The 54,263-nt window shown below is 73.6% G+C and carries 59 protein-coding genes (1 of these 59 cut by a window edge); 27 read left to right on the forward strand and 32 right to left on the reverse strand.

Features of this window, described 5'->3' with window-relative positions; all coding sequences use genetic code 11:
• Nucleotides 1-121: 121 nt before the first annotated feature.
• Together ACZ55U_RS09395 and ACZ55U_RS09400 are read right to left on the reverse strand one after the other, a co-directional pair.
• The gene (locus ACZ55U_RS09395) at nt 122-757 is read right to left on the reverse strand and encodes a sigma 54 modulation/S30EA ribosomal C-terminal domain-containing protein (protein WP_465524148.1); all 636 of its coding nucleotides are present in this window, start codon (nt 755-757) and stop codon (nt 122-124) included.
• Nucleotides 758-1,044: 287 nt separating this feature from the next.
• On the reverse strand, nt 1,045-1,380 hold the full coding sequence (locus ACZ55U_RS09400) for a GNAT family N-acetyltransferase (protein WP_465524149.1): 336 nt from the start codon (nt 1,378-1,380) through the stop codon (nt 1,045-1,047).
• A gap of 187 nt (nt 1,381-1,567) precedes the next feature.
• Between ACZ55U_RS09400 and ACZ55U_RS09405 the strand changes: the two genes are divergently transcribed.
• Nucleotides 1,568-1,891 (forward strand): DUF3040 domain-containing protein, encoded by a 324-nt coding sequence (locus ACZ55U_RS09405; RefSeq protein ID WP_465524151.1) that lies wholly within the window; start codon nt 1,568-1,570, stop codon nt 1,889-1,891.
• Here ACZ55U_RS09405 and ACZ55U_RS09410 read toward each other — a convergent pair.
• The gene (locus ACZ55U_RS09410) at nt 1,817-3,043 is read right to left on the reverse strand and encodes an AI-2E family transporter (RefSeq protein ID WP_465524153.1); all 1,227 of its coding nucleotides are present in this window, start codon (nt 3,041-3,043) and stop codon (nt 1,817-1,819) included. The genes ACZ55U_RS09405 and ACZ55U_RS09410 overlap by 75 nt on opposite strands.
• 375 nt (nt 3,044-3,418) lie before the next feature.
• On the opposite strand from ACZ55U_RS09410, the gene ACZ55U_RS09415 reads away from it, so the two are divergent.
• Nucleotides 3,419-3,655 carry a DUF6296 family protein gene (locus tag ACZ55U_RS09415; protein WP_465524155.1) on the forward strand — a complete coding sequence of 79 codons (237 nt, stop codon included), beginning with the start codon at nt 3,419-3,421 and terminating at the stop codon, nt 3,653-3,655.
• Nucleotides 3,656-3,796: 141 nt separating this feature from the next.
• On the opposite strand, the gene ACZ55U_RS09420 is transcribed toward ACZ55U_RS09415, so the two are convergent.
• The 3 genes from ACZ55U_RS09420 to ACZ55U_RS09430 all read right to left on the reverse strand — a co-directional run bounded on the left by ACZ55U_RS09420 (nt 3,797) and on the right by ACZ55U_RS09430 (nt 5,132).
• Nucleotides 3,797-4,021: a hypothetical protein gene (locus ACZ55U_RS09420; RefSeq protein ID WP_380732698.1), complete on the reverse strand. Its 225-nt coding sequence runs from the start codon at nt 4,019-4,021 to the stop codon at nt 3,797-3,799.
• A 169-nt stretch (nt 4,022-4,190) separates the two neighbouring features.
• Nucleotides 4,191-4,598 (reverse strand): DUF6343 family protein, encoded by a 408-nt coding sequence (locus tag ACZ55U_RS09425; protein ID WP_465524157.1) that lies wholly within the window; start codon nt 4,596-4,598, stop codon nt 4,191-4,193.
• Nucleotides 4,599-4,679: 81 nt separating this feature from the next.
• On the reverse strand, nt 4,680-5,132 hold the full coding sequence (locus ACZ55U_RS09430; RefSeq protein WP_465524159.1) for a hypothetical protein: 453 nt from the start codon (nt 5,130-5,132) through the stop codon (nt 4,680-4,682).
• Nucleotides 5,133-5,710: 578 nt separating this feature from the next.
• Between ACZ55U_RS09430 and ACZ55U_RS09435 the strand changes: the two genes are divergently transcribed.
• Nucleotides 5,711-7,705 carry a LamG-like jellyroll fold domain-containing protein gene (locus ACZ55U_RS09435; protein WP_465524161.1) on the forward strand — a complete coding sequence of 665 codons (1,995 nt, stop codon included), beginning with the start codon at nt 5,711-5,713 and terminating at the stop codon, nt 7,703-7,705.
• Nucleotides 7,706-7,764: 59 nt separating this feature from the next.
• Here ACZ55U_RS09435 and ACZ55U_RS09440 read toward each other — a convergent pair whose 3' ends face one another.
• The gene (locus ACZ55U_RS09440) at nt 7,765-8,475 is read right to left on the reverse strand and encodes a TetR/AcrR family transcriptional regulator C-terminal domain-containing protein (RefSeq protein WP_465524163.1); all 711 of its coding nucleotides are present in this window, start codon (nt 8,473-8,475) and stop codon (nt 7,765-7,767) included.
• Between the two features lie 39 nt (nt 8,476-8,514).
• On the opposite strand from ACZ55U_RS09440, the gene ACZ55U_RS09445 reads away from it, so the two are divergent.
• The gene (locus tag ACZ55U_RS09445; RefSeq protein ID WP_465524165.1) at nt 8,515-9,966 is read left to right on the forward strand and encodes an FAD-dependent monooxygenase; all 1,452 of its coding nucleotides are present in this window, start codon (nt 8,515-8,517) and stop codon (nt 9,964-9,966) included.
• A 27-nt stretch (nt 9,967-9,993) separates the two neighbouring features.
• On the opposite strand, the gene ACZ55U_RS09450 is transcribed toward ACZ55U_RS09445, so the two are convergent.
• Together ACZ55U_RS09450 and ACZ55U_RS09455 are read right to left on the reverse strand one after the other, a co-directional pair.
• Nucleotides 9,994-10,179: a hypothetical protein gene (locus tag ACZ55U_RS09450; RefSeq protein WP_465524167.1), complete on the reverse strand. Its 186-nt coding sequence runs from the start codon at nt 10,177-10,179 to the stop codon at nt 9,994-9,996.
• 74 nt (nt 10,180-10,253) lie between these two features.
• Entirely contained in the window at nt 10,254-10,427 is a 174-nt protein-coding gene (locus tag ACZ55U_RS09455) for a CsbD family protein (RefSeq protein ID WP_465524169.1), read from the reverse strand.
• 656 nt (nt 10,428-11,083) lie between these two features.
• Here ACZ55U_RS09455 and ACZ55U_RS09460 point away from each other — a divergent pair.
• Both ACZ55U_RS09460 and ACZ55U_RS09465 read left to right on the forward strand, forming a co-directional pair.
• Nucleotides 11,084-12,628 carry a threonine/serine exporter family protein gene (locus ACZ55U_RS09460; RefSeq protein WP_465524171.1) on the forward strand — a complete coding sequence of 515 codons (1,545 nt, stop codon included), beginning with the start codon at nt 11,084-11,086 and terminating at the stop codon, nt 12,626-12,628.
• Between the two features lie 163 nt (nt 12,629-12,791).
• Nucleotides 12,792-12,947, forward strand: a complete 156-nt coding sequence (locus ACZ55U_RS09465) for a DUF6131 family protein (protein ID WP_465524173.1) — start codon at nt 12,792-12,794, stop codon at nt 12,945-12,947.
• 78 nt (nt 12,948-13,025) lie between these two features.
• Here ACZ55U_RS09465 and ACZ55U_RS09470 read toward each other — a convergent pair whose 3' ends face one another.
• Nucleotides 13,026-13,367, reverse strand: a complete 342-nt coding sequence (locus tag ACZ55U_RS09470) for a hypothetical protein (RefSeq protein ID WP_465524175.1) — start codon at nt 13,365-13,367, stop codon at nt 13,026-13,028.
• Nucleotides 13,368-13,596: 229 nt separating this feature from the next.
• On the opposite strand from ACZ55U_RS09470, the gene ACZ55U_RS09475 reads away from it, so the two are divergent.
• The 3 genes from ACZ55U_RS09475 to ctaF all read left to right on the forward strand — a co-directional run bounded on the left by ACZ55U_RS09475 (nt 13,597) and on the right by ctaF (nt 16,538).
• Nucleotides 13,597-14,238, forward strand: a complete 642-nt coding sequence (locus tag ACZ55U_RS09475; RefSeq protein WP_465524177.1) for an L-threonylcarbamoyladenylate synthase — start codon at nt 13,597-13,599, stop codon at nt 14,236-14,238.
• A 189-nt stretch (nt 14,239-14,427) separates the two neighbouring features.
• The gene (gene ctaD / locus ACZ55U_RS09480) at nt 14,428-16,146 is read left to right on the forward strand and encodes an aa3-type cytochrome oxidase subunit I (RefSeq protein ID WP_465524179.1); all 1,719 of its coding nucleotides are present in this window, start codon (nt 14,428-14,430) and stop codon (nt 16,144-16,146) included.
• Complete coding sequence (gene ctaF, locus ACZ55U_RS09485) at nt 16,143-16,538, forward strand: aa3-type cytochrome oxidase subunit IV (RefSeq protein ID WP_465524181.1); 396 nt, start codon at nt 16,143-16,145, stop codon at nt 16,536-16,538. The genes ctaD and ctaF overlap by 4 nt, the downstream gene beginning before the upstream one ends.
• On the opposite strand, the gene qcrB is transcribed toward ctaF, so the two are convergent.
• Nucleotides 16,504-18,213 carry a cytochrome bc1 complex cytochrome b subunit gene (qcrB, locus tag ACZ55U_RS09490; protein ID WP_465524183.1) on the reverse strand — a complete coding sequence of 570 codons (1,710 nt, stop codon included), beginning with the start codon at nt 18,211-18,213 and terminating at the stop codon, nt 16,504-16,506. The two genes, ctaF and qcrB, sit on opposite strands and share 35 nt — an antisense overlap.
• 133 nt (nt 18,214-18,346) lie before the next feature.
• Nucleotides 18,347-18,769 carry an SsgA family sporulation/cell division regulator gene (locus ACZ55U_RS09495; protein ID WP_465524185.1) on the reverse strand — a complete coding sequence of 141 codons (423 nt, stop codon included), beginning with the start codon at nt 18,767-18,769 and terminating at the stop codon, nt 18,347-18,349.
• A gap of 322 nt (nt 18,770-19,091) precedes the next feature.
• Between ACZ55U_RS09495 and ACZ55U_RS09500 the strand changes: the two genes are divergently transcribed.
• Nucleotides 19,092-20,285, forward strand: a complete 1,194-nt coding sequence (locus ACZ55U_RS09500; RefSeq protein ID WP_465524187.1) for an enoyl-[acyl-carrier-protein] reductase FabV — start codon at nt 19,092-19,094, stop codon at nt 20,283-20,285.
• Here the strand turns inward: ACZ55U_RS09500 and ACZ55U_RS09505 are convergent.
• From ACZ55U_RS09505 to ACZ55U_RS09535, 7 genes are all read right to left on the reverse strand, one after another.
• On the reverse strand, nt 20,243-20,890 hold the full coding sequence (locus ACZ55U_RS09505; RefSeq protein ID WP_465524189.1) for a hypothetical protein: 648 nt from the start codon (nt 20,888-20,890) through the stop codon (nt 20,243-20,245). The two genes, ACZ55U_RS09500 and ACZ55U_RS09505, sit on opposite strands and share 43 nt — an antisense overlap.
• An 83-nt stretch (nt 20,891-20,973) precedes the next feature.
• A complete protein-coding gene (locus ACZ55U_RS09510) occupies nt 20,974-21,417 on the reverse strand; it encodes a MarR family winged helix-turn-helix transcriptional regulator (protein ID WP_465524191.1) in 444 nt (147 codons plus the stop codon).
• Complete coding sequence (locus ACZ55U_RS09515) at nt 21,414-23,198, reverse strand: MFS transporter (RefSeq protein ID WP_465524193.1); 1,785 nt, start codon at nt 23,196-23,198, stop codon at nt 21,414-21,416. The genes ACZ55U_RS09510 and ACZ55U_RS09515 overlap by 4 nt, the downstream gene beginning before the upstream one ends.
• 237 nt (nt 23,199-23,435) lie before the next feature.
• Nucleotides 23,436-24,602, reverse strand: coding sequence for an MFS transporter (locus ACZ55U_RS09520; protein WP_465524195.1), 1,167 nt, complete (start codon nt 24,600-24,602; stop codon nt 23,436-23,438).
• A gap of 65 nt (nt 24,603-24,667) precedes the next feature.
• On the reverse strand, nt 24,668-25,639 hold the full coding sequence (locus ACZ55U_RS09525) for an LLM class flavin-dependent oxidoreductase (RefSeq protein ID WP_465524197.1): 972 nt from the start codon (nt 25,637-25,639) through the stop codon (nt 24,668-24,670).
• The gene (locus ACZ55U_RS09530) at nt 25,636-26,634 is read right to left on the reverse strand and encodes an FkbO/Hyg5 family chorismatase (protein ID WP_465524199.1); all 999 of its coding nucleotides are present in this window, start codon (nt 26,632-26,634) and stop codon (nt 25,636-25,638) included. Before ACZ55U_RS09530 ends, ACZ55U_RS09525 begins: the two co-directional genes overlap by 4 nt.
• Before the next feature lies 1 nt (nt 26,635).
• Nucleotides 26,636-27,268, reverse strand: coding sequence for a DsbA family oxidoreductase (locus tag ACZ55U_RS09535; RefSeq protein ID WP_465524201.1), 633 nt, complete (start codon nt 27,266-27,268; stop codon nt 26,636-26,638).
• 299 nt (nt 27,269-27,567) lie between these two features.
• Between ACZ55U_RS09535 and ACZ55U_RS09540 the strand changes: the two genes are divergently transcribed.
• The 13 genes from ACZ55U_RS09540 (at nt 27,568) to ACZ55U_RS09600 (ending at nt 38,120) form a co-directional block, all read left to right on the forward strand.
• A complete protein-coding gene (locus tag ACZ55U_RS09540; RefSeq protein WP_465524203.1) occupies nt 27,568-28,017 on the forward strand; it encodes a MarR family winged helix-turn-helix transcriptional regulator in 450 nt (149 codons plus the stop codon).
• Nucleotides 28,018-28,295: 278 nt separating this feature from the next.
• Entirely contained in the window at nt 28,296-29,765 is a 1,470-nt protein-coding gene (locus ACZ55U_RS09545) for an AMP-binding protein (RefSeq protein WP_465524205.1), read from the forward strand.
• Complete coding sequence (locus tag ACZ55U_RS09550) at nt 29,762-30,031, forward strand: phosphopantetheine-binding protein (protein WP_465524207.1); 270 nt, start codon at nt 29,762-29,764, stop codon at nt 30,029-30,031. Before ACZ55U_RS09545 ends, ACZ55U_RS09550 begins: the two co-directional genes overlap by 4 nt.
• A gap of 213 nt (nt 30,032-30,244) precedes the next feature.
• Nucleotides 30,245-30,619: an ectoine synthase gene (locus ACZ55U_RS09555; protein WP_465524209.1), complete on the forward strand. Its 375-nt coding sequence runs from the start codon at nt 30,245-30,247 to the stop codon at nt 30,617-30,619.
• Nucleotides 30,620-30,823: 204 nt separating this feature from the next.
• Complete coding sequence (locus ACZ55U_RS09560; RefSeq protein WP_465524211.1) at nt 30,824-31,942, forward strand: acyl-CoA dehydrogenase family protein; 1,119 nt, start codon at nt 30,824-30,826, stop codon at nt 31,940-31,942.
• A 19-nt stretch (nt 31,943-31,961) separates the two neighbouring features.
• Nucleotides 31,962-32,636: a transglutaminase-like domain-containing protein gene (locus ACZ55U_RS09565; RefSeq protein ID WP_465524213.1), complete on the forward strand. Its 675-nt coding sequence runs from the start codon at nt 31,962-31,964 to the stop codon at nt 32,634-32,636.
• 9 nt (nt 32,637-32,645) lie between these two features.
• The gene (locus ACZ55U_RS09570) at nt 32,646-33,452 is read left to right on the forward strand and encodes a maleate cis-trans isomerase family protein (RefSeq protein WP_465524215.1); all 807 of its coding nucleotides are present in this window, start codon (nt 32,646-32,648) and stop codon (nt 33,450-33,452) included.
• Nucleotides 33,452-33,772, forward strand: a complete 321-nt coding sequence (locus ACZ55U_RS09575; protein ID WP_465524217.1) for a DUF6253 family protein — start codon at nt 33,452-33,454, stop codon at nt 33,770-33,772. Before ACZ55U_RS09570 ends, ACZ55U_RS09575 begins: the two co-directional genes overlap by 1 nt.
• A gap of 691 nt (nt 33,773-34,463) precedes the next feature.
• Nucleotides 34,464-35,684 carry an IS701 family transposase gene (locus tag ACZ55U_RS09580; RefSeq protein WP_465524219.1) on the forward strand — a complete coding sequence of 407 codons (1,221 nt, stop codon included), beginning with the start codon at nt 34,464-34,466 and terminating at the stop codon, nt 35,682-35,684.
• 323 nt (nt 35,685-36,007) lie between these two features.
• Nucleotides 36,008-36,496, forward strand: a complete 489-nt coding sequence (locus ACZ55U_RS09585) for a nucleoside deaminase (protein ID WP_465524221.1) — start codon at nt 36,008-36,010, stop codon at nt 36,494-36,496.
• Entirely contained in the window at nt 36,493-37,146 is a 654-nt protein-coding gene (locus ACZ55U_RS09590; protein WP_465524223.1) for a DsbA family oxidoreductase, read from the forward strand. Before ACZ55U_RS09585 ends, ACZ55U_RS09590 begins: the two co-directional genes overlap by 4 nt.
• Nucleotides 37,147-37,335: 189 nt before the next feature.
• Nucleotides 37,336-37,656 carry a DMT family transporter gene (locus ACZ55U_RS09595; protein WP_380702463.1) on the forward strand — a complete coding sequence of 107 codons (321 nt, stop codon included), beginning with the start codon at nt 37,336-37,338 and terminating at the stop codon, nt 37,654-37,656.
• Nucleotides 37,657-37,715: 59 nt separating this feature from the next.
• Nucleotides 37,716-38,120, forward strand: coding sequence for a DMT family transporter (locus ACZ55U_RS09600; RefSeq protein WP_465524225.1), 405 nt, complete (start codon nt 37,716-37,718; stop codon nt 38,118-38,120).
• A gap of 402 nt (nt 38,121-38,522) precedes the next feature.
• Here ACZ55U_RS09600 and ACZ55U_RS09605 read toward each other — a convergent pair whose 3' ends face one another.
• From ACZ55U_RS09605 to ACZ55U_RS09615, 3 genes are all read right to left on the reverse strand, one after another.
• The gene (locus tag ACZ55U_RS09605) at nt 38,523-39,722 is read right to left on the reverse strand and encodes an NAD(P)/FAD-dependent oxidoreductase (RefSeq protein ID WP_465524227.1); all 1,200 of its coding nucleotides are present in this window, start codon (nt 39,720-39,722) and stop codon (nt 38,523-38,525) included.
• Nucleotides 39,719-39,916, reverse strand: coding sequence for a ferredoxin (locus tag ACZ55U_RS09610; protein ID WP_465524229.1), 198 nt, complete (start codon nt 39,914-39,916; stop codon nt 39,719-39,721). Before ACZ55U_RS09610 ends, ACZ55U_RS09605 begins: the two co-directional genes overlap by 4 nt.
• Before the next feature lie 85 nt (nt 39,917-40,001).
• Complete coding sequence (locus ACZ55U_RS09615) at nt 40,002-41,201, reverse strand: cytochrome P450 (RefSeq protein ID WP_465524231.1); 1,200 nt, start codon at nt 41,199-41,201, stop codon at nt 40,002-40,004.
• Between the two features lie 184 nt (nt 41,202-41,385).
• On the opposite strand from ACZ55U_RS09615, the gene ACZ55U_RS09620 reads away from it, so the two are divergent.
• Nucleotides 41,386-41,985: a MarR family winged helix-turn-helix transcriptional regulator gene (locus ACZ55U_RS09620; protein ID WP_465524233.1), complete on the forward strand. Its 600-nt coding sequence runs from the start codon at nt 41,386-41,388 to the stop codon at nt 41,983-41,985.
• A gap of 31 nt (nt 41,986-42,016) precedes the next feature.
• Nucleotides 42,017-43,510, forward strand: a complete 1,494-nt coding sequence (locus ACZ55U_RS09625; protein ID WP_465524235.1) for a PTS transporter subunit EIIC — start codon at nt 42,017-42,019, stop codon at nt 43,508-43,510.
• A gap of 825 nt (nt 43,511-44,335) precedes the next feature.
• Here the strand turns inward: ACZ55U_RS09625 and ACZ55U_RS09630 are convergent.
• The 10 genes from ACZ55U_RS09630 to ACZ55U_RS09675 form a co-directional block, all read right to left on the reverse strand.
• Nucleotides 44,336-46,189: a complex I subunit 5 family protein gene (locus ACZ55U_RS09630; RefSeq protein WP_465524237.1), complete on the reverse strand. Its 1,854-nt coding sequence runs from the start codon at nt 46,187-46,189 to the stop codon at nt 44,336-44,338.
• Nucleotides 46,190-46,195: 6 nt separating this feature from the next.
• Nucleotides 46,196-46,540 (reverse strand): sodium:proton antiporter, encoded by a 345-nt coding sequence (locus ACZ55U_RS09635; protein WP_465524239.1) that lies wholly within the window; start codon nt 46,538-46,540, stop codon nt 46,196-46,198.
• Nucleotides 46,537-47,277 carry an MnhB domain-containing protein gene (locus ACZ55U_RS09640; protein ID WP_465524241.1) on the reverse strand — a complete coding sequence of 247 codons (741 nt, stop codon included), beginning with the start codon at nt 47,275-47,277 and terminating at the stop codon, nt 46,537-46,539. Before ACZ55U_RS09640 ends, ACZ55U_RS09635 begins: the two co-directional genes overlap by 4 nt.
• On the reverse strand, nt 47,274-47,543 hold the full coding sequence (locus ACZ55U_RS09645; RefSeq protein ID WP_465524243.1) for a Na(+)/H(+) antiporter subunit B: 270 nt from the start codon (nt 47,541-47,543) through the stop codon (nt 47,274-47,276). The genes ACZ55U_RS09640 and ACZ55U_RS09645 overlap by 4 nt, the downstream gene beginning before the upstream one ends.
• Entirely contained in the window at nt 47,540-47,833 is a 294-nt protein-coding gene (locus ACZ55U_RS09650) for a monovalent cation/H(+) antiporter subunit G (RefSeq protein WP_465524245.1), read from the reverse strand. The genes ACZ55U_RS09645 and ACZ55U_RS09650 overlap by 4 nt, the downstream gene beginning before the upstream one ends.
• Nucleotides 47,833-48,090: a monovalent cation/H+ antiporter complex subunit F gene (locus tag ACZ55U_RS09655; protein WP_465524247.1), complete on the reverse strand. Its 258-nt coding sequence runs from the start codon at nt 48,088-48,090 to the stop codon at nt 47,833-47,835. Before ACZ55U_RS09655 ends, ACZ55U_RS09650 begins: the two co-directional genes overlap by 1 nt.
• On the reverse strand, nt 48,087-48,524 hold the full coding sequence (locus tag ACZ55U_RS09660; RefSeq protein ID WP_465524249.1) for a Na+/H+ antiporter subunit E: 438 nt from the start codon (nt 48,522-48,524) through the stop codon (nt 48,087-48,089). The genes ACZ55U_RS09655 and ACZ55U_RS09660 overlap by 4 nt, the downstream gene beginning before the upstream one ends.
• A 203-nt stretch (nt 48,525-48,727) precedes the next feature.
• The gene (locus ACZ55U_RS09665; RefSeq protein WP_465524251.1) at nt 48,728-49,729 is read right to left on the reverse strand and encodes a PHP domain-containing protein; all 1,002 of its coding nucleotides are present in this window, start codon (nt 49,727-49,729) and stop codon (nt 48,728-48,730) included.
• 16 nt (nt 49,730-49,745) lie between these two features.
• Nucleotides 49,746-50,759, reverse strand: coding sequence for an SDR family oxidoreductase (locus ACZ55U_RS09670; protein WP_465524253.1), 1,014 nt, complete (start codon nt 50,757-50,759; stop codon nt 49,746-49,748).
• On the reverse strand, nt 50,756-51,355 hold the full coding sequence (locus ACZ55U_RS09675; protein WP_465524255.1) for a DUF6328 family protein: 600 nt from the start codon (nt 51,353-51,355) through the stop codon (nt 50,756-50,758). Before ACZ55U_RS09675 ends, ACZ55U_RS09670 begins: the two co-directional genes overlap by 4 nt.
• Before the next feature lie 289 nt (nt 51,356-51,644).
• On the opposite strand from ACZ55U_RS09675, the gene ACZ55U_RS09680 reads away from it, so the two are divergent.
• Both ACZ55U_RS09680 and ACZ55U_RS09685 read left to right on the forward strand, forming a co-directional pair.
• A complete protein-coding gene (locus ACZ55U_RS09680) occupies nt 51,645-52,541 on the forward strand; it encodes a SigB/SigF/SigG family RNA polymerase sigma factor (RefSeq protein WP_465524257.1) in 897 nt (298 codons plus the stop codon).
• Nucleotides 52,542-52,636: 95 nt separating this feature from the next.
• A protein-coding gene (locus tag ACZ55U_RS09685) for a thiamine pyrophosphate-requiring protein (RefSeq protein ID WP_465524259.1) crosses the window boundary here: on the forward strand, nt 52,637-54,263 show its 5' portion. 179 nt of this gene lie beyond the right edge of the window; 1,627 of the gene's 1,806 nt are visible here — the first part of the coding sequence; its start codon is at nt 52,637-52,639; its stop codon lies beyond the right edge, outside the window.

Consider the following 54,263-nt stretch of genomic DNA (forward strand, 5'->3'; position numbering starts at 1 on the left):
ACCCCACCCCCCCCCCCCCCCCCCACCCCCCCCTCCCCCCCCCCCCCCCCCCCCCCCCCCCCCCCCCTTCCCCCCCCCCCCCCCCCCCCCACGGCGGTGTTCCGGCCGGTGGCCGGTGCCGTCAGAGGCGGCCCGTGATCAGGCCGAGACCGCCGTCGAACCGGCGGTAGAGCACCCGGCCGCGTCCGCTGTCCGGGTCCGCGAAGAACAGGAACGGCAGTTCCGCCCCCGTCAGCCGGTCGACGGCCTGAGCCCGCGTCAGCCGAGGCGCGCCGTGCGGACTGAGGGTGATCGGCGAGGTCCGGCGGCCGGCCGGACCGGCGGGGACGGTACGGGCGAGGCGGTAGCCGGTCGGCCCGACCCGGTAGACCACGGCGTCGGTCTCGGTCGCCGGATCGGTGAACAGGTGGATGTCGTAGTCCATCGCGTCCATGGTCCGGGCGGCGGCCTCCGGCGAACACCACACCAGCGAGGGCTCCTTGTGCCGGACGACCCGCGGCTCACGGACGGCCTCGCCGGTCGGGCCGGCGGGCCCGGCCGGGCGGTGGATCGGCCAGGGACGCGGCGTCCAGGCGCCGGTGACGGCCCTGATCCTCCCGCGCAGCGCTTCGCTCACCCGGTCGAGGGAGTCGCCCAGCCCGGCCGCGGCCTCCTGGACGCGGATCCGCCGGCCGTCCACCTCGGCGTTCACCTGCGCCAGCACGCCCCCGGCCACGGCCGCGAGCCGGACCCGCAGGGACTCCACCAGCGTCCCCACCCCCCGGAGCCTCCGCCGCGGCGGCCACCCGGGCCCGTGCCTCGGCCAGGACCTCGCCGGTCAGCCCCTCGAACGCCCTCACCGTGACCAACTCGCCCATCACCAGGCCCTTCCACTGCCAGTCGGCGCATACCGGCGACCAGGATCCCCGCCGACCGGCCGCGCGGACAGGGCCCAAGGACCCCACGTCGAAGGGCCGGGCGGGCCGGGGGCGGCGGGGACCGGTGCGACCGCCCGCCCGCCGGACCGGCACCGGGCGAAGGGAGGGCCCGGCGGGGACGGGCGGGTCAGTACAGCTGGGTGCGCAGCCACCCCTTGACCTCGGGGGTGACCGGGTCGGTGATGTCGCCGAACTCCTCGTGCTTCAGCAGGAACTTGGCGACGTACGGGCAGATCGGCACGATCCGCCTGCCGTTCGCGCGGACGTCCGTCAGGGCCTCCCGCACCAGGCGCGAGGCGAGGCCCTGGCCGGCGAAGGCCTCGTCGACCTCGGTGTGGAAGAAGACCCGCTGCGCGTCGTGGTCCCGGTACTCGGTGAAGCCGGCGAGCGCGCCGTCGACGAGGATCTCGTAGCGGTTGCGGTCGTCAGCCCGCTCGACGACGACGTTGCTGGCAGTGGTCACGGGGTGGCCCTTTCTGGCGCGGGGCGTGCCGTCGGCAGGGGCTCCCGACGGCACCGGTCAGCGGGAATCCTGCCAGGTCAACGGGCCCCCGACTATCCCGAGCCGGTACTGTTCGCGGCGCCCGGGCCGGGTTACGGAGCCATCGGGCCGGGCAGCCGCCGGAGCGGGGGGACGGGAGGTGGCGACCATGGACGGGCCCGGGCTGTCCCGCCGGGAGCTGCGGATCCTGGTGGAGATCGAGGAGGAACTGCGCGCGGACGACCGGCTCGACCGCGCGATGCGCACCATGCGGCCGGGCCCGGGCCGGCTGCCGTACCGGGCCCTGGGCCTCGCCGCGCGGGTGCCGCTCGCCGTGCTGTCGGTGCTGCTGGCCCTCTCGGTGGGCCTGCTGCTGGTCAGCGCCGATGACCACCCGCCCGTCGTCCTGGCCGTCTTCTCACTGGTCTGGGCGCCGACCCTGCTCCTTTCCACGACGCGGCTGATCGCGCGCCGCCGGGGGCCCACCCGCTGAGCCGCGCGGCCCTCCCCGGCCGCGCAGTTCGCCGAGCACCGCCCAGGCGACCGACACCACCGGCACCGCCACCACCGCGCCCAGGACCCCCGCCAGCACGGCGCCGCCGGCCACCGACACGGCGATGGCCACCGGATGGATGCGCACCGACCAGCTGAGCACCAGCGGGTGCAGCAGATGGCCCTCGATCTGGCCGATGACCACGATCAGCGCGAGCACCAGCAGGGCGATCACCGGGCCTCGGGCGGCGAGCGCCACCACCGCGGCGATGGCCAGGGCGATCGGGGAACCGATCAGCGGGACGAGGGTCGCCGCGAACTCCAGCACCATCAGCGGCATCACCAGAGGCACCCGCAGGACGGCCAGCGCGATGCCCACCAGCACCGCGTTGGAGGCCGCCACGATCAGCACGCCCCGGGTGTAGCCCGCGAAGGTGTGCCAGGCGGCGCGACCGGCGCGGTCGCAGACCGAGCGGCTGCGGGCCGGCAGCTGCTGCTGCGCCCAGGCCCACATCCGCTCGCCGGAGTGCAGGAAGAAGACCGAGCAGAACACCGCGAGCGCCAGCCCGGTGACCAGTTCGACGACCCGGCTTGCGCCGCTGAGCGCGGTGTTGACCAGGGTGGCGCGGTGGGCGGCCACGAACTCGCCGATCTTGGTCCGCAGGCCGGTGACCGTCCCGGGCCGCAGGTGGAAGGGGGCCCGGGTGAGCCAGTGGTCGATCCGGGTGAGACCGCCGCGCAGTTCGTTGTCCAGCCGGCTCCACTCGGCGGCGACGGTGGTGCCCACCAGCGTGAGGACCCCGCCGATGACGGCGATGGTGCACAGGAAGGTGATCAGGACGGCGAGCGAGCGGGGCATCGTCCGGGCCAGCAGGTCGACCGGCGGGCGCAGGACGGAGGTGATGACCAGCGCCACGAAGACGGCTACGGCGGGCAGTTCGAGCCGGGTCAGGACCTGGACGACCAGGAAGGCGGCGAGCCCCAGGAGTGCCAGCCTCCAGGTGTACCCGGCGGCCGTCCGCAGCCCGGGGGAGACGCGCTCACCGGACGGCTGTCCCCGGCCCGGTGCCGCGGCACGGGCCCGCTGGGAACGCACCCGGGGGTGGCGGCTGCCCAACGGTACGGGCCGCCGGCCGGCGCCGTTCACTCCCACGGGCGGTCTCCTCGGGCTCGGCCGGTGCGGTGTCGTCTCACGCCACGATGACCCATGCCGCGGCGGTTCGCCCGGCGGTGCTCCGCCGGGCGGCGGCCGGGGGCGCCGCCCGGGGCGCTCGGGCGGCCCGCCCGTCGTGGGACCCCGGTGGCGCCCCCCAGGGGCCGGACGTCGCGCACCACGGGGCTCCGGTACGCCGGGCGGGGCCGTCCCGGCGGCCGGACGCGGGGTGTGACCGCCACGGAATCGGGCATACGCGAGACCGGACACTCCCCGGGCCCGGGCGCCGGCGTCGGCTCGTCCGTATACAAGCGGTCGGGCCGGGTGGAGAATCGATGGCACAGGGGGCACAGGGTGGGAGAGATGGAGGCGGTGATGGGAAGCCTCGCCCGCCGTTGTGCGGTGACACTCCCGGGCGCGATCGGCGGACACGCTCCGCTGTGCGTGGTCGTCGTGCACGAGACGCGGACCAAGGGACCGGGCGGGGGCTTCGTCTGGGAGAGCCAGGACGGTGGCCTCCGGGTGGAGATCACCGGAGAGGTGGCCACCGTCCTGGCAGGTCCCGGGACCGGCAGCCGGCACCCGTGCCTGCAGGCGGTGCCGCTGCCCTGAGACGTCGGAACGACGCCTCGGGCCGGCAGGACGACGCCTCGGGACGACGTGCCGAAACGGACCCGAACGGATCGGAACGAAGAGAAAAACGGACGAAGGAAGGGACGGAGGAGGCCAGGGGGCGGACACCGCACCGGACGGTCACCGGGCGCTGGCGGCCAAGGCCTCGCGCACGGTGACCAGGCAGGGGTCGCAGTACCGGTCCGGCCCGGCCGCACCGGTACCGTCCGCTGCCGGGACGACGCGCTGGGAGGGTTCGAGGAAGCGCCCGCACAACGAGGACGACGCGTCGTCCTTCGCCACCACGTGCCACACCACGGCGGGCGGGGACACCGCCGGGTCGTGCTCGGCCCACATCTCGTACACGGCGTTACCTCCGGATCGCTGGGGGCTCGGGTGAGTCCATGCAACCCCGGGGTCTGCCGAACGGCCACCGGGCCGGACCCGGTGGGATGGTTGTGGCCCGGAGAGGGTTGCTCCCGGCGGGTCGCGCGGTCCGGTGCCGTGAGCCGGCGCGGGGACCCCACGGGCCCGCTCACGAACTCCGGTCGGTCCGGTCCCGGCCCTGCCCGGCGGCCAGACGGCGCCGGATCACCAGGAGGTCGAGGCCGGTGATCCCGGCGAACCCGGCGCACAGGACGGCGAAGAAGGCGTAGGTCCCCTGGTTCGGCGCGGGGCCCGGCCCGGCCAGCGCGGCCAGGACGGAGAAGAGCACCACCGCGGCGACGAACAGCACCAGGAAGATCCGCGACAGCAGCCGCCGCAGCTCCAGGTCCGAACGGGCGGTCACCGGCTCGTCGCCGCGGCGCACCATCCTCTGGGGCCGGAGCTGCGGCATGGTCCGGCCGGGGCCCTGCGGGGCGTGCGGGAAGTCGTGGCGCTCGCCGGTCGGGCGGTGCGCCCTGCCTCCGCGCTGCGTGCCTGGTCTGCGTTGTACGGCCATGACGGCCCCCGAACGAGTCGGTCGGTTGTCTTCGCCCGCGCGCCTACCCCGGTCCGGTGCCGGCACACGCGCGGCGGGCGCTCACCGGGGCGGCCCGAGCCACAGCCGTACGGCCGACTGGGGGCCCTGCTCCTCGCGGCCGGCCTCGTGCGCCGGGCAGCGGGCGGCGAGGGCGCGCACCACCCGCTCGACGTCCTCGGGGGCGCCGAGCAGGTCCGCCGCGAGACCTTCCGGCAGGGCGAGCGGCGGCCCCGGCGAGCCCGCCCGATGGGCGTCGAAGGTCTGGGAGAGGCTCATCGACGGGCTCGGCGCGGGGCCGGCGGGGTCACGGCTGATCCGGGGTTCGGCCACCACCCGGGCGCCCTCCGAGGTCAGGGCGGGCGGGTCCTCCCAGACGTTGCCGATCAGCGTCCGGCCGCGTCCGGTGTGGGTCGGGAAGGCGCCCTCCAGCGCGTCGAGCACGGCGTCCGCCGCCTCGCGCGGGCCCTCGCCGAGCCGTACCAGGACGTGCCCGGCCGCCAGGGGGAGTCCCATCGCAGCCACCTCCTCGGGCCCGGCGAAGGATCCGGCCGGTGAGCCGTCCCCTTCCGTTCTACGGCCGCTCCGTGCCGGCCCGCACCTCCGGGCGGGAGGATGCCTCAACCCCGCCGCAGCCGGGAGAGCAACTCCGGCAGGCTCGCCACCGAGCCCCTGCACGGTGGGGCCCGGTTCCCCGGCGCCGCGCCGGGGCCGCGTTGCCGGTGCGGTCCGGGACGCCGGTGACCCCGCGCCGCCGCGCCGCCGGGCCCCGAGCACCTCGGGCCCGAGCGCCGGGTGCGCGAGGTGGTGCCGGTCGGCAGCGCGCACCGGACGCCCTCGGCGTCGCGCGGCCGGGGCCTCCACCGCGTCGGGGGGCCGACCGGCCATGCGCACGCCGTCCGGGTCGTGCGGCGCCGCCCGGTGACGTCCCGTGCGGACCGTAGCCGTCCCGGCCCCGGTCGGCCCCCGCTCCCGGCCGGCCCCGCTCCGGCCCGTCGGATTCCGCCGCTGTTCAGCGGAGCGTGGCCCGCCCGATGATCTCCGACCGACCCCGGTACGTACCGTCAGGGCCCAAACCACTTCCGGGAGCGAACATGCACGACATCCAGGCGACCGAGCACGAGTGCGGCTGCCCGCGGACCGCCGACCTCGACGGGGAGGGCCCGGCCGCGGCCGGCCGGCGCCGGTTCCTGCGCGGGGCCGGGCTGCTGGGCGCCGCCGGGGTCGGCACCGCCGGGCTCGGTCTGCTCGGCGCGGTGCCCGCGCGGGCGGCCGGCACCGAGGCGGCCGACGGGCCCGGCGGGGCGGCGAAGAAGCCCAAGAAGGGCAAGGGCCACGGGCGTTGGCAGCCCGACCCGGACGCCCGGCAGTTCACCTTCGTCGTCATGCCGGACACCCAGTACCTGTTCGACCAGGACCGGATCCACCCGGCGCCGGTGGAGGCCTCGATCCGCTACGTGCTGGACGGCGGGGTCAACCGGGAGGACGGGACGGACGACAACATCGTCTTCCTGGCCCACCTCGGCGACGTCACCGAGAACGGGCTGGCCGTCGAGTACGCCGCCGTCACCAAGGTGTTCGGCCTGCTGGACGACGCCGGGGCGGCCTACGGCGTGCTCGCCGGCAACCACGACGTCCGCTCCTCGACCGACGACCAGCGCGGCAGCACCCCGTACCTGGAGACCTTCGGCAAGGCCCGGGCCGCCCGCACCTCCGGATACCGCGGGTCCAGCCCCGACGGCTACAACACCTGCCACGTGTTCCGCGCGGGCGGCCGCGACTGGATGGTGCTCTCGCTGGATTGGCGGCTCTCCGACGCGGGCTTCGCCTGGGCGAACGGGATGATCGCGGCCAACCCCGAGGTCCCGGTGATCCTGACCACCCACGACCTGGCACACGCCGACGACAGCGGCCGCGCCGAGCTGTCCGACTACGGGAAGCGGCTCTGGGAGCGGCTGATCAGCGGCAACGACCAGGTCTTCCTGACCGTCAACGGTCACTACTGGCCGCCCGGGCGCACGGTGCTGAGGAACAGGGCCGGCCACGACGTGCACGTCCACATCACCAACTACCAGGACCGCTACTACGGCGGCGCGGCGATGATCCGGGCGTACCGCTTCGACCTCGACCGGAACACCGTCGACGTGTCGACCTTCTCGCCGTGGATCCAGCAGACCGCCGCCGAGCAGCGCAACAAGCTGGCGGCCCAGGAGGCCGAACTGACCTCGGACGTGGACCGCTTCTCGCTCGCGATCGACTTCGACCGCCGCTTCGCCGGATTCGCGCCCCGCCCGCAGCGCCCGGCGCGCCGGGCGGGCGAGCTGCTGGTGCGCGACACGGTGGCCTACTGGCGGTTCGACGACGGGGGCGGCGACGGCACGGCCGTCTCCCCGCGGCAGGTCGTCAAGGACCTGACCGGGCACGGCAACGACCTGCTCTGGCAGAGCGCCCCGGGCACGCCGGACGGCGCGCTCAGCTGGTCCGCCGAGCACCACCCGGACCAGCCGGGCCACGGCAGCCTGCTGTTCCGGGGCACCCGGGCGCCGGTCCGCGGCGAATACCTCCAGACCGTGCCCACCGCGCCGGTGAACCGGGAGACCTTCGAGCGCGGTTTCACCGTCGAGGCCTTCTTCAAACTGCCGGCCGACTGGGATCCCGCGCGCAGCCGCTGGTCCGCCCTGCTCAGCCGGTGGGGATCGAGCGCCGAGGCGGGCAAGAACGGGCCCGGGGCGGACGCCGACGAGCCGGTCGCCACGCTCAGCGTCTCCGAGGCGCCCGCCCTCCAGTGGTGCGTCTACCCGCTCAACCAGAGCGGGGCGTCCACCTGTTGGGGGCACCAGCTGCCGCTGGACCGGTGGTGGCACGTCGCGGTGGTCAACGACGGCAAGCTCAGCCGGATGTACGTGGAGGGCTGCGAGGTGGCCCGCAACCCGGCGACGCCCGCCGTCGGGCTGACCACGCTGGGGCGGCCCTGGATGCTGGGCGGCTACGCGTACGCCGGGGTGCTGGACAAGGTCTTCCACGGGTACATCGGGGACGTCCGGATCGTGCGGCGGGCGCTGCGGGTCGGCGAGTTCATGACGGCCTGACGCCCACGCGGGGGGAAGCGCGGCCACCGCCGGGTCCGGGTGCGGGCCCGGCGGTGCCGTCAGCCGAGCAGGGTGGCCTCGACCCCGGCGAGCACCGCCGCCAGACCCTGTTCGAAGCCCTCGTCGAAGTCCTGGAACATCACCCGGCCCGACTCGGCGGCCAGCGGATGGGCGGCCAGCCGCTCGGCGCGGGCGTCCACGTCGCAGCCCTCCCCGCCGTCGAAAGGGCTGGGGCCCATCGCCTGCTCCTCGATGACGTAGCCGATGGTGTAGCTGTAGGCGGTCTGCCAGGCGCGGGCGGCGTTCGCCGGGGTGAAGCCGGCCTCGACCAGCACGCGCAGCGAGGCGTCCAGCCCGGCCGCGTAGCCGGTGTCGGTGAACCGGGCGCCGCTGTAGACCTTCGCGCCGTCGCGGTAGCGCAGCAGCTCGGCGCGCAGGGCGCGCATGGTCGTCAGGTACGTCCCGCGCCAGTCGCCCGCTGATCCGGCCGCCGAGTGACCGGCCGAGTGACCGGCCGGGTGACCGGCCGGGTCACCCGCCGAACCGGCCGCTTCCGGCAGGCCGGTCATGCGGCGCATCATCTCGGTCGCCATCTCGTCCAGCAGCGCCTGCTTGTCCTTGAAGTGCCAGTACAGGGCGGGCGCCTTGACGTCGAGCCGGGCGGCGATGGCGCGCAGCGTCAGGCCGTCCAGACCGGCCTCGTTCAGCAGGTCCAGCGCGGCGCCGACGACCAGGGCGCGGTCGAGCTTGGGGGTTCTCCGGAGGGTCACGATTGACAGTTTAACGCTGTTAAGTGCAGGCTGTCGGCGATGGCGCTGTTTAACAACGTTAAGGAGATCGTGGTGGCCACTGCCGACCCGCACACCGACGTCCTGGTCATCGGAGCCGGGCCCACCGGGCTCGCCCTCGCCCTGGACCTCGCCCGGCACGGCGTCGCCGCGCTGGTGGTCGAACGCGGCACGGAACTCTTCCCCGGCTCGCGCGGCAAGGGGCTCCAGCCGCGCACGCTGGAGGTGCTGGACGACCTCGGGGTGCTCGACCGGGTCCGCGCGGCGGCGGGGCCCTACCCGCCCACCCTGTTCTGGCAGGACGGCGAACCCCAGGAGGAGGGCTGGATGTCCGACCCGGTCGAGCCCACCGAGGCCGAGCCGTACTCCGAGACGCTGATGCTGCCCCAGTGGCGCACCCAGCAGGTGCTGTACGGGCGGCTGCGCGAACTCGGCGGCGAGGTCGCGTTCGGGCGCGAGCTGGTCGCCCTGGCGCAGGACGAGGACGGCGTGACGGCCGAGTTCACCACCGGCGGCCCGGTCCGGGCGCGCTACCTCGTCGCGGCGGACGGCGGGCGCTCGACGGTGCGGCGGCTGCTGGGCATCGGGATGGCCGGCGAGACCGTCGACCCGGCCCCGATGCTGGTCGCGGACGTCCGGATTGACGGGCTGGACCGCGACCACTGGCACGTCTTCCGGCCGGAGGCGGGGCTGCTGGCGATCTGCCCGCTCGCCGGGACCGAGGACTTCCAGCTGGTCGCGCGGTTCCCCGAGGGGACGGCCGTCGACCTCGGCCTCGGCGCACTGCGCGAACTGGTCGCGGCCCGCACCCACCTCACCGCCGAGCAGCTCACCGAACTGCGCTGGATCTCCGAGTTCCGCCCGCGCGCGGCGCTCGCCGACCGCTTCCGGGCGGGCCGGGCGTTCCTCGCCGGCGACGCCGCGCACGTCCACTCGCCGGCCGGGGGGCAGGGCCTCAACACCAGCGTCCAGGACGCCTACAACCTGGGCTGGAAGCTGGCCGCCGTCCTGGCCGGGCGCGTCGCGCCGGACCTGCTGGACAGCTACGAGCAGGAGCGCCGCGCCAACGCGGCGGCGATGCTGGAGCTGTCCACCCGGGTCCACCGAGGCGAGCAGCGCCGCGGCCGGGAGACCCGTCAACTCGGCCTCGGCTACCGGGAGTCCACGCTCACCGTCGAGACCCGCCAGGGCCTCCCGGACGACGCGCTGCGGGCCGGAGACCGTGCCCCGGACGGCCGGCGGGGCGGCCTCCGGCTGTTCGACGCCTTCCGCGGCCCGCACTGGACGCTGCTCACCGTCGGCACCGACGGGCGACTGCCGGCCGTCGCCGCGCCGGTGGTCCGCATCCCGGCCTACGAGGCGTACGGCCGGGGGGTGTTCCTGGTCCGGCCGGACGGCTACCTCGGCTGGGCCGGTGCGACGGCGGACGGCCTCGCGGAGTACGCGCAGCGGTTCGGGCTGCTCGCCCCGTAGCCGGGAGCGGGCAGGGTGCGGAGCCGGTCAGTCGGGCGGCTCGTGGGGGACCGGTTCGTGGGCCGGCTCGGTCGTCCGGTACTCGGGGCCGTCCTTCGGTCCCTTCTCCTCCTCGTGCTCGGGCGCCGGCGAGCCCTCGCCGGTCATCCGGGACTCGGGGGTCTCGACCGGGTCCTGCGGGTCCCTGGGAACGGGCTGCTGCTGGTCGTTCATGAGGTCGCTCCTCCTTCCGGGCGCCGGGAAAGCGGACACCCGGGGCCGTCCGGAGACGGCCGCCGGGTGTCGGGTCAGTGCTTCCCCGCGTCCTTGACCTTCTCGGCGGCCTGCTTCAGGTCGCTCTTCGCCTGCTCGCCCTTGCCCTTGAGTTCGGTCGAGCGGTCGTCGGTGGCCTTTCCGACCGCCTCCTTGACCTTGCCGCCGGCCTTCTCCGCCATGTTCCGCATCTTGTCGTCGGTGCCCATCGTCAGGGTCTCCTCTCGTCGGTGGGGCGAAGTCCGTCCCGAGGCGGCGTCTGCCCCGGGTGCGGGCTTCCATGCGCCGGTTCTCGGTTCGCGGTCCTGACGGCGCGCCGGGCGCACCACTGCCCGCCGAAGCACTCAGCTCTGCCCGGGGTGCGGCTGCGGCGGCGCCGGCGGATCGGGATCGGGATCCGGATACGGCTCCGGGGGCGGGAACGGCGGGATCGGCGGTGGCGCCGGATCGGGCTCCCCGGGCCCCGGTACGGGGTCGGGGCCCGGGTGGGGGATCGGTCGGGTGTCCGGGTCCGGAGGGATCGGGACGGTCATCGGGCGCCTCCTCGGGCCGGGCGCGGCCGGAGCCGGGCGAGCCGGCCGGCCGGCGCCTGTTCGTCTTCGATCGGCCCCTGACGCTGCGCTGCTCGGTTTCGTCCGGGGTCCTCGCGCGGCGCGCCTACCCGAAGGAGGGGAGGCGAATCCGGCGGCCGGGGCCGGGCGGCCGGCCCCGAGGTCGGCACGCGCGGGGCGACGGGGCGTGTACGGCCGGTCGTGCTCCGGTTCGGACGGGTGTGCCGGGTGTGGCGCGTTCGCAACAGCATCACTCCGGGTACTTGATCGGCTGCACGGAGTTGACGACGAGGGGGTGGGGTCAGGGAGTCGCGATGACGGAACACGAGCAGCTCGGCGCGCCTGCCGACCCGGACGGACGTCCCACCCGGGTGCCGCCCCAGGGCCACCCGGCACAGAGCCCACCACCGGCGGGCCCGCCGCCCGCGAGCCCAGGGCCGGGCGCCCGCCCCGAGCCGCCCGGTGAGGGCGCCGCGGCCCCTTGGCCCGACGCGATGCTGTCACTGCTGCGCACCCCGACGGCCGACCGGCAGCCGGCACCGGAGGGAGCCGGAGCCGACCCTCCGGCCGACGCCGAGCCGGCCCGGGTGCTCGACCTGGCGCTCCTGGTCGGCGAACTGCTGCTGGCCAGCGGTGAGGCGGCGGAGGACGTCGAGGCCGCCATGCTCGCCGTCGCGCACGCCTACCGGGTCCACCCCTGCGACCCCCAGGTCACCTTCACCCGGGTGGCGATCTCCTACCAGCCCGGCCCGTCGGAGCCGTCGCTGTCGGTCGAGTGCTCGGTCCGCCGCCCGGCCGTCGACTACGCCCGGCTGGCCGCGGTGTTCCGGCTGGTCACCGAGATGACAGTCGGCGCGATGGCCGTCCCCGAGGCCCACGCCCGCCTGGTGGCCGCACGGCGGAACAGCCGCCGCTACTCCGTGCGGCTGCTCGGGTTCAGCTTCGGCGGGATGGCCGGAGCCGCGACGCTGCTGATCGGCGGCCGGGCCGACGCCCGGGCGTGGCTGGTGTTCGCCAGCGCCGTCGTCGCGGCACTGGCGGGCGACCGGCTCTCGGCGCTGGTGGCGCGGCACGACCTCCCGGCGTTCTACCAGTTCGTGGTGGCGGCGGTACCGGCCGCCGTGATCGGGATCCTGCTCTCGTTCAACGGGCTGCACCTGCGCGGATCGGTGGTGATCACCGGAGGGCTGTACGCGCTGCTGCCGGGGTGGCCGATGGTCGCGGCGGCCCAGGACGGGCTGGCCGGCTTCTACCTCACCGCCGCCGCCCGGCTGCTCGAAGCGCTCTACCTGATGGCCGGCGTGGTGATCGGGGTGATGACGGTGCTCTACGTGGGCGTCAACAACGGCGCGGACCTCGCGTCCCAGACCGCCCCCCACGGGGCGGTGAACCCCCCGCTGCAACTCGCCGCCGCCGTCCTGCTCACGCTGGCCTTCGCGGTGCTGCTGAACACCGAGCCGGCCACGCTGCCCGCCGTCATGCTGAACAGCGCGGCCGGCTGGACCACCTACGGGGTGCTGGTCAACGCCGGCGGCGAGCCGATCCTGGCCACCGGTCTGGCCGCCGGGCTGGTGGGCCTGTCCGGCCAGCTCATGGCGCGCTGCCGGGGGAGCTCGGCGCTGCCGCACATCACCGCCGCACTGGGACCGCTGCTGCCCGGCTCGGTGCTCTACTTCGGGCTGCTCGCCTTCGTCCGGGGCGAGCCCGAGGTCGGGCTGAGCGGTGTCGGGCGGGCCGGGGCGATGGCGATGGCGCTCGCGATCGGCGTCAACCTCGGCCGCGAGCTGGCGCGCCTCTTCCTGCCCGCGCCCCGGGTGGCCCCGCCGCGCCGCCGCCGACGCGGCCGCCACCGTCGGTGAGCGGAAGCGGCGCCCGACCGGTTTGCCCGGGCGGTACGGCGGTACACGCGGGGGTTGTGGAGACGGGCCGGGAAGGACCGGCCCGCTCCCCGGGGCCGGCTCCGGCCGGAGGAGACGCCGGTGCGGCCTCGCCCGACAGCCACCACGTCAACGGGAGACCCTCGTGATCATCCTCGGTGTCATCCTGCTCATCATCGGCTTCGTCACCGGCATCTCGATCCTGTGGACCATCGGCATCATCCTGGCCGTCATCGGTCTGATCCTGTGGGTCGCCGGATCCCTCGGGCACGCCCTCGGCGGACGCCGCCACTACTACTGAAACCGCGCACTGAAACCGCGCTTCCTCCGTACCGAACCGCGCTTCCCGCGCTCCGCGCCACACGTCGGACCCCACCGCTCAGGGGCGGTCCTCGTGCAGTCCGCAGAGCCACGCCAGCGCCCGGTGGACGCCCAGGAGGTACCGGTGATCGGCCCCCTGGGCGCGCGCCCGGTGCAGGCCCACGGCGGCGGCCTGGCACTCGGCCAGCAACTGCGCGTGGCACGGGCCCCCGGCCGCCGCCGTGGCCGCGGCGGTGACCGGAGCCGCGACCTGGGCGCCGGCCGCCCACCGGTAGGCGCCGAGCACGCCGTGCTCGAAACCGGTCCAGGGCCGGGGGCACCGGTTGACCTTGTCGAGCGCGGCGAACACCTCGTCCAGCGGGCGCACGCCCACGGCCGGGACCGTCTCGTCACTGCTCATGTCGGCAACTTACGCCGGGCTGCCGCGACCCGCCCCCGGGAGCAGGGGCGAGGGCGGGGGCGGAGCCCCGCGTCACCCGGACGGCCGAGGCCGCCGGGCGGGCCACCGGGGACCGGCCCCGCCGGGGTGCCGCACCGGGGCGGGTAGGCTGACCAGGTCGTGTCCGGCCGGAGAGGTGGCCGGGCCGGAGGAACGGTGCGGGCCGGCGGCCCGCCGGTGGAGACCCCTGATGACTCGTCGTTTTGACTGCTCGGACGCGTCCGAGCGCGCAGCCGGGCTGCGCGAGGCCGTGGCCGCGGTGCGCCGCGGTGAGCTGGTCGTCCTGCCCACGGACACCGTGTACGGGGTGGGCGCGGACGCCTTCTCGCCGCAGGCGGTGGACCGTCTGCTGCGCGCCAAGGGCCGTGGCCGCAACATGCCCTCGCCGGTGCTGGTCGGCTCGCCGGAGGCGCTGGACGGGCTGGTCGAGGTGACGGAGCGCGCCCGGGACCTCGTCAAGGAGTTCTGGCCGGGCGGGCTGACCGTCGTCGCCCGCCACCTGCCGTCGGTCGAGCTGGACCTCGGCGACACCCACGGGACGGTCGCGGTGCGGATGCCCGCGCACCCGGTCGCCATCGAACTGCTCGACGCCACCGGACCGCTGGCCGTCTCCAGCGCGAACCTGACCGGGCACGACTCGCCGCAGGACTGCGACGCCGCCCAGGGCATGCTGGGCGACTCGGTGGCGGTCTACCTCGACGGGGGGCCGACCGCGGCGGCCGTGCCCTCCTCGATCGTGGACATCACCGGCGAGGTGCCGGTCCTGCTGCGGGCGGGCGCCATCGACATCGAGCGCCTGCGCGAGGTGGTCCCCGGCCTGCGCGAGCGCTGAGCCCGGCGCCTCGCAGCGCGCGGCCCCCGGACGGCGGTGCCACCCGGTCGACAGCACCGCGTGGCACCCCGGCGGCCCGGCCGGTCGCCGCTAGGGTCGGCGATGGCGTGCGAGGGCGGGCCCTCCGCTGGTCGGGGAGGGGGTCGGCGCCGTGACCGGGGGCGTCACCGGCTCCGCTGCGGAGGTTCCATGAGCGCTTCGTCCACCGCGCCGCCCCGGGCGCCGCGGGATCGCACCCCGGTCCGGGTCCGGCAGGGCAGCACCCTGCTGCGCTGGCTGTTCACCACGGACCACAAGGTCATCGGGAACCTCTACCTGGCGACGGCCTTCGGCTTCTTCCTGGTCGGGGGCGTGCTCGCGCTGCTGATGCGGGCCCAGCTGATGGGGCCGGACACCGGGCTGGTGTCCAACGAGCGGTACAACCAGCTGTTCACCATGCACGGCACGATCATGCTGCTGCTGTTCGCCACCCCGACCTTCGCCGGGTTCGCCAACGCGATCATGCCGTTGCAGATCGGCTCGCCCGACGTGGCCTTCCCCCGGCTGAACGCCTTCACCTACTGGGCGTTCCTGCTGGGCGGGCTGATGGTGCTGAGCGGCTTCCTCAGCGAGCAGGGCGCGCCCGGGTTCGGCTGGTTCGCCTACGCGCCGCTGAACGGGCCGGTGTTCTCGCCCGGGCAGGGCGGGGACCTGTGGGCGTTCGGCCTGGTGGTGGCCGGTGTGGGCACCATCCTGGGCTCGGTCAACTTCGTCACCACCATCACCTGCCTGCGGGCACCGGGGATGACGCTGTTCCGGATGCCGATCTTCACCTGGAACGTGCTGTTCACGTCGATCATGGTGCTGCTGGCCTTCCCGGTGCTGACCGCCGCCCTGCTCTGCCTGGAGGCGGACCGCAAGTTCGGCGCGCACGCCTTCGACGCGGCGAACGGCGGGGCGCTGCTGTGGCAGCACCTGTTCTGGTTCTTCGGCCACCCGGAGGTCTACATCGTCGCGGTGCCGTTCTTCGGCATCATCACCGAGATCATCCCGGTGTTCAGCCGCAAACCGGTGTTCGGCTACTACGGCATGATCGGTGCCACCATCGCCATCACCGCGCTGTCCATGTCGGTGTGGGCGCACCACATGTTCGCCACCGGCCAGGTGCTGCTGCCGTTCTTCTCGATGATGTCGTTCCTGATCGCGGTGCCCACCGGGGTGAAGTTCTTCAACTGGATCGGCACCATGTGGAACGGCTCGCTGTCCTTCGAGACCCCGATGCTCTGGTCGATCGGCTTCCTGGTGACCTTCCTGTTCGGCGGGCTGAGCGGCGTGCTGCTGGCCGCGCCGCCGATCGACTTCCACGTCACCGACAGCTACTTCGTGGTGGCCCACCTGCACTACGTGCTGTTCGGGACGGTCGTGTTCGCGACGTTCGGCGGCTTCTACTTCTGGTGGCCGAAGCTGACCGGGAAGATGCTCGACGAGAGACTGGGCAAGGTGCACTTCTGGATCCTCTTCGTGGGGTTCCAGACCACCTTCCTGGTGATGCACTGGCTGGGCGCCCAGGGGATGCCGCGCCGCTACGCCACCTACCTGGCGGTGGACGACTTCACGGCGCTGAACGTCTGTGCGTCCATCGGCTCGTTCCTGCTCGGGGTCTCCAACCTGCCGTTCTTCTACAACGTCTGGACCACCACCCGGCACGGCGTCCGGGTCGGGGAGGACGACCCGTGGGGCTGGGGCCGCTCGCTGGAGTGGGCCACCTCCTGCCCACCGCCGTCGCACAACTTCCACGCGCTGCCCCGGATCCGCTCCGAGTCCCCGGCCTTCGACCTGCACCATCCGGAGGTGCCCGCGGAGGAGTCGTCCGGTGACACCGCCGGGCAGCCGTCCGGCCGTACCAGCGGGAAGGGCGGCGGGCGGTGAAGGCGGAGGGGTGGCTGTTCGGCGTGATGACGGCGTTCTTCGCGGTGACCGGACTGGTCTACGGGCTCTGGGCCCGGGAGCCGGCCGGCAAGGCGATCCTGACGGTGGCGTTCCTGATGTCCGGCCTGGTGGCGCTGTTCTGGTTCGTCCAGCACCAGCGCGGGGGTGGCGGTCGGGCACAGGACCGCAAGGAGGCCGAGATCGCGGAGGCCGCCGGACCGGTGGGCTTCTTCCCGGCCCGCAGCGGCTACCCGGTGCTGACGGCGGTCGGCCTGACGGTCTTCGCGCTGGGCCTGGTCTTCGCCCGGTGGCTGCTCGTCGTCGGCGCCGTGGTGCTCGCGCTCGCCGTCGGCGGCTTCATCTTCCAGTACCGCGACCACGGCGGGGGCTGAGCCGGCGCAGCAGCCGCCGGAGCGGGCCTCCCGGCGCGGGCCCGGGGGCCCGGGGCGCCGGGGGAGCGGGGTGGGCCGGGCCGGTGAGGGCGTCCGCGAGGTGCTCCGACTCCCGTTCGCCGGCGGGGAGTTCGACCATGTCGCGGTGGAACCAGGAGCTGGCCGCGGCGCGCGCCCGCTGGTGCCGCGGCGCCCCCTCCGGCGCGGTGACCGGTTCCGGTACGGCGCGCGCCAGGAGCACGTAGCGCTCGGCCGCGGGCACCGGGCGGTGGTGGCCGGAGAAGCCGCCGTCGGGGGACTGGTCGATCCGGCCGGTCTCGTCGCCGTCCAGCAGCCGGGAGCGGTCCCGGTCCTGGAGGGACAGGCAGAGCCGCCGGGTGAGCACGAAGGCCACCGGGGGCAGCACGATCAGCGCCACCCGCAGCACCACGGTGAGCGCGTTGACGGAGACGCCGAACCCGTACGCGATCACGTCGTTGCCGCCGGCGATCAGCAGCACCGCGTAGCAGGTGATCCCGGCGGCGCCCAGCGCGGTGCGGGTGGGCTTGTTGCGCGGGCGGTCGCATAGGTGGTGCTCGCCGGTGTCGCCCTCCAGCCATCGCTCGGCGAAGGGGTAGGCGTAGAGCGCCGCGAAGAGCAGGCCGGGCACCACCACGGCGGGCAGGAACACGTTCCACGACACGGTGTGCCCGAGCACCCTGGTCTCCGCGGCCGGCATCAGCCGCAGCGCCCCCTCGATGAAGCCGATGTACCAGTCAGGCTGGGCGCCCGCCGCGACCACGTCGGGGCGGTAGGAGCCGTACCGCCAGATCGGGTTGATCTCGGCGAGGAAGGCGGACAGCGCCATCACGCCGCCCACCGTGAACAGCAGGCCCGTGGTGCGGGTCAGGAACTGCGGGAAGAACGGCATCCCCACCACGTTGCGGTTGGTGCGGCCGGGGGCCGCCCAGTGGGTGTGCTTCAGCACCACCACCAGCGTCAGGTGCGCCCCGACCAGGGCCAGCAGGAGGCCGGGGACCAGCAGGACGTGCAGGGTGAACAGCCGGGGGATGATCTCGTGCCCGGGGTACTCGCCGCCGAACGCGAACAGGGTGAGGTAGGTGCCGACCAGCGGCACCGAGAGCAGGACGCCCTCGGCGATCCGCAGGCCGGTGCCGGAGAGGGTGTCGTCCGGCAGCGAGTAGCCGGAGAACCCCTCCAGCAGGGCGAGGGTGAACAGCGTCACCCCGATCACCCAGTTGAGCTCGCGCGGGCGGCGGAACGCCCCGGTGAAGAACACCCGGAGCAGGTGCAGGCCGATCGCCGAGGTGAACAACAGCGCCGACCAGTGGTGGATCTGACGGACCATCAGGCCGCCGCGCACCTCGAAGCTGATCCGCAGGGTCGACGCGAACGCCTCGGACACCGGCACGCCGTCCAGCGGCGCGTAGCCGCCCCGGTAGACCACCTCGTTCATGCTCGGGTCGAAGAAGAGGGTCAGGTAGACGCCGGTCAGCAGCAGGACGACGAAGCTGTACAGCGCGAGCTCGCCGAGCAGGAACGACCAGTGGTCCGGGAAGACCTTGCGCAGCAGTTCCCGGCCCGCCTCCATGACCGGCAGCCGCTGGTCCAGCCGGGTCGCGACGCGTTCGCCGGCGGACGGCGCGCGCCCGTTCGAAGCCCTGGTTTCGTCCACGGCAGGAACCTAGTGGCCCGTGCCGCGCGCGGGGCGGCCGAGCACTGCGGTTGGCTCCGGCGGGCGGTGGCAGAGCACTCCAACGGGGGAACGGGCGCGGTCGTCCGGCGGTGGGAGGCGGACCGTCCGCCGGTCAGTCCTCGGTGAGCAGCAGGGCGAGCACGGCGTCCACGTCGAGGTGCTCGGACTCCGTGCCGGCGGGCACCAGGTGGAAGGAGTCCGAGAGGAAGGCGGTGACCTCGTCCTCCGGGGCGCAGAGGACGGCCTGGGCGCCGTCGGGCCCGCGCAGGGTGATCAGCACCTCGCCCAGGTCCCCCGGGCTCACCCGCACGTCACCGGTCCCGGCCGGGGCGTGCCGCCCCTCGTTCAGCAGCTCCCGGCTGAAGTACCAGCGCACCTGGGCCTCGTCCGGCACGCACGCGCAGGACGTCAGCGGGAACGCCAGGCAGGCCGCGTACGGCAGGCTCGGGTCGAACCGCAGCTCCGCGACGATCGGGACGTCGGGCAGCGGGCTGTCGGGGAACGTGACGGGCATCGGGTGGACGGGCATCTGCATCGAACGACCCTCCTGTGGCCGTGAGAGCCGACCCCGTGCGGGCCGGCGCCCCTCTCCGGCCGCCTACCCGGCGCGCCGCGACGCAGTCGGCGGGCACCGAATCTCCACAACCTATCCGTCGGGCATGGGAGTTCGGAAGCGGGGCGGCCCCGGCCGGTGCTCCGGCTAGCCGAGACGGGACGGCCGCCGCAAGGACGACCCCCGACAAGCGCGGGGCGCGACTTCCGTGACGCCGGGCCAACGGCCCGGGCCACCTGCGCGGATAGGCTCCGGGACGACCGACATCCTGATCACGATCTCCGGATCGGAGAGGCACCACCGCGTGAGCATCCAGCAGATCACCCCCAAGCAGCGGGGCTACCTGATCGTCAACTCCCACCCCGGCGGGAGCGCTGCCACCGTCACCCGCCAGTGGCAGCGCATCGAGGCCGCGGCCGGGGACGGCCGGTCGCCGGTCGCCCTGGTCCTCGGGTCCAGCGCCGGGTACGGACAGGCGCTGCTGCTCGCCGGGCTGCGCCGCCACGGCATCCGGGGCGTCGGCGTCGCCTACGAGACGCCCGCCTCGGAGCGGCGCACCGCCACCGCCGGCTGGTACCGCACCGCGGCGGTCTCCGCCCTGGTCGAGCAGGGCGGGGGCGACGTCACCTTCGTCAACGCCGACGCCTACGCGGACGCCACCCGCGACGAGGTGCTCAAGCTCCTGGCCGAGCGCTACGGCCGGGTCGACTACCTCCTCTACTCGCTCGCCTCGCCCCGGCGCACCGACCCGGCGACCGGGGAGGTCCACCACTCGGTGATCAAGCCGCTCGGCTCCGCCTACACCTCCCCGTCGCTGCTCTTCGAGGACGGCGAGCCGCGGATCGGCACCGTCGACCTCGCCCCGGCCGACGAGGCCGAGCGGGCGGCGACGGTCAAGGTGATGGGCGGCGAGGACTGGGAGCTGTGGGTGCGGGCGCTGGCCGGCGCCGACCTGCTCGCTCCCGGCTTCACCACCGTGGCCCTGTCCTACGTCGGCTCCGAGATCACCGCGCCGGTCTACCGGCAGGGCACGATCGGCGCCGCCAAGGAGCACCTGGAGGCCACCGCCCGCAAGCTCCAGGACGGCCCGCTGTCCGATCGCGGCCGGGCGTTCACCGTCGTCGCGGGCGCGGCCGTCACCCAGGCCTCCACCGCCATCCCGTCGATCGCCCTCTACACCTCGCTGCTGCGCAACGTCCTCGGCGAGGACGGCTGGCGCACCACCGACGACCAGGCCGTGGAGCTGTGGGAGCAGCTGACCGGCGCGAGGCCGCTGAGCCTGGACGAGCAGGGCCGCATCCGCCTGGACGGCTGGGAGCTCGACCCCGCCGTGCAGGAGCGGGTGCGCGGACTGTGGGCCGACCCGGCGGGTGCGCTGGCCGCCGACCCGTCCGGAGCCGACTGGTTCTACGGCCGGTTCCGGCAGCTGTACGGCTGGGACGTGCCGGGCGTCGACTACACCGTCGGGACACAGACGTCGGTGCCCTGGCCCGGGTGATCCGACGGCCTGTTCACGGCGGCTTCGATGTGCTCCCGCAGCCGCTCGTAGCCGACGGGTTCGCCGCACAGCCGCCGGACGGTGGCCAGCCCCAGGCTGGCCTGTCCGGTGGCCTCCACCGCGGCGCGGGACGTGACGTAGAAGTGCCACTGGCCGATGTCCAGCGGGTCGTAGGCGGCGTGGGTGCGCGCGGTGTGGAGGGCGAAGACGTAGACGTCGGCGTTGTAGGACTGCTCTGCGGCCTCCCCGTGCTCGGGCGTCCAGGTGCGTCCGCGCAGCCGGGAGAAGCGGATCTCCGACAGCCGGCGCTGCCCCCAGGCCTGGAGGTAGGCGCTGGTCTTCACCTCGATCCTCAGCCCGTCCGGGGCCCGGACGTCGAAGCTCTCCCACTCCGCGTTGCGCCGGACCGCGCCCACCGCCCGGTGGACCAGGAACTCGGCCAGCAGGCCCCGGGTGGTGTTCGTCCGCAGGTCGGGCATCGCGTAGCGCCAGAACTCCAGCACCGTCCCGGCGTCCGCGCCGCGGAAGGTCTCGCCGCCCTGGAACGGTGTCGGATCGGCCGGGGTGAGCCAGTTGTCGGGGGCGCTGGTGAGGTCGAAGGTCATTCCGTCAGCCTGCCACCGGACGGGCCGGGAGCGGTAGCGCGCTCGGCCCACCGGCCGCTTCCAGGCCGACTGGTGACGGCAGGTCAGTCGGGCTCCTCCAGGAGCATTTCCAGGACGGGCAGGGCCGCCTCCAGCGCGCGGCACTGTTCGGGGGTGAGCCGGGTGCTGCGGCGGGCCAGCAGGGCGGTGCGTTCGCGGCGGATCCGGGCGAGGGTCTCCAGCCCGAGCGGGGTGGGGGCGAGCAGCTGGGAGCGGCCGTCCTGCGGGTCCGGGGTCTTGGCGACCAGGCCGTCGGCGACCAGCGGGGTGACGGTGCGGACCATGGACGGCACCGCCACGCCCTCGCGGGCGGCGAGTTCGCCGAGCCGCAGCGGCCCGTGCTGCTCGACCCGGGCCAGGGCGGAGAGCTGGGCGGCGGTGAGGTCCTGGTCGCCGGAGGCTCGCACCAGCTGGCGGTTGAGCCGGCCGATCGCCAGACGGAGCCGGACCACGGCCTCGGCGGGCAGCCCGTCGCCGTCCTCGCTCACGGCCCCTCCCGCACCGGAGGGACGGGCGGACCGGGTGCGGCCGCTGCGTCGCCCCCGTCCACGGCGGCGGGCCGGGGGCGTTCGCGGACCAGCGAGGCGACCGCGGCGACCAGCGACATCGCGATCGCCAGCCAGAACACCACCACCAGCCCGTCGTGGAAGGGCCCGGAGATCAGCTGCGGGAAGAACTCCCGGCCGGTCAGCGTCCGGACGTCGTCGGCGGGCAGCCGGCCGAGCACGTGCGGGCCCAGCAGCTGCTGGATCGGGTTGTAGCCGAGGAAGGCGGCGAACAGGGTGCCGACCGGAGGCAGGGAGGCGATGGTGCGGGCGTCGGTGGCGGGGACGCCCTGGGCGGTCAGCCCGGCGGTGAGGGTGTGCGGCAGCGAACCGGCCAGGCCGGCCACCATCAGCGAGAAGAAGACGCCGATCGACAGCACCATGCCGGCGTTCTGGAAGGTGGCCCGCATGCCGGAGGCGGCGCCGCGGGCCGCGGCCGGCACGCTCGACATGATCAGTGAGGTGTTGGGCGCCGCGAACAGGCCGCCGCCGAGGCCGTTGAGGAAGACCAGCAGGGCGAACCACGGGTAGCCGAAGTCGGTCGGCAGCAGGAGCAGCCCGGCGAAGGACAGCGCCATCACCACCAGCCCGCCGGCCGCGAAGAGCCGGGCCCCGGCGCGGTCCGACAGGTAGCCGGAGAGTGGTCCGGCGGCCAGGAAGCCGACGGTCAGCGGGACGAGGTAGATGCCCGCCCACAGCGGGGTGTCGGCGTAGTCGTAGCCGTGCAGCGGCAGCCAGATCCCCTGGAGCCAGATGATCAGCATGAACTGGAGGCCGCCGCGGGCGATCGAACCCAGCAGGGTGGCCGCGTTGCCGCCCGCGAAGACCGGGTCGCGGAAGAGCGAGAGCGGGAACATCGGCTCGGGCGTCCGGCGCTCGACCAGGCAGAAGACGACCAGCAGCGCCACTCCGCCGGACAGCCCGGCCAGTACCCAGGGGTCGGTCCAGCCCATGGTGTGGCCGCCGTACGGCTGGATGCCGTAGGTGATCGCGGCGAGCAGGGCGGTCAGGCCGACGCCGAAGGTGAGGTTGCCCCACCAGTCGAGCCGGGCGGGCCTGCGCACCCCGGTCTCGCGCAGCGAGCGGTAGGCCCAGACGGTGCCCAGGACGCCGATCGGCACGTTGACCCAGAAGATCGACCGCCAGTTCCACTCGGCCAGGAGCCCGCCGAGGACCAGACCGACGAAGGACCCGGCGATGCCCGCCACGATGTTGACGCCGAGGGCCGTGCCGCGTTGGCGGGCCGGGAAGGCGTCGGTGATGATCGCCGCCGAGTTGGCCATCAGCATCGAGCCGCCGACCGCCTGCACCACCCGCCACCCGATCAGCCACAGCGCTCCCGGACCGCCGTGCAGCGGATCGAGGGAGAGGGCCACCGACGTGAGGGTGAAGATCAGGAAGCCGGCGTTGTAGATCCGCACCCGGCCGTGGATGTCGCCCAGCCTGCCGAGGGTGACCACCAGGACGGCGGTGACGAGCATGTAGCCCATCAGCATCCACAGCAGGTAGCCGACGTTGCCGGGCTGGAGCGGGTCCAGGCCGATGCCGTTGAAGATCGCGGGCAGCGAGATCAGGACGATCGAGGCGTTGACGGTGGCGATCAGGGTGCCGAGGGTGGTGTTGGACAGGGCCACCCACTTGTAGCGGGGGTGGTCCGGTTCCACACCGGTACGGGCCGGGCGCAGCCGCTCGGTCCTGCCGTCGTCGGAGAGTCGTGTCGCCACCGCTGCCTCCTGCCGGCCGGGCCGGGGGCGGCCGGCGGATCGGACTGGGGATTTCGATAGCTTCCGCCAACTAACGATAGTCCGAAGGACGTTCGAGTGGTAGGGGAGGGCCGCGGCGCGGGGTGCGGCAGCCCGTCCGGCGCCCGTAGGACCGGACGGCCGGCGCGGGCGCGGGCCCGGCACCGGCCGTCCGGCGACGCCGCGCGCGGGGGTGCGCGTCGTCGGGGGCGGGGTCGATCAGGAGGAGGACACCGGCGACGGTTCCCGACGTTCCTCGACGGGTGCGCGCAGCCGGGCCGAGTTGATCAGGAACGCTCCCGCGAGCGCCGCGGCGGCGGTCAGGGCCGCGAACACGGTGGACGAGGTGGCGATTCCGGTCAGATCGCCCAGGTAGCCGGTGAGGATGGGAAGGATCCCGGCGAACAGGTATCCGCCCGCGCTGAGCGCGGCGTTGGCCTCGGCGAGGCGGGTGGGGGCGACTTCGGTGCCCAGGCGGGAGAAGCCGCCGTACTGGCCCATGCCCTGGCCGACGCCGGCGAGGACCGCCGCGACGGAAAGGAGGGCGAGGGAGTGGGTGCGGACGGCGGCGGCCGTGCCGAGCATGGCGGCGCCGGTGACGATCCCGGCGGTGCCGAGGATCCGGTCCACCGGCAGCTTCTTGATCGCGAACTGGATGCCGGTGGACGCTCCGAACATCATGAAGCCGATCCCGCCCGTCACCAGCCGGTTGCCGGTGTGCAGGAGGAAGGCGAGCAGGATCGGTCCCAGGGCGAGCAGGAGGGAGGTCCCGACCATGCCGGGGATGTAGGCCATGAGGCTCGTGGCGAGGCCGCGGCGGTTGGCCGGGGGGACCGAGGGCAGCCGCCGCCATCCGGCGGTGGACGACGCCCGGGGGGCGGGCGGGGGTGGTGGGTGGAGGGCGTACACGATGGCCAGGGCGGACAGGAGCAGGAGGGCTTCGAGCACGAACACGGTCACGGTGGGCGCCGGACAGTACTGGGAGACGCTGCCGCCGAGCAGCGGACCGGTCGCCAGGCCGGCGCCGATGGCCACCGACGCGGCGAGGACGGCCTGCGGGCGCCGCCGCTCGCCTCCGACGTGGGCGACCGCCGCGGTGCCGGCCGAGAGCGCCGCGCCGACCGCCACACCGGTGAGCAGTCGCGCGACGATCAGGGTGAGCACGTGGGTGGCCGTCATGAACAGGACGCAGGAGACGAGCCCGGCGGCCAGGGCGGGGACCAGCACCCGGCGGGTGCCGTACCGGTCGGCCAGGGCTCCGGTGAAGGGCAGGGCGAGGAGCAGTCCGCCGATGTAGGCGGCGAAGACGACCGTCGCGGTGCCGGTGGAGAAGCCGATGCGCTGCTGCCAGACGCCGAGCAGCGGGGTGGGGATGTTCGACAGCATGAACACGGCGGTGATCGGCCATGCCGCCGCCCACAGCACCCGTGCCGGGGCCTGGGACCGGCCGTTCACAGGCCGCGGAGGAGCGGGAGCAGTTCCTGCGCCGTCCGTCGCAGCGCGGTGCGGTAGCCGGCCTCCGTCAGTTCGTCGGTGGGAAGGCGCAGGATCAGGTGCCGGGCGCCGTTCTTGACGTACTGGTGGAGCCAGTCGGCGACCTCCTGCGGGGTCCCTCCGAAGATCCCCTGGGTGGTGCGCATGGTGGTGAGCGGAAGGCCGTAGTAGGCGCGGAAGTAGGACCACAGGGTCTCCTCGGCCTGTCGGCGGGAGCGGTCGACCGCGACGGAGAGGTAGACGGCGCCGGTGACGGCCTCGGCGGGGCGGCCCGCCTCCTGCCGAGCGGCGGTCACCTGCTCCCAGCCTTCGCCGTACTTCTCGGGAGTGGTGGAGGTCGGCATCCAGCCGTCGAAGTCGTGGCCCGCCCGCCGCAGCATCTTGGGGCCGGAGTGGGCGATCCACAGCGGGGGCCCCTGCGGCCGGTGCGGCACGGGCAGCAGGGCCGCGTCCTGGAGCCGGTAGTGCTTCCCCTCGTACGAGACGGGCTCGCCGCGGGCCGCCCACAGGGCCTGGCAGATCTCGACGGTCTCGCGCATCCGGCCGAAGCGGGTGCCGAAGTCCAGCCCGTAGTTGGCGAATTCGCGTTCCGTCGCGGGGGAGGCGAAACCGGATCCGATGCCCGCGATCAACCGGCCGGCGGAGATCCGGTCGAGGCAGGCCAGTTCGTGCGCCAGGTGGACGGGCGGGCGCAGCGGCATGAGGACGGCGGTGCCCAGCTCCAGCCGCTCGGTGGCCGTGGCGGCCGCGGCGAGGGCGAGCAGCGGGTTCATCCGCGAGCGGGCGAGGGGGGACTCGCCGGCCCAGACGGAGTCGAAGCCGGACTCCTCGGCCAGGGCGGCGATCGAGGCGAGGTTGCCGGGGTAGGGGCCTTCGTCGATGACGGACTCGCGTCCGGGCAGGACGACGCCCACCTTGAGGGCGGTCACAGGTCCCACCCCCGGGCGGGGACGATGCCCTCGATCTCGACGAGCAGGTCGTCGCGGCACACGGCGACGTTGAGGTACTTCACCTCAACGCCAAGACCAAGCGTCTCTTCACAGACCGCGCGTACCGCCGGAACATCGTCTTCATGTCGTACGTACACCTTGATCATCCGAAGGTCCTTCAGGTCGTGGCCCGCCGCCTCGATTCCCTGGGCCGCGAGGTTCTCGCGGGAGACGAGGTGGGCGATGTTGGCCAGGGTCTCCCGGGTCTGCCGCCGCACGTCGCCGCGGTGGACGGTCTCGTGGCCGAGGATGGACGCGGTGCCGGAGACGTAGAGGGTGTCGTCGAGCAGGGTGGCCCGGGCGAAGCTGGGCGACTTGGGGCCGTACTGGTCGGGGTAGTGGTAGGCCGAGGTCTGCCGGCTGTTCTCGATGTGCCGGGGCGCACCCCTCTTCGTCGCCAGCAGGAAGAAGGCGATGCCGCGGCCCTGGGTGCCGATCCCGGTGGCGGCGGGGAGCTGGGCGGTGCTGTCGCCCATGTAGGTCTGGAACGCCTGGGCGCGGCCCTGGACGAAGTCCTGGTAGACCTCCATGCCCTCGGCGTTGGTGCCGACGATGTCGCCGACGAAGTTCCACATCCGGAAGACGTGGCTGTAGTCGAGGTAGTCGACGAGGGCGAAGGCCTTCTCGTACAGGGCGCGCACCGGCGGGGTGTAGACGCCCTGTTCGGGGAGCAACCCGGCGACGAAGAGGTGCCGGCCGTTGTGGGCGTAGGCGTGGTCCTCGCGTAGGGCCCAGCGAGGCCGGCCCGTCACGGTCCACACCTCGCGGAAGGCGTCGCCGCCGGTGACGGCCATCGGAACGGCCAGGTCGGGGTGGCCCTGCCCGCCGCGGCCGAGGCCGGAGGTGCCGCCGTACGTCACGGTGGCCAGGACGTGGCGGCCCTGCTCGGCTAGCGGCGGCCGGGTGACGGGGGTGAAGTGGGCGCGGATGGTCATGTCAGCAGCCTCCGTCGATGCCGCAGGCGGCACCGTAGACGATGTCCTGGTCGGCCTGCGCGTCGAGGATCGCCTTGCGCAGCTGGTCGGGGCGCGGGACGCCTTCGATGCGGGTGTCGCCGACGATGATGGTGGGGACGGCGCGGACGCGGTGGGCGGCGGCCTCGCGCAGGGCCTCCTGGTGCTTGGCGCGGTAGGTGCCGTTGTCGAGGGCGGCGCGGAACTCGTCGGCGTCCAGGCCGACTTCGCGGGCGAGCGCGGTGAGGACGTCCGGTTCGCCGAGGTCCTGGTCCTCCTGGAAGAAGGCGCGGAACAATCGCTTGGTGTACTCCGTCCCCCTGCCGTGCTCGGCCGCGTACTGGTAGCCCTCGAAGGCCAGCCGGGTGTAGGGCTGCGGGGAGACGGTGGGAAGGGTGATGTCGACGCCCAGGCGACGGGCCATCGGGTACACGGCTCGCTGCCAGATGTCGGGCAGGTAGTCGTCCTCCGGCCGGAGGGTGGGCTCGGGATGGGGACGGAGTTCGAAGGGCTTCCACTCGATCTCGACGTCGAGGCCCTCGGTCGCCTCCTCCAGCGGGCCTTCGGCCAGCATGCAGAAGGGGCAGACGTAGTCGGACCAGATCTGGATCTTCACTGGATCACTCAGCCTTTCCGGCCGTCAGGGGCTCCCGGGGCGGCACTGGGTGCCGTCGATCGGGGTGTGCGTCACCTTGAGCGGCCGTCCGGTGGTCGGTGGAGACGGTGGAGCGCGGGCCGAAGTTGTCGGAACCCGTGGCGCCCGCGGTCTTGCGGGCGGATGCGCACATCGGGGAGATTGCTTGTACGTGCAATCAAGTTTGGTGCGTAAGCCCCTGGAAACGTAACTGGGGACGCCAGGATCTTGTATGCGCATGTACTCTTCTGTCAAGCAACACCTCTGCAAGGGAGGCACTTATGGCAACTTCACAGCACGCGCCGCTGCGCACCTCCGACCAGGCCGCCTGGAACCGGGTGCTCGCGCTCCACGCGCACGTGGAACGCGAACTCGCCCTGGCGCTACAGCGGCGCCACGGGATCGGCCTGTCGGAGTACCGCTCGCTGGAACACCTGCACCAGTCCAAGACGAGCGAGTTGCGGATGCAGGACCTGGCCGACCGGGTCGGCCTGGGCCAGTCGTCGGTGACCCGCCTGGTGGGCCGCCTGGAGACGGCCGGCTTCGCCTTCAAGGACCTGTGCCCGTCGGACAAGCGCGGCGTCTACGCGGTCATCACGGACGAAGGGCGCCAGCGCTACCAGGCCGCGCGTGCCACCTACGCGGAAGTGCTGTCGTCCGCGCTGAACACCTTCACCGCCGATCCCGAACTGGGCCCCACCGTCCAGGCGTTGCGCGCGACCCAGATCTGACCAGGGCCCCGCGGCGCGCCGGCCCGGCCGCCTCACCTGCTCCAACCCCGCCCCGAACGCAGCCAGCGTTCGGGGTTTTTGCTTGGGCGTGCAAGCGAAGATGGGGTGTCAGTTGCTTGATCAAGCAATCCGGGTGGCCTGGGTCACACCCACTTCGGCAAGTGCATGCTTGACCAAGCATGGACTTCGGCGGGTACCTTCTAGCTCGACACCGCACGATTCGAACAGCAGACCGGCACCCGCTGCCGGAGGCTGAGCCGACCGCGAGGAATCCCGCCGTGCCATCGTCCCTCCTGACCGAGACCGTCGTCGCCCACGGCGACGAACGGCCCCACCACATCGCCCTCCACTTCAACGACCAGGCCGTCACCTACGGCCGGCTGGCCGACCTGACCCTGGGTCTGCGCGGTCAGCTGTCGCAGCTGAACCTCCCGGCAGGCAGCACCGTGGCCGTGCCGGCGCACAAGACGCCGCAGACCATCGCGTTGCTGCTGGCCGTCTTCCAGGAGGGCCACATCGCCCTCGCCCCCTCCCCGGACCTGGGCAGCGACGCGCTCCAGCGCCTGGCCCAGCAGGCGAGGGTGTCCCACCTGCTCACCGCGACCGCCGACGGCACGCTCACCGCGACACCGGTGCGTGCCGAGGAGGGGGCGGCGGAGGGGTTCGCGGTGCCGGATCCGCAACGGACCCGGCTGCTGCTGACCACCTCCGGTTCGACCGGCACCCCCAAGATCGTCCCGATCGAGTCCGCCGGATTCGACGCCTTCGCCGACTGGGCCGTCGACGAGTTCGCACTGACGCCGGACGAGACCGCCCTGTCGTACGCACCCCTCAACTTCGACCTCGCCCTGCTTGACGTCTGGACCTTCCTGCGGCTCGGCGCGAGCGTCGTCCTGGTGGAGCAGCAGCGGGCGACCGACGCCGCGTACCTGGCCGGGCTGGCCGACCGACACCGGGTCAGCTTCGTTCAGGGCGTGCCGATGATGTACCGGCTGCTGCTCGAACAGGGCGGCTCCTTCGGCTCGGTGCGCCACGCGATCTTCACCGGTGACCGCATGCCGGCCGACCTCCTGCGCCGCGTCGCACCCGGGTTCCCCCGGGCAGCCTTCCACAACGTGTTCGGCTGCACGGAGACCAACGACTCCTTCATCCACCACGTCGACCCCACCGCCCTGGACGGCCCGATGCCCATCGGCCGGCCCATCAACGGCACCGACGCCCTGGTCGTCGACGCCGAGGGCAGGCGCCTCGCCGCGGCGGGCACCGGTGAACTGCTGGTGTCCACACCGTTCCAGACCGGCGGCTACCTGCGCCGGGACCTGAACGACGCGGTCTTCACGCAGCTGGACGGCCGGGTCTTCTACCGCACCGGTGACATCGTCACCCGCACCACCGAGGGCCTGTACTTCCTCGAAGGGCGCGCGGACTGGCACGTGAAGGTGAGGGGAGTCCGCACGAACCTCCAGGAGGTGGAGAACGTGATCGCGGCCCACCCGGACATCGCGGAGGCCGTGGTCGTACCACTGCCGGACCCGCAGGCCGGAGTGCGCCTGCACGCCCACGTCACCCGACGCCAGGGCAGTGAGCTCACCAGCCTGCGGCTGCGCAGCCACCTGGGCCGACAGCTGCCCCGCCATGCCATCCCGGCCTCGGTGCACCTCACCGCGGCTCCGCTGCCCCGCACTTCGACGGGCAAACCCGACCGGAACCTGATCAAGCAGACCCTCATGAAGGAGAACGAAGCATGAGCACCGCAACCATCGCCGCCGAGGTCCGGGCCTACGTCGTGGCCCAGTTCCTCTCCGGGGAGGACGTCTCGGACCTCACCGGCGACTACGACCTGCTCGACTCCGGAGTCATCGACAGCCTCGGCCTGGTGAAGATGCTCGCGCACTTCACCAAGGCCTACCAACTGCCCGTCGACGACATCGACTTCGGCCCGGACGACTTCCGCACCCTCGACGCCATCGTCGCCATGATCGAGGGCCACCAGCCGGCCGCGGCCGCCGCCTGACCGACCGGACGGAGCCACCGGCCGGCCGCACCGCACGCCGGACCGACCGACCAACCGGCCGGCCGGCCGCACCTCGGACCGACCGACCAACCGCACCTCGGACCAACCGACCGACCGACCGACCAACCGCACCGCGGACCAACCGACCAACCGCACCTCGGACCGACCGAACCGACCCGTCGTACCACCCGATTCCGAAGGAGAACCAGAGAGATGTTCACCCGCAGCCTCGATGATGTCGCCCCCGTCGAGTGGGGCAACGGCCTCAGCTACCGGCTCCTGACCAAGCGTGACGGCATGGGCTTCGCCGTCGCGGACACCCTCGTCCGCAAGGGCACCTCCAGCGCCCTGCAGTACCGCCAGCACCTGGAGGCCTGCTACTGCATCGGCGGGTCGGGCGAGGTCGTCGAGAAGGACGGCACCCGCCACAAGATCGTCCCGGGCACCATCTACGTCCTCAACGAGCACGACCCGCACCACCTGATCGCCTCCGAGGACGAGGACCTCCACCTGGTGTCGATCTTCAACCCGCCGATCAACGGCGACGAGAAGCACACCCTCTCCGAGGACGGCTACTCCCAGTACTGAGCCGCCGCTCCCTCCGGCCGCCGGTCTCACCAGCCCCGGCCCGGAGCCCGCACCCCGGCGGGCTCCGGGCCGGGCCCCGGGCCGCATCGGTCCGCGTGAGCGCCCGAGCCCGTGGCCGTCCGCCCGTGCCGTGGAACGCCGTCACGGCACGGCCCCGATCCGCTCTTGCCGCGATCCCACTGTTGGAATGGACCAGGATCTCCCGTGACCGATGACCTCTTTCACCTCACCGCCCCGTGGGCCGACCAGCTCAACGCCGGTACTCGCGAGCTGGACGCGGCGGGCGAGTTCCCCCACGACAAGTGGAAGGCCCTCCAGGAGACCGGCCTCCTGCGCACCCACTTCGCGCCGGAGTTCGGCGGCGCCGGCCACAGCCTCACCGAGACGATGCGCGCCCTGGAGGGCCTGGGCTACACCTCCCGCGACGCCGGCCTCTCCTTCTCCGCCTCGACGCAGATCGTGTCGGTGGGCGTGCCCCTCCAACGGTTCGGAAGCCAGGAGCTGAAGGAGAAGTGGCTCCCGAAGATCATGTCCGGTGAGGCGATCACCGCGCACGCGATCACCGAGCAGTCCGGCGGGTCCGACGCGATGAACCTGGCCACCGTCGCCCGCCGCGACGGGGACCACTACGTCGTCACCGGCGACAAGATGTTCATCACCAACGCCCCGGTCGCCGACCTCTTCCTGCTGTACGTCCGCACCGGCAAGCCGGGCCCCTTCGGCCTCACCACCCTGCTCGTCGAGGCCGGCACCCCCGGCCTGACCGTGGGCCCCGCGATGGAGAAGATCGGCCTGCGCACCAGCCCGGTCGGCAGGCTCTCCTTCGACGAGCTGCGCATCCCCGTCAGCCAGCGGGTCGGGCAGGAGGGAGCCGGCTTCCGCGTCCTGGACTACGTGATGAAGCGCGAGGTCCTCTTCGGCTTCTCCATCACCCTGGGCGAGATGACCCGGCGCCTGGAGGAGACCATCGCCTTCGCCAAGGAGCGCCGCCAGTTCGGCCAGCCCATCAGCTCCTACCAGGGCGTCTCCCACAAGATCGTGGACACCAAGATGCGGGTGGAGACGGCCCGCAAGTGGCTCACCGACACCGGCGCCAAGGTCGAGCGCAACCAGGACGCCGCGCTCGACCTCGCGGCCACCAAGACGATCGTGTCCGAGGCCAACGTGCAGACCGCGCTGGACGCGGTGCAGATCCACGGCGGCCGGGGCGTGCTCACCGAGTACGGCGTCGAGCGGGACCTGCGCAACTCGATCGCCGGAACGATCTACTCGGGCACCTCCGAGATCCAGCGCAACCGCATCGCCATGCTCCTCGGACTCTGAGCGGAGAGGAATCCCCGACATGAACGACGAACTGACCCTACTCACGCGGCCCACCGCCTTCCTCGACTACGACACCGACGAGGTCCAGGCCTTCGTCGACCACGCCGTCAAGGACCGCGGGGCGGACCAGCGGACCAACGCGATCGAGCTGTACTACGCGGTGCGCGACGGCGTCGACTACGAGGTCTACGGCGCCCCCCTCTCCCGGGAGGGCCTCAAGGCCTCGCACACCGCCACCACCAAGTCCGGCTTCTGCCTGCACAAGTCCGCGCTGTACGCGGCCGCCGTGCGCGCCCTGGGCATCCCCTCCCGCCTGGTGTACGGCGACGTGCGCAACCACCTCGCCTCGCCCCGCCTCCTGGACCACATCGGCGGCGACGTGTTCTTCCACGGGCTCACCCAGGTCTACCTGGACGGCAGATGGGTCAAGGCCACCCCGGTGTTCAACAAGCTGCTCTGCAAGCTGTACGGCATGCAGGCCCTGGAGTTCGACGGGCTCAACGACAGCCTCTACCACCCCCACGGGGCGGGCGGCGCCATGGAGTTCCTCACCGACCACGGAGCCTTCGACGACGTCCCCTACGAGTTCGTCCTCGACAGCATGCGCCGCAAGCACCCCAAGTTCATCGACGTCCGGGGCACCGGCACCGTCGGCGGCGGCCGCCTGGCCGACGAGTCCGCTCTCACCCGGTAGGAGAATCCCATGACCAGCACCCCCTCGCCCGTGGACGGATGGGACGCCTCGACCCGCATCGGCGTCGTCGTACCGCACGCCGACGTCGGCCCGGAGGCCGAACTGCAGGCCATCGCCCCCGCCTCGGTGTCCATCCACGGATCGCGCACCCACTTCGCCGCGATGCGCGCGGGCGGCGAGATGGACGAGAAGATCCCGCACGACCCCGTCCTGGCGTTCGTCGCGGCCCCGTACCTCGACAACGCCGTGGAGCTCCTGGCGGCCTCCCCGCTGCACGCCCTGACCCTCGCGTTCACCTCCTCCAGCTACGCGCTGAAGGCGCAGGGGGAGGCGGAGCTGTACGAGCGGCTGCGGCCCGTCACCCGGGGGCTGCCGATCACCGGCACGACCCTGGCCGCCCGCGCGGCGTTCGACGCCCTGGGCACCCGCCGGATCGCGGTGGTCAACCCGCCGTGGTTCGACGACAAGCTCTCCGGCCAAGGTGCCGACTACTTCCGGGAGTTCGGCTACGACGTCGTCTACCACGGCCCCTGCGGCCTGCCCTCCGACCAGAAGGCCATCACCCCCGACAACCTGTCCGCATGGATCCGCACCACGGTGGCCGAGCACCGGCCGGAGGCCGTCCTGGTGGCCGGCAACGGCATCCGGGCGGTGGGCACCATCAACCCGCTGGAGGCGGAGCTCGGCTTCAACGTCGTCACCGCGAACCAGGTGATCCTCTGGCACGCCCTCCACCTCGCCGGCGCGGCCGACACCGCCCACGGCATCACCGACTACGGCCACCTGTTCGCCCTGAGCCCGAAGGACGGCTCCTGATGACCCTGCTGGACGCACGCGGTTACGAGGCCGTGTTCGGGACGCCGGAGGGCGACACCTACCGCATCCCGCTGGTCTGCTGGCGCGAGGACGGCGACAACCTGTACGGCATGGTGCTGATCAAGGGGCACCCGCGGCGCACGGACCGGTTGCAGGACTTCCTGCGGTACGACTTCCGGCACGGAGCCCGCGGGGCCGACGCGGCGCCCACCGCGTTCGATTCGTCGGCGGTGGACGGCGGGCCGAATGGTATGGACCTGTCGGTGCTCCCCGGACAGCACGCACCCGCCGGCGCTCCGATGGCGCCCGCGCACTCGTGAAGGCAGCGCGCGTTCGCGAATTGTGAAGCCCCTTCGTACAGCCCCCCCGCGCTCATATCGGGATCCGGCCGATCCGGAGCCCGTGTCGATCGCCGCCATTCCACTCGTCCGATTCCGTCGGGAAATCCGGTCGGCGCCCCTTCGCCACCGGCCCGACGGAGGATCCGGCCACGGGACGGGCCGCCGCACACCCGGCGGCACGCACGGGCGGCCGGATCCACCGCACCCCCGGGGTGCGGGCCCGCCGCTCTCGGGGCGGGGCAGGGTGATGTCGCCTCCGGTGGACCCGGAGGCGGACACCGTGCCCCGCCCCTTCTTCGTGCCGTCCCGTGAGAGCCCCGCCCCGCGGCCCCGTGGACCGGCACGACGGCCCCTGGGCCGGTTGTGCGGGGGGATCCCGATGGCAACCGCCAGGGCGGCGTCCCGGCATCGAGCGGCACCCCCATGGGCCCGGCCCGTGCGCATCGCGTACGGGCCGTTCGCGTGCGCGCTGCCGACAACACCGGCGATGCGCCCGGCCCGGGCGATTCCTCTCCCACTTTCCTCACAAATCACTTACGTCGCAACATGGTTAACCTGCGGAGTTGACGAAGTGGCGACAGGAATCACATTCCCTCCGAAAAAAGACTGTACTCATATTTATTGTGGTTGACCTGTTTGACGTCCACAGCCGCCACACGGGAGGGAAGCTATGAGGGAATGGGACCCTGTCACCGAGTTCTCGGACCAGCTCTTCGGCCATTTACGCAGAGCTGACCAGCGCAGGTGGGCGCACGCGTATCTGCACGGCCTGCTCAGGACGCCCGGCAAGAAGTCGATCCGCCGGCTGGCGGCCGTGGCCAGCGACTCCCCGACCGCGTCGCAGGCCCTGCACCAGTTCATCAACGAGAGCCCCTGGGAGTGGGAGCCGGTCTGCGACCAGCTGCGCCAGTGGGTCGAGGCCCGCGTCCGGCCGCGGGCGTGGACGGCCGCTCCCGTCGTCCTGCCCAAGCGCGGTGAGAAGTCGTGCGGAGTGCACCGCCGATTCATTCCGCAGACCGGGCGGACCGTCAACTGCCAAATGGGAACAGCCGTATTCATGTCGACGGAGGAGGGTGAGTTCCCCGTGGGCTGGTGCCTGTTCCTGCCCGAACCCTGGGCCCGGGGCCCGCTGCGCGAGCAGGCCCGCGTCCCACGGACGGCCACGTCCTCCGCCGAGGAGCAACTCCTCGACTCGATCGACCAGATGGTGCGGCGTTCGGATTACGAGCCCGTTCCGGTGGTCGCCGACCTCGACGGCTACATGGACTCGCGCCGGCTCGTCGACGGCCTGATCAAGCGTCAACTGGACTTCCTCCTGGCGATTCCCGACAGCTTTCCGCTGGCCCTGCTGGAGCGGGGCCCCTCCGGTCCCCGCCGGCCGGCCGCCGCCATGGCGCGGGTGCTGAGCGAGCGGTGCCCCGAGGCGCGTCCGATCGCCGCGAGGCCCGGCTGGGCCTCCGTCCGGGACGGCCTGGTGCAGGTGCCCGGAGCCGTCGCGGCCGATCAACGGCCACGGCCGTTCCGCCTGTTCACCCAGCCCGACGGATACGCGCCGGATCCGGGTCGGCTGTGGATCACCAACATGGTGCGCCGGCCGGTCGACGAACTCCTGGAGTACGCGGAACGGCACCCGGCGACCGGTGAGACCGTCAGCGTGCTCCAACGGGCTTTCGGCCTGCGGGACTTCGAGGGCCGCTCGTTCCCGGGGTGGCACCACCACATGGCGCTGGTCTCGGCCGCCTTCGCCTACAGCCGGCTGGCGGCCGATCCGGACCGGCGGGACCGTCGCTCCGGCCACCGTACGGCAACTGACGGTCCGTCCGGGCCAGCGCTGGTGTCCCGCGGCCCGTGGGCGGGGGAGGAGGAGATGAGCTACCCCGTCGCCGTCTGAGCCCGCCGTTCCGGCGCGCGCCCCGAAGGAGGAGGGGCGTCCACCGGACCCGCTTCCCGCGCCTGTCGAGCCGTCACCACGGCGGCCGACGGGCGCGGTTGCGTGTCCGGGGAGCATCGACGGCCAGCGCCGATGGAAGTCCTGCGCGGTAGCGATTGACAGCAGGATGCTTGTTCATGCAAGCTCTACTCATCAGCTTCGGCCTGACTGTGGGCCAGGAAAGCATGTACATACAAGCAAGCAACTGCTGGGGGACGCTCCATGTCCGATGGCACGGTGCCCACCGTCCACACCCCGGCCGCGGTCTGAGTAGGGGAGTGACGATGCGTTATTCCGATCTTTCAGAGAGCGAGCTGACCGAGTACGCCCGTGAGGCCGTGCGGATCAGTCGCGAACACGTCGCCAAGGGCGGCATCCCGTTCTCCGGCGTGGTGGTCAACGCCGGCCGGATCCTCGGCACCGGCGTCAACCGGGTGCGCGAGGACAACGACCCCACCGCGCACGCCGAGGTGACGGCGCTGCGGGAGGCGGCCGCCAAGTACGGGCTCCACGCCACCGCGGGAGCCACCCTGATCGCCTCCGGCGAGCCGTGCGCCCTGTGCTACATGGCCTCGCTGTACTTCAACGTCGGTCACATCGTCAACGTGGTCGACCGCAAGACGGCCGCCCAGTACGGGTTCGACTACACGAGCTCGTACTCGATCTTCGCCGAGGACCCGGAGACCTGGCCGGTCAAGGTCACCTGGTTGCAGATCCCGGAGGGGACGAAGCCGTTCGAGGAGTTCCTCGCCATGGAGCGGGGGCGGTCATGACCGGGACGGCGATCGAGAAGGTCAGCGTCAAGGTCTGGTCGGACTACGTCTGCCCGTTCTGCATGCTGGCCGAGGGCCCGCTGCACGAGGCCACCCGCGACCTCGACGTCGAGATCGAGTGGATGCCGTTCGAGCTGCGGCCCCACCCGACCCCGACGCTGCGTCCGGAGGACCCGTACCTGCCGGCGATCTGGGCGCGGTCGGTCTACCCGATGGCCCGGAGGATGGGCGTGGACATCACCCTGCCCACGGTCTCCCCGCAGCCCTACACCCGGCTGGCCTTCGAGGGCTACCAGTACGCGGCCGAGCACGGCAAGGCCGCGGAGTACACCCCGAGGGTCCTGCGGGCCTTCTTCCAGGAGAACCGGGACATCGGCCGGCTGGAGGTCCTCTCCGACATCGCCTCCGAACTCGGCCTGGACAGTGCCGGTTTCACCGAGGCGCTGACCGCCGGGACCTACACCGAGACCCATCAGAAGGCACTGCGGATCGCCGAGGCGTACCGCATCTCCGTCGCCCCCACGATCATCGTCGGCGGACGCCACCGCATCGAAGGCGTCCCCTCCGCGGCCCAGATCCGCAAGGCCGTGCTCGACGCTCAGGCCGAGGCGGTCACCTACGGTGCCGCCTGCGGAATCGACGGGTGCTGACCTGACCCGAGCGCGGCCGATCGCGAGCCGCACGGACCGCGTCCCCCGGTCCCAGGGCGCCCCGGCAGGCCGGCGCTCCGCCACTCCCCTCGCACCTTCCTGCGGTACCGCGGATTCACGGCGGGCCGTTTCTCTCCCCCCCCCCCCCCCCCGAAACGCTGACCTTCAACGAACGAAAAGGACAATGTCATGCAGTGGTTCTACCTCGCGATCGCGGACATCTTCGAGATCGCCGTCGCGATCGCGGCCGGAAAGGCCGAAGGCTTCAAGAACCGTAAGTGGACCGCCGTGACGCTGATCACCGGCGCCCTCGGGACCTTCTTCCTCAGCAAGGCGCTCCTGACCTTCAACGTCGGTGTGGGCTACGCCATCTGGACCTCCGTCGCCGGTGTCGGCATCACCCTCCTCGGCGCGCTGCTCTTCGGCCAGCGCCTGAACTGGCGCAAGGCCGTCGGCATCGCCCTGGTCATCGCCGGCGTCGTCGGCCTCCAGCTCAGCGGCGCCGCCTGACGGTCCCGCTCGCTCCCCGCTCCCTCCCCGAACCATCCCCTCGAAAGGATCCGCACACCATGTCCGACACCGGTCGCACCTCCGCCAACTCCTGGATCATGCTCCTCCTCGCCGGCGGCTTCGAAATCGGCTACGCGCTCGCGGTCGGCGGAAGCCACGGCTTCACCCGCCTCACGTGGTCACTGGTCGCCGTCGTCTTCTTCCTCCTGACCCTCTGGGCGCTGAGCGCGGCGCTGCGGACCATCGAGGTCAGCATCGGCTACGCCGTCTGGGCCGGCATCGGGGCCGTCGGTGCGGCGCTGCTCGGTCCCGTCATCTTCGACGAGCGCCTGAACGCGGTCCAGGCCGTGTGGTTGGCCGTCATCATCGCCGGGGTGGTCTGGCTCAAGCTCGCCGACCGGCCGGCGAAGACCCCGGAGGTCACGGCCGCCGCGCCGCGGGAGACCCAGACCGTGGACGCCTGACGGGTTCGTCTTCTCCGGACGGGAAACCGTCGCCGCCACCTCCGTGAGGCGGCCCGGTCGAGCAGGGTCTCGACCGGGAGGCCACGGAAACGGCCGGGACAGTGCAGCAGGGCCTCTTGGCGGCCCGGGTGGGTTCGAATCCCGCCCGGGAGACCAGGAGGCCCTGCCCTGTGCTGTGGGTCGTGGTTCGTGGATTGTGGGACGACGGAAAGGACGGAAGCTCGGGTCGGGGCCTGTCCGCGGATGGTGGCGGACAGGCCCTTCGCGCGGGAGGGACGGGGTGTCCGGAGCGGCGCGTCCGGTCGGCGCCGGCCGGCGGGAGCGGCTTCGGCGCCGGCTTCGAAGCGGCCGGTACCCGGTAGGCCTCGGCCCGGCCGACCACGGCCGGCGCCGGGCGAGGGGTCAGGCCGGGACGGGCGGCCACGGAGCGCGGGCCGCGACCCGGGCGCGGAGGTCGCGCAGCGCGCGGGCGGAGGCGATGCCCACGGCGCCGGTGACCACGCCGTCGCGGACGCAGGCGGCGGCGAAGCGGTGCTCCTCCGGGCTGCCGTCGACCAGCTCGAAGCGGTCCGCGTCACCGGGGCGGCCGAAGGCCTGGATCCGCAGCCCGTACTGGTCGGTCCACAGGTACGGGACCGGCCGGTAGGGCTGCTGGGTTCCGCCCGGGCCGGCCAGCAGGTTCCGGGCGGCGTGCATGGCCTGTTCGGTGGCGTTGGTGCGCTGTTCGAGCCGGTGGTGGCGGCCGGTGCGCGGGTCGGGCCAGGAGGCGGCGTCGCCGGCCGCCCAGACGCCGGGGCCGGCGGCGCAGTAGGCGTCGCAGACCACGCCGTCGTCCAGCGGGACACCGCTGCCGGCCAGCCACTCGGTGGCCGGCTCGGACCCGACGGCCATCAGCACCGTGTCGGCCGCCAGCTCGGAGCCGTCGGCCAGCCGCACACCGGCGGCCCGGCCGCGCCGTTCGAGCAGCGCCGTGGCCGTGCCCCGGTGGAGCCGCACCCCGTGGGCGCGGTGCAGGCCGGCCAGCAGCGCGGCCGTCTCGGCGCCCAGGACGGCGGCCAGCGGGGTGGCGGTGGAGGTCAGCCAGACCACCTCGGCGCCCAGGCCGACGGCGGTGGCCGCCGCCTCGGCGCCGAGCAGCCCGCCGCCGACCACCAACAGCCTTACGCCGGAGCGCAGTTCCTCGCGCAGGGCGAGGGCGTCGGCGAGGGTGCGCAGCACGTGCGCCCCCGGCAGCGGCGCCTCGGCGCCGGGCAGGCGGCGCGGACGGACGCCGGTGGCCACGATGACGGCGTCGCAGCGGACCCGCCCGCCGTCGGAGAGGGCCACCGCCCGCTCCCGGCGGTCCAGCCGCTCGGCCCGGACCCCGAGGCGCAGGTCGAGCCGGAGCTCCACCAGCGCCTCGGGGCCGCGCAGGGCCAGGCGGTCGGGCTGCCACTCGCCTCCGAGCAGGTGCTTGGACAGCGGGGGCCGGTCGTACGGCGGCTCCGGCTCGGCCCCGATCAGGGTGAGCCGGCCGTCGTAGCCGGAGCGGCGCAGCGCCTCGGCGGCGTGCAGTCCGGCCGCGCCGGCGCCGACCACGGCCACGTCCCGCGGAGCGGTCACGCCTGCTCCAGCAGGATCGCCGAGGCCGGGCAGACGGCGGCGGCGTCCCGCACGGCTTGGTGGAGCCCGGCGGGCGGTTCGGCGTCGAGGAGGACGACCACGCCGTCCTCGTCGCGCTGGTCGAAGACCTCGGGGGCGGCGAGCACGCAGTGGCCGGCGCCGCAGCACTTCTCCTGGTCGATCCGGATGTGCATGGTGTTCCCTTCAGGACGGCCCCGACCGGTGTCGACTCCGGTGCGGGACGGCTGGATCGGTGGGGTCAGGTGCGGGGGAGCGCGGTCACCAGGCGACCGGCAGCTCGTGGACGCCGTAGACGAGCATCTCGCCGCGGAAGCGGACCTCCTCGAACGGCACCGCCAGGCGCAGTCCGGGCAGCCGCCGCAGGACGGTGGCGAGGGCGATCTGGAGCTCCAGCCGGGCGAGCGGCTGTCCCAGGCACTGGTGGTGGCCGAAGCCGAAGGCCAGGTGGCGGCGGGCGTCGCGGGTCACGTCGAGCTCGTCGCCCTCCGGGAACTCCCGCTCGTCCCGGTTGGCGGTGCTGACCATGCAGATGACGCCCTCGCCGGCCCGGATCCGCTCGCCGGCCAGGTCGACGTCCTCGGTGGCGACCCTGGTCAGGCCGGAGTGCACGATCGTCAGGTAGCGCAGCAGTTCCTCGACCGCGCCGGGCACGGCCTCGGGGTGCTCGCGCAGATGAGCGAGCTGGCCGGGGTTGCGCAGCAGTGCGAGGACGGAGAGCGCGGTCATGTTCGCCGTGGTCTCGTGTCCGGCCACCAGCAGCAGGCGGCCCATCGCGCCGATCTGCTCGGTGCTCAGCTCGCCGCGCTCCACCAGGCGGCTGAGGATGCCGTCGTCGGGCTGGGTGCGCTTGGCCTCGGTGAGCTGGACGAGGTAGTCGACCAGCTTGGCCTGGGCCGCGATGACCTCCTCGGGCGTGGAGGCGCGGCGCAGCAGGACGCGGCTGCAGTCCTGGAAGAACTCGTGGTCCTCGTAGGGGACGCCGAGCAGCAGGCAGATGACCAGGGACGGCAGCGGCAGGGCGAACTCCTGGACCAGGTCGGCCTCGGAGCGGCCCTCGGTCATCCGGTCCAGCAGGTCGTCGGCGATCCGCTGGATCCGCGGGCGCATCGCCTCGACCTTCTTGATCACGAAGTCGCCGGTGAGCATCCGGCGGTAGTGGGAGTGCTCGGGCTCGTCCATCCGGATGATGGTGGGCCGACCGGTGTTCAGCTGCCGGGCGCCCGCGCTGACGAAGGGGAAGCCGGGCCGGGTGGAGTCGGAGCTGAAGCGGGCGTCGGAGAGCACTGCCTTGATGTCCTCGTGGCGGGTGACCAGCCAGCTGGTGGAGCCGTCCCACAGCGAGACGCGGCTGACCGGCTCCTCGTGCCGGGCCTGCTCGTAGGCGGCCGGCGGGGCGAACGGACAGGTGCCGCGGGCGGCGGGATGGGTGAAGCGCGGGGCCTTCTCGGCGGTGGTCATCGGTCGATCCCCTTCCGGGAGTTGGGCGATCGTATTTACGTGCCCAAAGCAACTAACTGACCGTCACGCTAACTCGCGTTCCGTGGCGGCGGAAGGGTGCGCCGGGCGTCGGCCGAATCTGTCCGAAATCGGTTCGTGACTCCCCGTTGCTGTCACGGCCGTCCCGGATCGCTACAGTTCCCCCATGTCGGACGAAGAAGATGCCGAAGACGACCTCACCACCGCCCCCGCCCCGGGAGGCCTGGACGGACTGGAGGACGTCCTGGCCAGCCTCGCCTACCTGCTGACACGCTCACAGGAGCACGAGCGCCGGATGGCGAAAGCCGGCCTCACGGCCGCCCGCTCGGACGTCTACCTGCTGCGCGCGCTCGTCGAGACCGAAGGCCCCAGCCGGGTGAGCGACCTGGCCGCCCGGCTGATGGTCAAGTCCTCCCACGTGACCCGGCAGATCGACCGCCTCCAGGGCCAGCGGCTGGTGGAACGCACCCAGGACACCCAGGACCGACGGGCCCGCCGGGTCGCGATCACGGCCGACGGACGGGACCTGCTCGACCGGTTGAAACAGGCCAACATCGCCAGCCTGACCGACGTGCTGGACGGCGTCCCCGAAGCGGACGTCGCCGCCACCGCCAGAGTGCTCCGCCACCTGATCGACCGCTACGTGCACCGGGTGCGCACCGGGCTCTCCGACGACGACCCGCTCCCGGACCGGGCGGACGGCGGCACCGGCTCCCCGGCGGTGGCGGCGGCCCGGCTCGGCGCCGCGACGCGCGACGGCGGTTGAGCCCCGGGAGCACCCGGGTACGTCCCCCGTCATGTCGGACGAGAAGAACCGCGCCGTGGCCGAGGCGATCCTCCCGCTGGTCGGTGGCGCCGCCAACATCCGCTCGGTCGCCCACTGCATGACCCGGCTGCGGCTGGGGCTGGCGGACCGCGCCCTGGTCGACGCCGGGGCGCTGCGGGCGCTGCCGGCCGTCCTGGGCACGGTCGAGGACGACACCTACCAGATCGTCCTCGGCCCGGCCGCCGTCGCCGGGGTCACCGCGCAGCTGCGGCGGCTCCTGGAGGGCGCGGAGGCCGAGCGCGGGACCGGCGGCGGGGGTGGCGCCGGGGCGGCGGGCGAACCCGGCAGCGGTCCTGCCGCCGATCCCGCCGAGCAGCTCGCCGGGCGCGGCGAAAGGATCCGGGCACGGGCCCGGGCGCGCAACGCCACCCCGGTCAAGCTGGCGCTGCGCCGGATCGCCGACGTCTTCGTCCCGCTGATCCCCGCCCTGATCGGGTGCGGGATCGTGGCCGGCCTCGCCGGGGCCCTCGCCAACCTCGGCTGGGCGCCGGCGCTGGTCACCGCCCTCGGGCCGGTCTCCTCGGGATTCATGTCCCTGCTCGCCGTCTTCGTCGGCTACAACACGGCCAAGGAGTTCGGCGGCACACCCGTCCTCGGCGCGGCCGTGGCCAGCGTGATCGTCTACGCGGGAGTCGCCAAGGTCGAGGTCTTCGGCCACCACCTCACCCCCGGGCAGGGCGGCGTGATCGGGGCGCTCGGCGCCGCACTGCTGGCGGTCCACCTGGAGCGCTGGACCCGGCGGCTGGTGCCGGACGCCCTGGACGTCCTGGTCACCCCCACGGTCACCGTCCTGCTCGGCGGGCTGGCCGCGCTGTTCGGCCTGATGTTCGTCGCCGGGGAGATCTCCACGGGCATCGGCCACGCCGCCACCTGGCTGCTCGCGCACGGCGGCCTGCTCGCCGGGCTGGTGCTCGGCGGCCTCTTCCTCCCGCTGGTCATGCTCGGGCTCCACCAGGCGCTGATCCCGATCCACACCACCCTGATCCAGCAGCAGGGTTCGACCGTCCTGCTGCCGATCCTCGCGATGGCCGGGGCCGGCCAGGTCGGCTGCGCGGTGGCCGTCCACCTGCGGCTGCGCCACAACGCCTCGATCCGGGCCACCATCCGCTCCGCCCTCCCGGCGGGGTTGCTGGGCGTCGGCGAGCCCCTGGTGTACGGCGTCACCCTGCCGCTGGGGCGCCCGTTCGTCACGGCCTGCGTCGGCGGCGCGGCCGGGGGCGCCTTCATCGGCGTCGCCGGGCAGCTCGGCAACGCCGTCGGTTCGACCGCCATCGGGCCCTCCGGCTGGGCCCTCTTCCCGCTGCTGGCCGGCCCGCACGGGCTGCTCGCGAGCGCCGCCGTCTACGGCGGCGGCCTGCTGACGGGCTACCTGGCGGGCTTCCTGGCGACGTACTTCTTCGGCTTCACCCGCGAGACCCTCGCCGAGTACAACGCCCCTGCCGCCGAGGGCGGGGGCGTGGAGTAGCGGAGCCGGGGAGGGGCCTCGTGGGTCGCCAAGTCCGGTGGGGGCGGCGGAAGGTGCGGGAGCTGGGGCCGTGGATGGTGGCGGGGGCCGTGCGCGTGGGCAGGGCGGGGCGTTCGGGGTGGCTTGTGTGGCACCGTCGGCTGCCCGGAGGGTTTTTGAGGTGGCTGGTGCTCGGCGCCTCGGCGCGGTTGTTCACGGCCGGGGCGGAGTGCAGCGAGCCGGTCGCCGAGGGCGGGGGCGTGAAGTAGCGAGGGAGGGGCCTCGTGGGTCGCCAAGTCCGGTGGGGGCGGCGGAAGGTGCGGGAGCTGGGGCCGTGGATGGTGGCGGGTGGGCCCTGCGCGTGGGCAGGGCGGGGCATTCGGGGTGGCTTGTGCGGTGCTGTCGGCTGCCCGGAGGGTTTTTGAGGTGGCTGGTGCTCGGCGCCTCGGCGTGGTTGTTCACGGCCGGGGCGGAGTGCAACGCGCCGGTCGCCGAGGGCGGTGGCGTGGAGTAGCGCAGCCGGGGGAGGGGCCTCGTGGGTCGCCAAGTCTGGGGTGGTGCCGCCAAGTTCAGGGGACATGATCGGGATCGGTTCGCCGCGCGGGCCTTCACGGCGTACTGGTCGGTGACCTTGACGGTGTGGACCAGCAGGTCCTGGAGACCCGACATGGGGCAAGCCTGGCCGCAGTCGCCGATCGGGCCGGTCCGGTCGGTCCGATCGCGCCGGAAGCAGGGCATGCGGGTCCTCCGGCGCTCGGGGAGTCCAGTGCAGGGCCGGAGATGATGGTGCGTCAAAAACGGAAGGCGGAGATGCGGGGCCGGGGGACCCGGCGGGCGCCACAGCCGTCAGAGCAGCCCCGTGAGGGTGACCAGCAGGGCCGCGAGCCCCGCGGCCAGCCAGGCGACGTAGTCGCCGAGGAGGCCGGAGTGCAGCCGGCGCAGCGGCAGGACGACGGCGCGGTGCAGGCGGCCGGTGCCGCGCCGGGGGGCGCGGCGCAGCGCGGCGGCGGCGAAGCCGGCGGCGAGCAGGGCCGAGAGCACGCCGAGGCCGGCGCCGGAGGCCGTCCACCAAGCCTCCGGCGCGGGGACCGGAGCCGGCGGCGCGGCCGGCTGCCCGAGGGCGTCGGCGAGGTAGGCCCCGCGGTCGGTGAAGGCGGCGGCCCCCGCGGCGAGCGCCCGGCCGACGCCGGGCAGCACGCCGACGGCCAGGCAGCCGGCCAGCAGCAGTCCGGGGGCGAGGAGCATCGGCGGCGGCAGCCGCCGGCCCGGTTCGCGGATCTCGGGCTCCTCGCCCTCGCCGGTGGTCGCGGCCACCTCGGGGTGCTCCCGGGGCGGCGCGCCGATCCCGCCGAAGACCCGCAGGCCGGCCCGCAGCACCGCGCCGCCGGTGAGCGCCGACACCAGCACGAACACCGCCGGCAGCCAGCCGAGCCGCTGCCCGGCGGCCTCCTCGGCGACGGCCTTGCCGAGCCCGGTGCCGAACGGCGGCAGTCCGGCCAGGGCCAGCGCGCCCAGGGCGAACAGCAGCCCGGTGGCCCGAAGTTCGCGGGCCCGGCCGTACAGTCCGTGCTCGTCGACCGAGCCGTACCGGTCGAGCAGCACGCCGGTGAGGCCGAACAGCGCGGCCTTGGCGCCCGCGTGGCCGGCCACGTACACCGCGGTGCCGGCGAGGCCGTCCGGGGCGAGCAGGGCCGCGCCGATCAGGAACAGCCCGGTGTGGGCGACCGTGGAGAACGCCAGCATCCGCTTCAGGTGCCGCTGTTGCCAGCACATCACGGCGCCGACCAGCGCGGTCAGCACCCCGACGGCCATCAGGGTGTCCCGGACGACGGCGTCCGGCAGGCCTCCCGGTCCGGCGAAGACCACCCGGTGGATCCGGGCCGCGCCGTACACCCCGAGTTCGACCATCACCCCGGACAGCAGCATGCAGACCGGACTCGGGGCGACGGCGTGGGCGTCCGGCAGCCAGAAGTGGAACGGCGCCGCGGCGGCCTTGACCAGCGGGCCGGCCAGGACCAGGACGAAGGCGAGGACCAGCAGGGCGTCCGGACCGCGCCCGGGGACGGCGAGCCGGTCGAGTTCGGCGCCGATCTGGGCCAGGCCGAGTTCGCCGGTGCGGGCGTAGAGCAGGCCGATGCCGACCAGCGAGAGGTAGGCGGCGGCCGAGTTGACCAGCCCGAAGGCCATCGCGCCGTGCAGTGGGCGCGGGTCCTCGATCCGGTAGCCGGTGAGGGCGTAGGCGACGGCGCCCATCAGTTCGAAGAAGACGAAGGCGTCGAAGAGGTCGCCGGTGAGCGCGAACCCGCACATCCCGGCCTCGAAGAGCAGCAGCAGGGCCGGGAACAGGCCGCCGCTCTCGCCCGAGGGCTCGTCGAAGTACCGCCAGGCGTAGCAGAGCACGGCGAGCACCAGGACGGCCACGAGCAGGGCGAGGCCGCTGCCGAGGCGGTCGGCGACCAGCACGATGCCCACGCTGTGCCCGCCGCGCGGGGTCCAGCCGCCCAGCCAGGAGACCGCCCGGCCGTCCGGGCTGGTGCGGGCCCACAGCAGGGCGAGGCAGCCGACCTCGGCGGCGGCCAGCAGGGTGGCGAGCGCGTCGCGGCCGGAGCGCGGCAGCCACCGGCCGGCGACGGCGGTGAGGGCCGCGCCCAGCAGCGGGACGGCGACGGCCAGCGGCAGCAGGTCGGAGGCGGGGAGCACCGGGCGTCACCCCCGCAGCCCGGTGAGGTCCTCCGGGTCCACCGTGCCGTGGCGCTTGCGCAGTTGGATCACCAGGGAGAGCAGCAGCGCGGTGACGGTCGCGCCGACCACGATGTCGGTGAGCGTCAGCGCCTGGACCACCGGGTCCACCACCGGGGCGTCGGTCGGCAGGTCGGAGAAGACGGGGGCGGTGGCGGCACGGCGGTACCCGACGGCGAGCAGCAGCACGTACGTCGAGGACTGCGCGACGGCCAGGCAGCCGACCGCCTGCACCAGGTTGCGGCTGGTCACCAGGCCGTACAGCCCGGCGAGCAGGACCCAGCCGGCCACCAGGTAGGGCAGGACGGTCATGACTTCGCTCCTCGGGGGACGACCTCGACGGCCTGGTCCAGGAAGTGGGCGAGCAGCACCACCACGCCGGAGGCGACCTCCACGCCGACGGCGGCGTTGATCACGGCCACCAGTCCGCTGGAGGAGAGCTGGTTGAAGGTGCCGAGCGGCAGGGTGTTGGCGAGGTAGCCGGCGCCCTGGACGAGCCCGATCAGTCCGAGCGCGGCGAAGGCTCCTGCGGCCAGCGCGTCCGAGACGTCCAGCGCGGCGAGCGGGCGGATCCGCTTGAGCACCCGGTAGTCGGCGGCGACGTACGCCAGGTGCAGCGCGGTGGCCAGCGCGACGCCGCCCTGGAAGCCGCCGCCCGGGCTCAGCGCGCCGTGGGCGACGAGGTAGCCGCCGGTCAGGACGACGACCGGCAGCAGGGTGGCGCCGAACAGCCGGGTGGTGGGCAGGACGGGCTCGGCGGCGGCGCGGCGCTTGCGCTCGTCCCGGGCCAGCCGCAGCAGGATGCCCGCGCCGAGCACCGAGCCGAACAGGATGGACTCCTCGCCGAGGGTGTCGAAGGCCCGCTGGTCGAAGTTGACGGAGGAGACGATGTTGGCCGTCCGCCGCTCCAGCCCGGCCGCCACCGCCCGCTCGCCGTACGGGTGCCGGGCGCCCCCGAAGCCGGGCAGCTCGCCGGCGGCGGCGATCAGCGCGGCGGCCAGCACGGAGGCCGCGAACAGGAAGAGCCCGAGCCGGGTGGCGCGGCTCACTCGGGGTGGTCCGGGCGTTCGTCGGTGTGCTCCTCGCGGCGCACCCGGCGGACGGTCAGCAGGATGAGCAGTGGCGTGATGGCGCTGCCCACGCCGAGCTGGGAGAGCGCGACGTCGGGGGCCTGGAGCACGGTGAAGAGCAGGGCGAGGCTCAGCCCGAGCAGGGCGAGGACGGCGGCCTGCCGGACCGGGTCGCGGGTGAGCGCGGCCACGGTGGCGGTGGCGGCGGTGAGCAGCAGGGCGATGACGATCAGGGCGTCGGTCACGTCCTGTCCTCCGGGTCGGCGCGGTGGGTGGCGTGGGCGACGGCCATCGTGGTGACGGTGCCGCCGGCCGCCAGCAGCAGGCCGATCACCAGCAGTTTGACCGCGGCCCGGCCCGGCCCGGTGTCCACCGCGAGGGCGAGGGCGACCAGCGGCGCGCCGAGCGCGGCGGCGGGGGAGAGGGCGTGCAGGCGCAGGTACGGGCCGGGGAGCACGGCGAGCGCGACGGCGGAGAGCAGCAGGGCGGCGGTGCCCGCGCAGAGCAGGACCAGCGCCACGGCATGACGCGCCATCAGCGCTCCTCGCCGGCCAGGAAGCGGGTGAACACCAGCGCCCCGGCGGGCGCCAGCACGGTCAGGTCGAGCGCGAGGTCGGTGTAGGAGGTGCGGCCGAAGCCCTGGGCGAGCAGCAGCAGGGCGACGGACGTGGCCGGTGCGGCGAGGTTCAGCCCGGCCAGGCGCTGGGGCGCCGCGCCGCGCAGCCCGAGCAGCAGGCACGGGGCGATCGCGCCGACGGCCAGCAGGGCCGCGGCCAGCAGCCAGGCGTTCACTCCTCCGCGCCCGTCAACGCGCCCTCCAGGGCGGAGGCTTCCCGGCCGAGCGCGTGGACCAGCAGGGTCTGGCCGTCGACGTCCACCACGTAGGCGCCGGGGGTCGCGGACAGCAGTGCGGCGGCCCAGGCGGGGCCGGTGCCGGGCGAGAGCCGGACGGTGCGGAAGCCGGACCGGCGGTGGGCGGGGGAGAGCACGGCGCGTGCCAGGCGGCCGGTGTCGGCCAGCAGCGTCCACGGGAAGGCCCAGAGCGCCGCCGCGAGGCCGGCCGCACCGCCCGGGGCGGCGCCGGAGGTGCGGCGGACCGCGACCGCGCCGAGTGCCCCGAGCAGGGCGACGCCGCCGCCCACGGCCACCTCCAGCGGCGTCACCGAGCTGATGAACACGGTGTTCAGCAGGAGCAACAGCCCCCACCAGAGCAGGAGTTCGGCCACCTTCCGCACCCCCTCACCCCCGTCCCGGACGTCACGACAGCGCCGCCCTCGCGGCGAGCGGCCCCAGGTGTACCGTCCGGCCGGTGGCCGCGTCCCGCGCGCAACGCCGTCGGGCGGGGGATCGCCGGCCGGGACCACCCGTTCGCCGGAGCGGGGGCCGGGAACGTCCGATGATCCGCCCGGTGGTTCCCTGGCCGCCGGGATCAGCCGGGTGACCGGCCCGTCCAGGCCGGCAGCCGCTCGCGCGGCCAGCTGGTGACCAGCCGATCGGGCCCGAGGCCGAAGCGCGCCGCGCGGGCGTATCCGGAGGAGTACCAGTGCAGTTGCTCCGGCGCGTGGGCGTCGGTGTCGACGGCGAACAGGCAGCCCGCCTCGACGGCCAGGCGCAGCAGCTCGTCGGGCGGGTCGCGGCGCTCGGGGCGGCAGTTGATCTCCACCGCCGTCGCGGTCTCGGCGCAGGCGGCGAAGACGGCCTCGGCGTCGAAGCCGGACGGCGGCCGGCCGCGGCCGGTGACGATCCGGCCGGTGCAGTGCCCGAGGACGTCGGAGCGGGGGTCGTGGACCGCCGCGAGCATCCGGGCGGTCATCGCGTCCGGGTCGGAGCGCAGTTTGGAGTGGACGGAGGCCACCACGACGTCGAGCCGGTCCAGCAACTCGGGCTCCTGGTCGAGCGATCCGTCCTCCAGGATGTCGCACTCGATCCCGGTCAGGAGGCGGAAGGGCCCGTTCCCGGCGTTCCAGGCCGCGACCGCGTCGAGCTGCCGGCGCAGCCGCTCGGGGCTGAGGCCGTGGGCGATCGTCAGCCGGGGCGAGTGGTCGGTCAGCACCGCCCAGTGGTGCCCGAGGGCGCGGGCGGCCTCGGCCATCTCCTCGAACGGGTGGCCGCCGTCGGACCAGTCCGAGTGCAGGTGACAGTCGCCCCGGGCGGTGGCCAGCAGGTCCCATCCGGCGGTGGCGGCGGGCCCGGTCTCCTCCTCCAGCCGGGCCAGGTACGGCGGTGTCACTCCCGCCGAGGCCTGGGCGACGACCTCGGAGGTGACCGGTCCGACGCCGTGCAGGCACCGGGCCCGGGCGGCGTCCACCGGGCCGGGCGGAAGGTCGCGGACCGCGTCGGCGGCCGTGTGGAACGCCCGCACCCGGTAGGGCGAGGCGCCCTTCCACTCCAGGAGGAAGGCGATCCGCCGCAGTGCCTCCACCGGGTCCATGGCCGTGGTCCGGAGGTCACCGCTTCCGGGCGAGGGCGCCCGCCGCGGCGCCGAGCAGGGCGGCGCCGGCGGCGGTGGTGAGCAGGCCGTGGTGCTGGGAGGCCCACAGCTGGGCGCTGCGGTCGCGGGCCTCGGCGTCGAAGCGGCCGTGCGCGCCGTGGTCCTCGGAGGCGTCCGACGGGGTCCAGAGGTTGAACCTCCTGCCCGGCGGCTCGTCCTCCTGCTGGGAGTCGATGCCCGTGCGGGCGAGGTAGCGGTCCAGCAGCCCGGGCGCGACCGCGTTGGCGATCAGGGTGGCGGCGGTGCTGGCGCCGACCCAGTACTCCCGGCGCCCGGGGTGGTCGGCCGCGAACCGGACGGCGCGGGCGGCGAGTTCGGGCTGGTGGACGGGCGGGACGGGCCGGGCGCGGCCGGGCAGCCGGGTGAGCACCCAGTCGAACTGCGGGGTGTTGACGGCCGGCAGCTGGACCATCGTCACCCGGACCTTGGAGCCGTCGGCGAGCAGTTCGCAGCGCAGCGCCTCGTGCCAGCCCTGGATGGCGTGCTTGGCGCCGCTGTAGGCGGTCTGCAACGGGATGCCCCGGTAGGCGATCGCCGAGCCGACCTGCACGATCGTGCCGTGGTCGCGCGGCAGCATCCGGCGCAGCGCGGCGCGGGTGGCGTTGACGTAGCCCAGGTAGGTCACCTCGGTGACCCGGCGGAACTCCTCCGGGCTGATCTCGGTGAAGGGCGCGAAGACCGAGGTGAAGGCGTCGTTGACCCAGACGTCGATCGGTCCGAACTCGGCCTCGGCGCGCGCGGCGGCAGCCTCGCAGGCCTCCGGGTCGGCCACGTCGGCCAGGATGGTGCGCACCGGTGAGCCGGCGGCCTGGGCCTCGGCCGAGGCGGCGCGCAGCCCGGCCAGGCCGCGGGCGACCAGGACGAGCCGGTCACCCCCGGTGGCGAAGGCGCGGACGCAGGCCCGGCCCACGCCGGCGGTGGCGCCGGTGATGACCACGGTGCGGGGCTTGCGGCGGGTGCGGATCGTCATGGCTGGCGTCTAGCCGGGCGGGAGTCGTCGAAACCTGCCCCGGGGCCGCCCGGGTCCGGCTCCGGCTCGTCCGGCGGCCGGGTGCTGCGGGCGTCGTACCGGTGCAGGTGCCGCAGCGGGATCAGCAGCCAGCAGGAGACGAACCAGAACATGACCACTCCGGTGATCCAGCCGGACAGCGCGGAGCCCGTCGCCACCCGCAGGAGCAGCAGCAGCGCCGAGCCGATGGTCAGCGCGAGCAGCAGCAGGCCGATGGCCACCAACCGGGCGGCCGCGTCGACCAGTTCGGGCTTCAGCCGGTGGCCGGCGAAGATCCGGTGGTAGGCGACCGGGGCGGCCAGCGAGCCGGTCGCCAGCGCCCCGAGGACGACCGTGGTCACGTACAGCCCCCGGTCGAACCCGTCGAGCTGGGCGAAGCGGGGCATGAAGACCACGCTCAGCAGGAACCCGAAGAGCACCTGCGAGCCGGTCTGGGCGACCCGCACCTCCTGGAGCAGGTCCGTCCAGCGGCGGTCCGCCCGTTCGTCGGGCGACTCCCGCCGGCCGCTGCGGCGGGGGCGGTCGGGGGCGTCGCGGCCGGTGTCCGGTGCCGCCATGGTGATCGCCTCCGTCTCCGCCTCTCGCCGTGCTCCGGTCGACAGCGCGACGGCTACCCGGGACAAATCGTAAAAAAACGGGTGAAACATGAATTCCACGTCGGGTGTCGGGTAGAACACCCATGCGGCGGCCACGAGCCGTACGGCCGCTCCCGCACCCGGTCCGGGTGCCACCGGGACCGCGCTTGAAGAAGCCGGGCACAGGTCCTGGGGGACAGAAGCCCCCGACGCGCGAGCACCTGCTCGTACCGGTCCAGGGCGTTCACCCCGATGCCCAGGAGAAGTTCAAGTGTCCATCCTTCCGGAAACCGTTCACCGTGATGCCGCCCTGCCGTCCGACCTGCCCCCCAGGCCCACGGCGGCCGAGCTGCGGGCGATGGGCAAGTCCGAGGCCCGGGAACTGAGCGACGCGCTGTTCGACCGGCTGGCCGGGCTGGCCCGCGAGTCCCACGCCTACAGCTACGTGCGCGGCACGATCATCGAGCTCAACATGCCGCTGGTGCGCTTCATCGCGGCCCGCTTCCGCCACCGTGCGGAGGACATGGAGGACATCCTCCAGGTCGGCACGATCGGCCTGATCAAGGCCGTCGACGGCTACGACCCGCGGCGCGGCGTCGAGTTCGTCACCTACGCGATCCCGACCATCACCGGGGAGATCAAGCGGTTCTTCCGCGACACCTCCTGGCCGGTCCGGGTCCCGCGCAGCATGCAGGAGCTCTACCTGACCGTCGCCCGCGGCTCGGACCGCCTGGAGCAGGAACTCGGCCGGCTGCCCCAGCCCGAGGAGATCGCCGAGGAACTGCACCTCACCGTCGAGCAGGCCACCGAGGGCCTGGTGGCGGGCCGGGTCTACCGCCCCAACTCCCTGGACGCGCTGCGCGACCAGGACACCGACGAGAGCGGCAGCGCCCTGCTCGACCGGCTCGGCGGCTGCGACCCCGGCATCGAACTCGCCGACTTCCGCACGGCCGTGCGCCCGCTGCTGGCCCAACTGCCCGAACGCGAGCAGACCGTCCTCAAACTGCGCTTCTGGGACGGCTGCACCCAGTCCCGGATCGCCGAACGCATCGGCGTCTCCCAGATGCACGTCTCCCGGCTGCTCAGCGCCACCCTCGCCTGGCTGCGCGAGCGCCTCGACGACCGGGACGCCCCCGGCTGGGACGACGCACCGGAGGCGGACGGGTGACTTTCCCCCTCGGCGGGGCGTTTCCGGCCCCCCGCAGCGGTTAGCCGCGCTGCGGGGGGCCGCCGACTGAGGCGAACGACCGAAGGAGGAGCACCGTGTCACCGAAGGTTTCCGACCAGATCCTGGAGCGACTGCGCGACTGGGACGTCCAGTACGTCTTCGGCTACCCGGGCGACGGCATCAACGGGCTGCTCGCGGCCTGGGGCCGGGCCGACAACCGCCCGGTCTTCGTCCAGGCCCGGCACGAGGAGATGGCCGCGTTCGAGGCCGTCGGCTACGCGAAGTTCTCCGGGCGCACCGGCGTGTGCGCGGCGACCTCCGGGCCGGGCGCCATCCACCTGCTCAACGGGCTCTACGACGCCAAGCTGGACCACGTCCCGGTCGTCGCGATCGTCGGGCAGACCGACCGCAGCGCGATGGGCGGCTCCTACCAGCAGGAGGTCGACCTGCTGAGCCTCTACAAGGACGTCGCCGCCGAGTACTGCCAGATGGTGACCGTCCCCGAGCAACTGCCCAACGTCCTGGACCGGGCGATGCGCACCGCCGCCGCCCGGCGCACCGTGACGGCCGTCATCGTGCCCGCCGACGTCCAGGAACTGGACTACAGCCCGCCGGAGCACGCCTTCAAGATGGTGCCCTCCAGCCTGGGCGACCCCCAGTGGACGATCGTCCCGGAGGAGAGCGAGCTGCGCCGCGCCGCCGAGGTGATCAACGCCGGCCGCAAGGTCGCGATCCTGGTCGGCCAGGGCGCCCGCGGCGCCCGCCGGCAGGTCCAGGAGACCGCCGAACTGCTCGGCGCCGGCGTGGCCAAGGCCCTGCTGGGCAAGGACGCCCTGCCGGACACCCTGCCGTACGTGACCGGGTCGATCGGCCTGCTCGGCACCCGGCCCTCGTACGAGCTGATGCGCGACTGCGACACCCTGCTCACCATCGGCTCCAGCTTCCCGTACACCCAGTTCCTGCCCGAGTTCGGCAAGGCCAGGGGCGTGCAGATCGACCTCGACCCGTTCATGGTCGGGCTGCGCTACCCGTACGAGGTCAACCTCGTCGGCGACGCCGCCCGCACCCTGGACGCCCTGCTGCCGCTGCTGGTCCGCAAGGAGGACCGGCACTGGATGCGCACCGTCTGCGACAACACCGAGCGCTGGTGGGACGTGATGGAGCGGCGGGCCGCGGTCAAGGCCGACCCGGTCAACCCCGAGTACGCGGTCCACGCCCTCGGCGAGGTGCTGCCCGACGACGCCATGGTCACCGCCGACTCCGGCTCCGCCGCCAACTGGTACGCCCGCCACCTGCGCTTCCGCGACGGGATGCGCGGCTCGCTGTCCGGCACCCTGGCCACCATGGGCCCGGGCGTCCCGTACGCGATCGGCGCCAAGTTCGCCCACCCGGACCGGCCCGCGATCGCCATCGTCGGCGACGGCGCCATGCAGATGAACGGCCTTGCCGAACTCATCACCATCGCCAAGTACTGGCAGGAGTGGGACGACCCGCGCCTGGTGGTCGCGGTGCTCAACAACCGGGACCTCAACCAGGTCACCTGGGAGATGCGGGCCATGCAGGGCGCGCCGAGCTTCCTGCCCTCGCAGCAGCTCCCCGACGTCGACTACGCCGGGTTCGCCCGCAGTCTGGGGCTGGCCGCCGAGCAGGCCGTCGAGCCCGGCCAGGTGCCTGACGGCTGGCGGCGCGCCCTGGCCGCCGACCGCCCCTTCGTGCTGGAGC

This window comes from Kitasatospora sp. NPDC034533 (genome assembly GCF_055575155.1).

Excerpts from the sequence above, each read along its gene's own strand:
- ACZ55U_RS09405 (WP_465524151.1), top strand. The coding sequence starts at position 1,568 with ATGGACGGGCCCGGGCTGTCCCGCCGGGAGCTGCGGATCCTGGTGGAG.
- ACZ55U_RS09590 (WP_465524223.1), top strand. The coding sequence starts at position 36,493 with ATGACCGGGACGGCGATCGAGAAGGTCAGCGTCAAGGTCTGGTCGGAC.
- ACZ55U_RS09625 (WP_465524235.1), top strand. The coding sequence starts at position 42,017 with ATGTCGGACGAGAAGAACCGCGCCGTGGCCGAGGCGATCCTCCCGCTG.
- ACZ55U_RS09540 (WP_465524203.1), top strand. The coding sequence starts at position 27,568 with ATGGCAACTTCACAGCACGCGCCGCTGCGCACCTCCGACCAGGCCGCC.
- ACZ55U_RS09565 (WP_465524213.1), top strand. The coding sequence starts at position 31,962 with ATGAACGACGAACTGACCCTACTCACGCGGCCCACCGCCTTCCTCGAC.
- ACZ55U_RS09495 (WP_465524185.1), bottom strand. The coding sequence starts at position 18,769 with ATGCAGATGCCCGTCCACCCGATGCCCGTCACGTTCCCCGACAGCCCG.
- ACZ55U_RS09610 (WP_465524229.1), bottom strand. The coding sequence starts at position 39,916 with ATGCACATCCGGATCGACCAGGAGAAGTGCTGCGGCGCCGGCCACTGC.
- ctaD (WP_465524179.1), top strand. The coding sequence starts at position 14,428 with ATGAGCGCTTCGTCCACCGCGCCGCCCCGGGCGCCGCGGGATCGCACC.
- ACZ55U_RS09530 (WP_465524199.1), bottom strand. The coding sequence starts at position 26,634 with ATGACCATCCGCGCCCACTTCACCCCCGTCACCCGGCCGCCGCTAGCC.
- ACZ55U_RS09415 (WP_465524155.1), top strand. The coding sequence starts at position 3,419 with ATGGGAAGCCTCGCCCGCCGTTGTGCGGTGACACTCCCGGGCGCGATC.
- ACZ55U_RS09650 (WP_465524245.1), bottom strand. The coding sequence starts at position 47,833 with ATGGCGCGTCATGCCGTGGCGCTGGTCCTGCTCTGCGCGGGCACCGCC.
- ACZ55U_RS09665 (WP_465524251.1), bottom strand. The coding sequence starts at position 49,729 with ATGGACCCGGTGGAGGCACTGCGGCGGATCGCCTTCCTCCTGGAGTGG.
- ACZ55U_RS09555 (WP_465524209.1), top strand. The coding sequence starts at position 30,245 with ATGTTCACCCGCAGCCTCGATGATGTCGCCCCCGTCGAGTGGGGCAAC.
- ACZ55U_RS09450 (WP_465524167.1), bottom strand. The coding sequence starts at position 10,179 with ATGAACGACCAGCAGCAGCCCGTTCCCAGGGACCCGCAGGACCCGGTC.
- ACZ55U_RS09675 (WP_465524255.1), bottom strand. The coding sequence starts at position 51,355 with ATGGCGGCACCGGACACCGGCCGCGACGCCCCCGACCGCCCCCGCCGC.
- ACZ55U_RS09620 (WP_465524233.1), top strand. The coding sequence starts at position 41,386 with ATGTCGGACGAAGAAGATGCCGAAGACGACCTCACCACCGCCCCCGCC.
- ACZ55U_RS09600 (WP_465524225.1), top strand. The coding sequence starts at position 37,716 with ATGTCCGACACCGGTCGCACCTCCGCCAACTCCTGGATCATGCTCCTC.
- ACZ55U_RS09615 (WP_465524231.1), bottom strand. The coding sequence starts at position 41,201 with ATGACCACCGCCGAGAAGGCCCCGCGCTTCACCCATCCCGCCGCCCGC.
- ACZ55U_RS09455 (WP_465524169.1), bottom strand. The coding sequence starts at position 10,427 with ATGGGCACCGACGACAAGATGCGGAACATGGCGGAGAAGGCCGGCGGC.
- ACZ55U_RS09550 (WP_465524207.1), top strand. The coding sequence starts at position 29,762 with ATGAGCACCGCAACCATCGCCGCCGAGGTCCGGGCCTACGTCGTGGCC.
- ACZ55U_RS09460 (WP_465524171.1), top strand. The coding sequence starts at position 11,084 with ATGACGGAACACGAGCAGCTCGGCGCGCCTGCCGACCCGGACGGACGT.
- ACZ55U_RS09435 (WP_465524161.1), top strand. The coding sequence starts at position 5,711 with ATGCACGACATCCAGGCGACCGAGCACGAGTGCGGCTGCCCGCGGACC.
- ACZ55U_RS09580 (WP_465524219.1), top strand. The coding sequence starts at position 34,464 with ATGAGGGAATGGGACCCTGTCACCGAGTTCTCGGACCAGCTCTTCGGC.
- ACZ55U_RS09425 (WP_465524157.1), bottom strand. The coding sequence starts at position 4,598 with ATGGCCGTACAACGCAGACCAGGCACGCAGCGCGGAGGCAGGGCGCAC.
- ACZ55U_RS09430 (WP_465524159.1), bottom strand. The coding sequence starts at position 5,132 with ATGGGACTCCCCCTGGCGGCCGGGCACGTCCTGGTACGGCTCGGCGAG.
- ACZ55U_RS09445 (WP_465524165.1), top strand. The coding sequence starts at position 8,515 with ATGGCGCTGTTTAACAACGTTAAGGAGATCGTGGTGGCCACTGCCGAC.
- ACZ55U_RS09470 (WP_465524175.1), bottom strand. The coding sequence starts at position 13,367 with ATGAGCAGTGACGAGACGGTCCCGGCCGTGGGCGTGCGCCCGCTGGAC.
- ACZ55U_RS09635 (WP_465524239.1), bottom strand. The coding sequence starts at position 46,540 with ATGACCGTCCTGCCCTACCTGGTGGCCGGCTGGGTCCTGCTCGCCGGG.
- ACZ55U_RS09575 (WP_465524217.1), top strand. The coding sequence starts at position 33,452 with ATGACCCTGCTGGACGCACGCGGTTACGAGGCCGTGTTCGGGACGCCG.
- ACZ55U_RS09570 (WP_465524215.1), top strand. The coding sequence starts at position 32,646 with ATGACCAGCACCCCCTCGCCCGTGGACGGATGGGACGCCTCGACCCGC.
- ACZ55U_RS09505 (WP_465524189.1), bottom strand. The coding sequence starts at position 20,890 with ATGACCTTCGACCTCACCAGCGCCCCCGACAACTGGCTCACCCCGGCC.
- ACZ55U_RS09520 (WP_465524195.1), bottom strand. The coding sequence starts at position 24,602 with ATGCTGTCGAACATCCCCACCCCGCTGCTCGGCGTCTGGCAGCAGCGC.
- ACZ55U_RS09670 (WP_465524253.1), bottom strand. The coding sequence starts at position 50,759 with ATGACGATCCGCACCCGCCGCAAGCCCCGCACCGTGGTCATCACCGGC.
- ACZ55U_RS09585 (WP_465524221.1), top strand. The coding sequence starts at position 36,008 with ATGCGTTATTCCGATCTTTCAGAGAGCGAGCTGACCGAGTACGCCCGT.
- ACZ55U_RS09475 (WP_465524177.1), top strand. The coding sequence starts at position 13,597 with ATGACTCGTCGTTTTGACTGCTCGGACGCGTCCGAGCGCGCAGCCGGG.
- ACZ55U_RS09595 (WP_380702463.1), top strand. The coding sequence starts at position 37,336 with ATGCAGTGGTTCTACCTCGCGATCGCGGACATCTTCGAGATCGCCGTC.